This is a genomic window from Halomonas sp. GXIMD04776, from assembly GCF_049808615.1.
Taxonomy (GTDB): domain Bacteria; phylum Pseudomonadota; class Gammaproteobacteria; order Pseudomonadales; family Halomonadaceae; genus Modicisalibacter.
In genome coordinates this window covers 112,037-169,707 of the sequence record NZ_JBNCAN010000003.1, presented here as the reverse complement: position 1 = coordinate 169,707, position 57,671 = coordinate 112,037, and the positions used below count along the sequence as shown (strand labels likewise).

49 protein-coding genes (2 of these 49 running past the window's edge) are annotated in these 57,671 nt (G+C 60.3%); 16 read left to right on the top strand and 33 right to left on the bottom strand.

The window, feature by feature from the left end; genetic code table 11:
- Positions 1-398, top strand: the end of a protein-coding gene (locus tag ACPF7Z_RS03130) for a BCCT family transporter (protein ID WP_425191703.1). 1,192 nt of this gene lie to the left of the window's left edge; 398 of the gene's 1,590 nt are visible here — the last part of the coding sequence; the start codon falls outside the window, past its left edge; it ends in the stop codon at positions 396-398.
- Positions 399-487: 89 nt separating this feature from the next.
- Positions 488-1,246 (top strand): creatininase, encoded by a 759-nt coding sequence (locus ACPF7Z_RS03125; protein ID WP_425191702.1) that lies wholly within the window; start codon positions 488-490, stop codon positions 1,244-1,246.
- Positions 1,247-1,311: 65 nt separating this feature from the next.
- On the opposite strand, the gene ACPF7Z_RS03120 is transcribed toward ACPF7Z_RS03125, so the two are convergent.
- Positions 1,312-2,196: a LysR family transcriptional regulator gene (locus tag ACPF7Z_RS03120; protein ID WP_425191701.1), complete on the bottom strand. Its 885-nt coding sequence runs from the start codon at positions 2,194-2,196 to the stop codon at positions 1,312-1,314.
- Between the two features lie 293 nt (positions 2,197-2,489).
- Between ACPF7Z_RS03120 and ACPF7Z_RS03115 the strand changes: the two genes are divergently transcribed.
- A complete protein-coding gene (locus tag ACPF7Z_RS03115; RefSeq protein ID WP_425191700.1) occupies positions 2,490-3,944 on the top strand; it encodes a sodium:solute symporter family protein in 1,455 nt (484 codons plus the stop codon).
- A 77-nt stretch (positions 3,945-4,021) separates the two neighbouring features.
- On the opposite strand, the gene ACPF7Z_RS03110 is transcribed toward ACPF7Z_RS03115, so the two are convergent.
- Together ACPF7Z_RS03110 and ACPF7Z_RS03105 are read right to left on the bottom strand one after the other, a co-directional pair.
- The gene (locus tag ACPF7Z_RS03110) at positions 4,022-4,246 is read right to left on the bottom strand and encodes an amphi-Trp domain-containing protein (protein WP_425191699.1); all 225 of its coding nucleotides are present in this window, start codon (positions 4,244-4,246) and stop codon (positions 4,022-4,024) included.
- Positions 4,243-4,866: an HAD family hydrolase gene (locus ACPF7Z_RS03105; RefSeq protein WP_425191698.1), complete on the bottom strand. Its 624-nt coding sequence runs from the start codon at positions 4,864-4,866 to the stop codon at positions 4,243-4,245. Before ACPF7Z_RS03105 ends, ACPF7Z_RS03110 begins: the two co-directional genes overlap by 4 nt.
- 218 nt (positions 4,867-5,084) lie before the next feature.
- On the opposite strand from ACPF7Z_RS03105, the gene ACPF7Z_RS03100 reads away from it, so the two are divergent.
- Together ACPF7Z_RS03100 and ACPF7Z_RS03095 are read left to right on the top strand one after the other, a co-directional pair.
- Positions 5,085-6,608: a BCCT family transporter gene (locus ACPF7Z_RS03100; protein ID WP_425191697.1), complete on the top strand. Its 1,524-nt coding sequence runs from the start codon at positions 5,085-5,087 to the stop codon at positions 6,606-6,608.
- Positions 6,608-8,611: a CocE/NonD family hydrolase gene (locus ACPF7Z_RS03095; protein WP_425191696.1), complete on the top strand. Its 2,004-nt coding sequence runs from the start codon at positions 6,608-6,610 to the stop codon at positions 8,609-8,611. Before ACPF7Z_RS03100 ends, ACPF7Z_RS03095 begins: the two co-directional genes overlap by 1 nt.
- Before the next feature lie 16 nt (positions 8,612-8,627).
- Here ACPF7Z_RS03095 and ACPF7Z_RS03090 read toward each other — a convergent pair whose 3' ends face one another.
- The 17 genes from ACPF7Z_RS03090 to tmpA form a co-directional block, all read right to left on the bottom strand.
- A complete protein-coding gene (locus ACPF7Z_RS03090) occupies positions 8,628-9,914 on the bottom strand; it encodes a lysine N(6)-hydroxylase/L-ornithine N(5)-oxygenase family protein (RefSeq protein ID WP_425191695.1) in 1,287 nt (428 codons plus the stop codon).
- Positions 9,911-11,689, bottom strand: coding sequence for an IucA/IucC family protein (locus ACPF7Z_RS03085; protein WP_425191694.1), 1,779 nt, complete (start codon positions 11,687-11,689; stop codon positions 9,911-9,913). The genes ACPF7Z_RS03090 and ACPF7Z_RS03085 overlap by 4 nt, the downstream gene beginning before the upstream one ends.
- Positions 11,686-12,381, bottom strand: a complete 696-nt coding sequence (locus ACPF7Z_RS03080; RefSeq protein WP_425191693.1) for a GNAT family N-acetyltransferase — start codon at positions 12,379-12,381, stop codon at positions 11,686-11,688. The genes ACPF7Z_RS03085 and ACPF7Z_RS03080 overlap by 4 nt, the downstream gene beginning before the upstream one ends.
- Positions 12,378-14,054, bottom strand: a complete 1,677-nt coding sequence (locus ACPF7Z_RS03075; protein WP_425191692.1) for an IucA/IucC family protein — start codon at positions 14,052-14,054, stop codon at positions 12,378-12,380. Before ACPF7Z_RS03075 ends, ACPF7Z_RS03080 begins: the two co-directional genes overlap by 4 nt.
- A gap of 76 nt (positions 14,055-14,130) precedes the next feature.
- Complete coding sequence (locus tag ACPF7Z_RS03070) at positions 14,131-14,943, bottom strand: calcium-binding protein (RefSeq protein ID WP_425191691.1); 813 nt, start codon at positions 14,941-14,943, stop codon at positions 14,131-14,133.
- A gap of 239 nt (positions 14,944-15,182) precedes the next feature.
- On the bottom strand, positions 15,183-17,381 hold the full coding sequence (locus ACPF7Z_RS03065; RefSeq protein WP_425191690.1) for a TRAP transporter large permease subunit: 2,199 nt from the start codon (positions 17,379-17,381) through the stop codon (positions 15,183-15,185).
- 116 nt (positions 17,382-17,497) lie between these two features.
- The gene (dctP, locus tag ACPF7Z_RS03060) at positions 17,498-18,673 is read right to left on the bottom strand and encodes a TRAP transporter substrate-binding protein DctP (RefSeq protein WP_425191689.1); all 1,176 of its coding nucleotides are present in this window, start codon (positions 18,671-18,673) and stop codon (positions 17,498-17,500) included.
- Between the two features lie 413 nt (positions 18,674-19,086).
- Positions 19,087-20,577, bottom strand: a complete 1,491-nt coding sequence (locus ACPF7Z_RS03055) for an MFS transporter (RefSeq protein ID WP_425191688.1) — start codon at positions 20,575-20,577, stop codon at positions 19,087-19,089.
- Positions 20,578-20,739: 162 nt separating this feature from the next.
- Complete coding sequence (locus ACPF7Z_RS03050; RefSeq protein ID WP_425191687.1) at positions 20,740-21,468, bottom strand: ABC transporter permease; 729 nt, start codon at positions 21,466-21,468, stop codon at positions 20,740-20,742.
- A gap of 24 nt (positions 21,469-21,492) precedes the next feature.
- Complete coding sequence (locus tag ACPF7Z_RS03045; RefSeq protein ID WP_425191686.1) at positions 21,493-22,203, bottom strand: ABC transporter permease; 711 nt, start codon at positions 22,201-22,203, stop codon at positions 21,493-21,495.
- An 81-nt stretch (positions 22,204-22,284) separates the two neighbouring features.
- Complete coding sequence (locus ACPF7Z_RS03040; RefSeq protein ID WP_425191685.1) at positions 22,285-23,070, bottom strand: transporter substrate-binding domain-containing protein; 786 nt, start codon at positions 23,068-23,070, stop codon at positions 22,285-22,287.
- A gap of 55 nt (positions 23,071-23,125) precedes the next feature.
- Positions 23,126-23,905 carry an ABC transporter ATP-binding protein gene (locus ACPF7Z_RS03035; protein ID WP_425191684.1) on the bottom strand — a complete coding sequence of 260 codons (780 nt, stop codon included), beginning with the start codon at positions 23,903-23,905 and terminating at the stop codon, positions 23,126-23,128.
- Positions 23,906-23,911: 6 nt separating this feature from the next.
- On the bottom strand, positions 23,912-25,093 hold the full coding sequence (locus tag ACPF7Z_RS03030; protein WP_425191683.1) for a pyridoxal phosphate-dependent aminotransferase: 1,182 nt from the start codon (positions 25,091-25,093) through the stop codon (positions 23,912-23,914).
- A gap of 50 nt (positions 25,094-25,143) precedes the next feature.
- On the bottom strand, positions 25,144-26,091 hold the full coding sequence (locus ACPF7Z_RS03025; protein WP_425191682.1) for an ABC transporter substrate-binding protein: 948 nt from the start codon (positions 26,089-26,091) through the stop codon (positions 25,144-25,146).
- A gap of 85 nt (positions 26,092-26,176) precedes the next feature.
- Complete coding sequence (locus ACPF7Z_RS03020; RefSeq protein ID WP_425191681.1) at positions 26,177-27,790, bottom strand: 5-guanidino-2-oxopentanoate decarboxylase; 1,614 nt, start codon at positions 27,788-27,790, stop codon at positions 26,177-26,179.
- Positions 27,787-28,380, bottom strand: coding sequence for an HD domain-containing protein (locus ACPF7Z_RS03015; protein ID WP_425191680.1), 594 nt, complete (start codon positions 28,378-28,380; stop codon positions 27,787-27,789). Before ACPF7Z_RS03015 ends, ACPF7Z_RS03020 begins: the two co-directional genes overlap by 4 nt.
- On the bottom strand, positions 28,377-29,498 hold the full coding sequence (tmpA, locus tag ACPF7Z_RS03010; RefSeq protein ID WP_425191679.1) for a 2-trimethylaminoethylphosphonate dioxygenase: 1,122 nt from the start codon (positions 29,496-29,498) through the stop codon (positions 28,377-28,379). Before tmpA ends, ACPF7Z_RS03015 begins: the two co-directional genes overlap by 4 nt.
- 138 nt (positions 29,499-29,636) lie before the next feature.
- Here tmpA and ACPF7Z_RS03005 point away from each other — a divergent pair, with 138 nt between their 5' ends.
- Positions 29,637-30,650, top strand: coding sequence for a GlxA family transcriptional regulator (locus ACPF7Z_RS03005; RefSeq protein WP_425191678.1), 1,014 nt, complete (start codon positions 29,637-29,639; stop codon positions 30,648-30,650).
- Between the two features lie 71 nt (positions 30,651-30,721).
- Here ACPF7Z_RS03005 and ACPF7Z_RS03000 read toward each other — a convergent pair whose 3' ends face one another.
- The 5 genes from ACPF7Z_RS03000 to rmuC form a co-directional block, all read right to left on the bottom strand.
- Positions 30,722-31,120 carry a type II toxin-antitoxin system HicB family antitoxin gene (locus ACPF7Z_RS03000; RefSeq protein WP_425191677.1) on the bottom strand — a complete coding sequence of 133 codons (399 nt, stop codon included), beginning with the start codon at positions 31,118-31,120 and terminating at the stop codon, positions 30,722-30,724.
- A gap of 9 nt (positions 31,121-31,129) precedes the next feature.
- Positions 31,130-31,357 (bottom strand): type II toxin-antitoxin system HicA family toxin, encoded by a 228-nt coding sequence (locus ACPF7Z_RS02995; protein ID WP_425191744.1) that lies wholly within the window; start codon positions 31,355-31,357, stop codon positions 31,130-31,132.
- Positions 31,358-31,461: 104 nt separating this feature from the next.
- A complete protein-coding gene (locus ACPF7Z_RS02990; protein ID WP_425191676.1) occupies positions 31,462-32,766 on the bottom strand; it encodes a TauD/TfdA family dioxygenase in 1,305 nt (434 codons plus the stop codon).
- A gap of 84 nt (positions 32,767-32,850) precedes the next feature.
- Positions 32,851-33,816, bottom strand: a complete 966-nt coding sequence (locus ACPF7Z_RS02985) for a GlxA family transcriptional regulator (RefSeq protein WP_425191675.1) — start codon at positions 33,814-33,816, stop codon at positions 32,851-32,853.
- 53 nt (positions 33,817-33,869) lie between these two features.
- Positions 33,870-35,204 carry a DNA recombination protein RmuC gene (gene rmuC, locus ACPF7Z_RS02980; protein WP_425191674.1) on the bottom strand — a complete coding sequence of 445 codons (1,335 nt, stop codon included), beginning with the start codon at positions 35,202-35,204 and terminating at the stop codon, positions 33,870-33,872.
- Positions 35,205-35,340: 136 nt separating this feature from the next.
- On the opposite strand from rmuC, the gene ACPF7Z_RS02975 reads away from it, so the two are divergent.
- From ACPF7Z_RS02975 to ACPF7Z_RS02965, 3 genes are all read left to right on the top strand, one after another.
- The gene (locus ACPF7Z_RS02975) at positions 35,341-36,372 is read left to right on the top strand and encodes a GlxA family transcriptional regulator (RefSeq protein WP_425191673.1); all 1,032 of its coding nucleotides are present in this window, start codon (positions 35,341-35,343) and stop codon (positions 36,370-36,372) included.
- 219 nt (positions 36,373-36,591) lie between these two features.
- On the top strand, positions 36,592-36,957 hold the full coding sequence (locus ACPF7Z_RS02970; protein ID WP_425191672.1) for a hypothetical protein: 366 nt from the start codon (positions 36,592-36,594) through the stop codon (positions 36,955-36,957).
- Between the two features lie 11 nt (positions 36,958-36,968).
- On the top strand, positions 36,969-38,900 hold the full coding sequence (locus tag ACPF7Z_RS02965) for a pyrroloquinoline quinone-dependent dehydrogenase (protein WP_425191671.1): 1,932 nt from the start codon (positions 36,969-36,971) through the stop codon (positions 38,898-38,900).
- A gap of 79 nt (positions 38,901-38,979) precedes the next feature.
- On the opposite strand, the gene ACPF7Z_RS02960 is transcribed toward ACPF7Z_RS02965, so the two are convergent.
- From ACPF7Z_RS02960 to ACPF7Z_RS02950, 3 genes are read right to left on the bottom strand one after another with little or no spacing between them, the layout of a single operon-like run.
- On the bottom strand, positions 38,980-39,612 hold the full coding sequence (locus ACPF7Z_RS02960) for a peroxiredoxin (protein ID WP_425191670.1): 633 nt from the start codon (positions 39,610-39,612) through the stop codon (positions 38,980-38,982).
- A gap of 34 nt (positions 39,613-39,646) precedes the next feature.
- Positions 39,647-41,377: an assimilatory sulfite reductase (NADPH) hemoprotein subunit gene (gene cysI, locus ACPF7Z_RS02955; RefSeq protein WP_425191669.1), complete on the bottom strand. Its 1,731-nt coding sequence runs from the start codon at positions 41,375-41,377 to the stop codon at positions 39,647-39,649.
- Positions 41,377-43,197: an assimilatory sulfite reductase (NADPH) flavoprotein subunit gene (locus ACPF7Z_RS02950; RefSeq protein WP_425191668.1), complete on the bottom strand. Its 1,821-nt coding sequence runs from the start codon at positions 43,195-43,197 to the stop codon at positions 41,377-41,379. Before ACPF7Z_RS02950 ends, cysI begins: the two co-directional genes overlap by 1 nt.
- Before the next feature lie 314 nt (positions 43,198-43,511).
- Between ACPF7Z_RS02950 and nhaC the strand changes: the two genes are divergently transcribed.
- The 7 genes from nhaC (at position 43,512) to ACPF7Z_RS02915 (ending at position 52,958) form a co-directional block, all read left to right on the top strand.
- Positions 43,512-45,014, top strand: a complete 1,503-nt coding sequence (gene nhaC / locus ACPF7Z_RS02945; protein ID WP_425191667.1) for a Na+/H+ antiporter NhaC — start codon at positions 43,512-43,514, stop codon at positions 45,012-45,014.
- A 163-nt stretch (positions 45,015-45,177) separates the two neighbouring features.
- Entirely contained in the window at positions 45,178-46,476 is a 1,299-nt protein-coding gene (gene glyA / locus ACPF7Z_RS02940; RefSeq protein WP_425191666.1) for a serine hydroxymethyltransferase, read from the top strand.
- Between the two features lie 23 nt (positions 46,477-46,499).
- Positions 46,500-47,750, top strand: a complete 1,251-nt coding sequence (locus ACPF7Z_RS02935; protein ID WP_425191665.1) for a sarcosine oxidase subunit beta family protein — start codon at positions 46,500-46,502, stop codon at positions 47,748-47,750.
- Between the two features lie 201 nt (positions 47,751-47,951).
- Entirely contained in the window at positions 47,952-48,374 is a 423-nt protein-coding gene (locus ACPF7Z_RS02930; RefSeq protein ID WP_425191664.1) for a sarcosine oxidase subunit delta, read from the top strand.
- Positions 48,371-51,412, top strand: a complete 3,042-nt coding sequence (locus ACPF7Z_RS02925; protein WP_425191663.1) for a sarcosine oxidase subunit alpha family protein — start codon at positions 48,371-48,373, stop codon at positions 51,410-51,412. Before ACPF7Z_RS02930 ends, ACPF7Z_RS02925 begins: the two co-directional genes overlap by 4 nt.
- Positions 51,405-52,058, top strand: coding sequence for a sarcosine oxidase subunit gamma (locus ACPF7Z_RS02920; RefSeq protein ID WP_425191662.1), 654 nt, complete (start codon positions 51,405-51,407; stop codon positions 52,056-52,058). The genes ACPF7Z_RS02925 and ACPF7Z_RS02920 overlap by 8 nt, the downstream gene beginning before the upstream one ends.
- Positions 52,059-52,256: 198 nt before the next feature.
- Entirely contained in the window at positions 52,257-52,958 is a 702-nt protein-coding gene (locus ACPF7Z_RS02915) for a hypothetical protein (RefSeq protein ID WP_425191661.1), read from the top strand.
- Between the two features lie 96 nt (positions 52,959-53,054).
- Here the strand turns inward: ACPF7Z_RS02915 and ACPF7Z_RS02910 are convergent, their stop codons facing one another.
- The 5 genes from ACPF7Z_RS02910 to ACPF7Z_RS02890 form a co-directional block, all read right to left on the bottom strand.
- Complete coding sequence (locus tag ACPF7Z_RS02910; RefSeq protein ID WP_425191660.1) at positions 53,055-54,077, bottom strand: Ldh family oxidoreductase; 1,023 nt, start codon at positions 54,075-54,077, stop codon at positions 53,055-53,057.
- A 38-nt stretch (positions 54,078-54,115) separates the two neighbouring features.
- Complete coding sequence (locus ACPF7Z_RS02905; RefSeq protein WP_425191659.1) at positions 54,116-55,396, bottom strand: NAD(P)/FAD-dependent oxidoreductase; 1,281 nt, start codon at positions 55,394-55,396, stop codon at positions 54,116-54,118.
- A gap of 29 nt (positions 55,397-55,425) precedes the next feature.
- Positions 55,426-55,725: a hypothetical protein gene (locus ACPF7Z_RS02900; protein WP_425191658.1), complete on the bottom strand. Its 300-nt coding sequence runs from the start codon at positions 55,723-55,725 to the stop codon at positions 55,426-55,428.
- A complete protein-coding gene (locus tag ACPF7Z_RS02895; protein WP_425191657.1) occupies positions 55,722-57,173 on the bottom strand; it encodes a sodium-dependent transporter in 1,452 nt (483 codons plus the stop codon). The genes ACPF7Z_RS02900 and ACPF7Z_RS02895 overlap by 4 nt, the downstream gene beginning before the upstream one ends.
- Before the next feature lie 82 nt (positions 57,174-57,255).
- Positions 57,256-57,671, bottom strand: the 3' portion of a protein-coding gene (locus tag ACPF7Z_RS02890; protein ID WP_425191656.1) for an aldehyde dehydrogenase family protein. The gene runs 1,078 nt beyond the window's last position; the window shows 416 of its 1,494 coding nt (coding positions 1,079-1,494); the start codon falls outside the window, past its right edge; it ends in the stop codon at positions 57,256-57,258.

The following is a 57,671-nucleotide window of genomic DNA, read 5'->3' as shown; positions in this document are numbered from 1 at the left end:
GCAATGTCTCGCTGGCCCTGTTCGCCACCTTCCAGGCTATCGACCCAGGGATGATGGGCATGATCATCGGCTTCATCGGCGCCGTACTCGTCTCGACCTACTTCATTACCTCGTCGGACTCGGGAACGCTCGTCATTACTACCATTCTGAGCGAGGGCGAGCCTCATCCGCTGACCCGGCATCGGGTGACCTGGGGGGTGATAGAAGGAGTCGTGGCCGGCGTGCTGCTGGTAGCCGGTGGCACCGCGGCGCTGACGTCCCTGCAGACCGGCGCGATACTCGCGGCATTGCCGTTCTCGATCATCATGGCGCTGATTGCCATATCGATCCACAAGGCGCTGAGCGATGAGTATTACGCACGGGAAAACGCCATGGCCGCCGTGCAGGATCCGGCCTGAGCCGTGCTGCCCGGTGTCGGCGCGTTACGCGCCGCGCCGAGCAGGGGCTTGTTGGCACGTCATTGAGAATGCAAGCGGAGTAGGCTGCTATGCGCAACGTCAAGATAGAGAACATGGACTGGGTGTCCTACCAGGAAAAGACCGAGACAGGGCGATGTAGAATCATCCTGCCGATCGGCGCGATCGAGCAGCATGGTCCTCACATGTCCCTCAATCCGGATGTGCTGATCCCCAGTCATATTGCCGAACAAGTGGCACAAAGAAGCGACAGCATGCTGGTGGCGCCGGCCATCAGCTATGGCTACAAGTCTCAGGTAAAATCCGGCGGTGGTAATTTTTTTCCGGGAACGACCTGCGTCTCGGGAAGCGCCCTCGAACAGTACGTCTATGACGTACTGCTGGCCTATGTGAATCACGGCAACCGTGAGTTCGTCCTGATCAATGGCCATTTCGAGAACTCCATGTTCCTGTGCGAGGCCGCCGACAAGCTGGTCAAACATTGCGAGCTACGCAACCTGAAGGTAAGGATTTACCTGCTTTCCTACTGGGACTTCATCAGCGAAGAAACCATTGCCAAGGTGTTTCCGAAGGGGTTCACCGGCTGGGCCGTCGAGCACGGCGGTATTCTGGAGACCTCCATCATGCTTGAGCTTCATCCGGAGCTCGTGGATATGGACAAGGCGGTGCACGTCGAGCCGGCCACGTTTCCGCCCTATGACGTCTTTCCTCCCGATCCAAGCTGGGTAGCTGAAAGCGGAACGCTTTCTTCTCCGGTAGAGGCCACTTCAGAAAAAGGACGCTGGATACTCGATGAGTGTATTGCCGGGATCGTACGGCACTTGGATTGAAGATGCCGTGATTGGCGATGCATTGATTGATGCTGCAGCAGCAATGGCGAATACAGCATCGCCAATCACAAGGTTTCGAACCTGCTCTTCTCCAGATTGGCGATGCCCGCGCGAATGAAGTCCAGGGCGCGGTGCGCGGCGGCGCTCAAACGCTCATTCTCGTAGTAGAGACCGATACAGACATTTCCCAGTTTCGGTAGTTGCGCGCTGTGCTCCAGGCTCTTCAACTGACTGGGTATCGTCGAGCGCGCCATGACGGTAACACCGAGTCCCGCTTCCACCGCCGATAGCAATCCCAGCAGGCTAGGACTGGTGTAAACCATCTTGTGCGGCTTGGCGTGCGCTGCAAGAAGCTCTTCGGTGATGGCGCGATAGACACATCCCTGGGGATAGGTGATCAAGGGGATGCTTTCCTGAGGCGAGAGCTTGTAGTCATGCGCCATGACCCACTCCAGGGGTTCGATGCGATAATCACGCCGATCACGATGTTCGTCGCCATTGACCCGTTCCATCACCAGTACGATATCGTAGAAATGCTTTTGATAGCGCTGCTGGATGGCTTTGCTGATATCACAGTCCACCTCCACGGATACGTTGGGGTGTGTCTTGGTGAAGCTTCTGAGCACCCTGGGCAGGAAGGCCAGCTCGAAATCATTTGGGATACCGAGCCGCACCTTCCCCGATACACCTTCGCCTTTTATCTTGTGAATGATCTCGTCATTGATTTCCAGCATCTTCTTCGCGGATTCGTAGAGGTATTCGCCGTCGGCGGTAAGAGCCAAGTGAGTGCCGCGCAGGAAAAGTCGCGTGTCGAGTATCTCCTCCAGCTTCTTGACCTGCAGGCTGATGGCGGGTTGCGAGCGCCCCAGTAGTTCACCTGCGCTGGTAAAGCCGCCTAGGTCCTGGATCGTGACGAATGTCCTCAAGAGATCGGTTGGTATGTTCTTCATTGCTCCCCCCTATTGGCATGCATGATACCGGCATTAGCCATACAAATTGGTCTCCTCTGACTCGCTGAAATAACGTCAATTGTTATAACGGCATTCGCTGCGAACTTCTTATCCCGAGCAGCGACGACATTCCTGTTTCAACAAGTTCAAGAACAAGAGGATACGGTCATGGATTCCTGGGTATTGTCCACCTTCCTGGTGTTGACCATCTACATGCTAGTGCATGCCGGTGCCGCCTATGTGCGCCGAGAACTCAAGCGCAAGCAACAAGAACAGCAAAAGAGGTGATTAAGATGGACGGCTATCAACTATTCAACTGGGGCCTTTTGCTGATCACCTTCGGACTGATGATCTATCTAGGCTTTCTCTCTTCGCGCATGATGAAAAAAGGCGACGAAGGCGGTTTTTTGCTGGCAGGGCGCTCCCTGGGGGCCTTCGTCGGTGCCGGCACCATCGTCGCCACCGGCTTCAGCGGCTGGGGTTTCGTGGGTTCCCCCGGCGCCACCTATCAGTTTGGGGCGGTCGAGGTGCTGGGTAATTTCTTCTTCGCCCCGGCAATGATGATTGCGGTGCTCTATTTCGCCAGCTTTCTGCAACGCAAGGCGGTGGATATGGGCAGCAACACCATTCCGGAGTATATCGCTCAGATTCATGGTGGCGGCACCATAGGCCGAGCGGTGCAGGGCCTGGCAGCGGTCATCACCATCATACTGCTACTGGTGTTTCTGACCAGTCAGATCAAGGCGGTCGCGCTGCTGGGAGCCAACTGGCTGGATATCGAACTGACCAATAGCGCCTTGCTGATGGTCGGCGTCATCATCATCTATACCATGCTGGGCGGGCTTGCGGCGGTGGCCTGGACGGATACGGTGATGGTCTGTGGCATGGCGATCGCCGCAGTGCTGATCATCGTGCAGATAATGACCAGCGTCAATCTGGGCGAGTGGGAAAGTGCGCTCAACGCCATCGATCCGGAGCTTTTGAATCCCACCACCGGCGCGCACTATGGCGATAGTCCCGCAGCGGTATTTCTGGTGTTACCCTATGCGTTCCTGTTCGCTGCGGTATTGCCTTTCATGGCGGTGCGTTTTCTGGCCTTCAAGCCGGACGTCAAGCTGCATAAGATGGGCGTTTACGTGGCGTTCTTTGGCGCGCTGCTGAGCCTGGTGCCGATCGTCGGGCTTTATGTGCGCATGAAGGTTCCTGGTTTGACGGACCCGGACAACGCCATGCCAGTCTATCTTGAGCAGTTCATGCCGCCGGCGCTGGAAGGATTGATTACGCTGTTCATTCTGTTCGCCATGAAGTCTACCGCCAATTCGCTATTGCACACCGTAGCCTCGGCGACTTCTCACGATCTGCGCCTGGCGCTGTTCAGTAATCTCTTCAAGAGTTCGTCATTGGTATTGTGGATCAATCGTTTTGCGGTGGTCGTCCTGGGGGTCGTGGCGCTGCTGATGATGCTCTACGCACCGCCCTTCATGCTTTCCTGGCTGGGTATCCTGGGTACCGGGACGCTGCTGGCCAGCCTGATCGGCCCGGTATTCATCTCAACCTTCTGGCAAGGCTCGGCCTGGGGCGCGATCGTTGCCATGCTCACCGGCTTCGCCACTAGCGGCTACATGATGTTGTTCGCCGACGTGGGTTGGCTGATCGGCCCGCTCACCGGCTGCGTCGTTTCCTCGATCTGCTATGTCGGCGTCTCGCTGGTGACCAAGCGTACGGCGTATCAGAAAGCCGTGGTGTAAAGACGCTGTAACATCACCGGGGCTCTATGGAGCCCCGGTGATGTTCGCCGAATGGAGCGTTGGAATCTTTACGCCGTTTACTCCTTCGTCCATTTTATTTGAAACTCGATCTCTTCTTCATTGTCTTCGCGTTCATGCTCGATGCTGTAGGTCGCCCGCACCGGGACATAGATTCTTTCACCGGCAATACTGATTTCGAATTGCTCACCCTTTTCGAGGCAGTCCGCAAGACGGCGTAGCTTCGCGATAAATTCGGCCGTGGGATAGCTTTTCTCGATGTCTCTATCTGTCTTGTTGCTCATGATTTTTTCCTTTTGTGTAGCACTAGTCTGTTTTGTAGAAATAGGAAGGCAAGTTCATTCAGATGATCGACAACCAGGTCGGCATCCTCGGTGAAGCGATGGTTATCGCCGTAGCGATATAAACAACCCAGCGCACCGGCGGCCTTGGCGGTTTGCAGGTCAAAGAGGAAGTCGCCCACATAGATGAGCTGTGGTGTCGTGGCACTGAAGTGGTTGGCGATCTTTTTCAGCCCGTCCGGACTTGGCTTGGGCGCGCAGTCTTCCCGAGTCAGGGTCAGATCGATGGGAATTTCCAAGTTGCGCTTGGCAAGCTCAACCGCCTGACGCGTATTGCGGGTGAGAATCGCCGTATGCAGGCCGACATCGTGAAGGCTATCGAGCAATTCGCGGGCGCCGGGCATCCAGGTGGCGGCGGCGGCCCCAGCCATTTCATGGCGATGGACGACTTGATGAGCGTGTTGGACCTGGTCGCTATCTTCCAGGGTGGCGATGTGCTCGAGCAGACCGACATCCTCGGGGAAGCCAAGCTCCTGGCGAATGGCGGGGAAGTCCAGGCGCGAATCGATCAGGGTGCCGTCCAGATCAAACGCAACGACCGTTATGTTCGAAAGATCCAGCACGTAAGCGATTCCTGTAGAAAAACAAGATGTAGAGAAAGATAAGGTCTATTACCATTTCCGCCTCGGTCGTGAAGCGATTTCGTGACCGTATACACGTTGCCCATGATTGTTCGTCAGCCTACACCAGATCGACTCACTGGCTTCGCCGCTAGAGAGGTGACAAGGCTCATCATGGACAGCTTCAGTACACTTTCAACAATAACGTTCGGGAACGTCCGATGCACAGGAAAAGATCAAGACTCGATCCTTACGTTTTCTGGCCCGCCATCGCCGTACTACTGGTGATCACGGCGTTACTAGCCGGCTTTCAACAGACTCTGGCGCCCCTGATGACCCAGGCCCTGAGCCTGATCAACCATCAGATGGACTGGGTTTTCGAATTTTTGACCTTCGGCATCTTCGTCACGCTGCTGTGGTTTGCCTTCGGGCGCTACGGGAGTATTCGCTTCGGCGGGCACGGCGAGCGTCCGATATTCGGCAACTTCAGCTACGGCGCCATGCTATTCTGCGCCGGCATGGGCACCAGCATCATGTTCTGGTCCATCATCGAGCCGATGTACTACTACCAGGGACCGCCGTTTCAGGTGGAGGCCAAAAGCGATGCCGCGGTGGAATGGGCGCTGACCTACGGGCTCTTCCACTGGGGCGTGTCCGCCTGGTGCATCTACACGCTACCCACCGTCGTGATCGCCTACTCGCTCTACAACAAGGGCAATAAGTCGCTGAAGATCTCCCAGGCCTGCAAGGGGGTACTGGGCGCTACAGCTGATGGCTGGCTGGGTCGGGTCATCGATATCTTTGTGATCTGGTCACTGGTGGGTGGGCTGGGCACGTCTCTAGGACTCGGCGTGCCGATGATCTCCGCCGGCATCGGCGATATCTTCGGCATTGAGCAGTCCACCCAGCTCAGCATCATCATCATCCTGATCTGGTCGGTTATCTACCTGACCAGTGCCACCCTGGGGCTGGAGAAGGGCATCAGCAACCTGAGCAACCTCAACGTTTATCTGGCGGTAACGCTGGCGGTGTTCGTGCTACTCGTTGGGCCCACGAGTTTCCTGCTGTCCTATTTCACGGACAGCTTCGGACGCATGGCACAGAACTTCCTGCGTATGAGCTTTTATACCGACCCGATTCGCCAAGGCGGCTTTCCTCAAAGCTGGACGGTGTTCTACTGGGTATGGTTCGCCTGCACCGCGCCCTTTCTTGGCCTGTTCGTGGCGCGCATTTCCAAGGGCCGCACCATCAAGTCCGTAATCGTCAACATGCTTGCCTGGGGAACCCTTGGTGGCTGGTTGTACTTCGCCGTCATGGGCGGCTATGCCATGCACCTGCAGTTGACCGATGTTTTCGACGTAGTGGGCAGCATGACGGAGAACGGCGATGCCCAGACTATCATCAACGTGCTCAATACCCTGCCCCTAAGCAAGATCGTGGTGATCTTCTTCGTCATTCTCGGCTTCATTTTCCTGGCCACGTCGCTTGACTCGGCGTCCTTCGTACTGGCCTCTACCGCCTCGATCGGCGAAGAGGATGGCGAGGAGCCGGCCACCTGGCACACCATTACCTGGGGCGTTCTCATGGCGGTGCTGGCAATCTCCCTACTGCTGATTGGAGGGTTGAAGGTGGTGCAGTCCTCCACGGTCATCGTCGCGGTGCCTGTGCTGTTAATCTATCTGCTGCTGATTGCTTCCATTGTCTGCTGGCTGCGCCAGGACCACGGGCCAAAAGGAGAGACGTAATGGGTGTCTTCGACGTCGACTACAGCAAGATTCACGAACGCACGGACCTGCCTTATGCGGTCAGAACCATCGAGCATGCGCCCATACCGTTGACCGATGGCACCGTGCTTTCCGCCAAGCTGTGGCTGCCCGAGGGTCTTGCCATGGCGCGGGGCGTGATCCTTGAGTATCTGCCCTATCGTAAGGATGAGTTCACTGCTCTGCGTGATGAAATCCGTCTCGGCTATTTCGCCGGCTGCGGTTATGCGGGGGTGCGGGTGGATATTCGCGGTACCGGCGATTCGGGCGGCATCATCGAGGATGAATATCCGCGCCAGGAGCAGCAGGATTGTCTGGAAGTGTTCGACTGGATCGCCGCGCAGACATGGTCCGCGGGCAATATCGCCATGATTGGCAAGTCTTGGGGCGGCTTCAACGGCCTGCAGATGGCAGCTCATCAGCATCCGGCGCTGAAGACCATCGTCACGCTGTGCTCCACGGACGATCGCTACGCCGACGACGTTCACTATCGTGGCGGTACCCTGATGGGCTCGGACATGCTGTGGTGGGCGTCCACCATGTTCGCCTACAACGCCCGCCCGCCCTTCCCGCGCTTCGTCGGCGACAGGTGGCGCGAGATGTGGCTGGAGCGGCTGGAAAAGACGCCGCCTTTCGTGGAGACCTGGCTCGAGCACCAGACTCGAGACGACTACTGGCGTCAGGGCTCGATCTGCGAGAATTACAGTGCCATTCGCATTCCGGTGCTGACCATGAGCGGCTGGGCGGACGGCTACACCGATGCGGTGTTCCGATTGATGGACAACCTCGACGTGCCCAAGCGGGCCATCGTCGGCCCCTGGGCCCATGAGTTTCCCGACCTGGCGATACCCGGGCCACAGATCGGCTACCTGCAGGAGTGCGTCAGCTGGTTCGACCGCTGGCTGGCCACGGATGCCACGATTGAGCCCCACGAAGACAGCTTCGTCGTTTACCTGCAGGACAGCGTGCCTCCGCAGACGACCTACGATTACCGGCCGGGCCAGTGGGTGGATCTGCTGGCCACGGATATCTCGGACTTGGATGTGCTGGAGGCATTTTCCGGGCAGCAGACGCTTGCCAACCGTCAGCATCACGGCCTGTATTCCGGCGTGTTCTGCCCCTTCGGCCAGGAAGGCGACCTGCCGGACGATCAGACCATCGACAACGCCCTGGCCACCAGCTGGACGCTACCGGCGACAGAAAAACCGCTCAACATGCTCGGCAAGACGCGGGTCAAGCTGCGGCTGAGGAGCGATCAACCCACCGGCAACGTGCATGCGCGCCTGACGGATGTGTCACCAGAGGGTGAAAAAACCTATATCACCGCGGGCCAGTTCAACCTGACTCATCGGCATTCCCATGCCGAGCCGAAAGCGCTGCCGGTCGATGAATGGTTCGACGTCGAGTTCGGCCTGGACGTCGTCGGCTACCGGCTGCCCGTGGGCCACCGGCTGGAAATCAGCCTGAGCCCGACCTATTGGCCACAGGTATGGCCATCCACGGCAGTAGCGAAACTTCAGGTTGATCTGGATCGTAGCCAGGTGAGGGTGCCCCAGACCGCGGAGCCGGTGCTCACCGAACTGCCTTTCACCCGGGCGGAAACCGCCAAGCCGCTAGCCAAGACGGTCCTGCGCGAAGGCAGCCGCACCCGTCGCGTCATCAAGTCTCTGACCACCCGGGAGTGGCTGCTGGATGACTTTTCCGATGAGGGGTTGCGCATGCTGGACCACAATGGCATCACCTACGGCACCAAGAATCACAATGTCTGGCGCATTCGCGAAAACGAGCCGCTGAGCGCCATGACGGAGTCGACCTGGGAAGTCGACCTGAGCGATGCGGATATCAGTATTCACGTGGATACCCAGAGCCGCATGAGCTGCGATACGGAAAATTTCTACGTGGTCAACAGTCTGCAGGCCTATGAAGAAGGCAAGGAGATCTATCGCAATAGCTGGGAGAAAACGATCCCTCGCTATTTCTGTTGATCAACTGCCACTTTACTCAACTACGCCAATCCACCATGCCCGTGCCCTGGCCGGTATCGAATATGTCCTCGCCGGCCAGATGGTTGATGATGGTGGCGGAGCGCCAGCACATCAGGCTCATCTGCGATTCGGCGATACCGTGGCTGAAACGCCCGGCGTTGACCGCGTAGATGCGATTGGTGGCTTGGCCCTGCCATTGGGCTTGAAAGTGCCGATCGAGGATCAGTTGGCCATGCTCATCAAGGGTCAGCTGCTCCCGCAAGGGGCCGAGATAGGCTGGTAGCTGCTGACTGAAACCGGTGGCCAGGATGACCACCTCCGCGTCGCACTGCTGATGAGCGCCGTCCAGACGATTACGAAAGTGGAGCTGATGGCGTCCATCTTCATATTTCAGATTGTAGAGTTCGCGCCCGGGCATCAGCCGCACGGGGGGAAAGTTGCCCTGTATCTGGCCTTCGTAGAGACGCTGATAGATCGCCTTCAGGGTGTCCGGCGAAATGCCGTCGGAGGCCATTTTCTGCTCATCGACGACTCGTTGCTTGATCGAACCAGGCAGATCGAAGAAGGCGTCGATGTATTGAGGCGTGAAGTATTCGTTGGTGAAGGGCGTTTCATCCAGTGGCGCGAAATTGCTGCGCCTGGAAAGCCAGTTGACCTGGGCGGATCGTCCCCAGTGATTGTCAAGGATGGCCTGCAGGACTTCCGCACCGGATTGACCGCCACCGATGATCGCCACCCGTTTGCCACTCAGGTCCAATTGCCGATTGGCGATGCCGATGGCGTGAAAGCAGTTCGAGCTTAAGTGAGGGCGGCAGCAGTTCGGCACCCAGGGCGGTTTACCGGTGCCCAGGCATAGATGGCGGGCTGCGATCGGCTGGCGTCCATCGGAAAAATGCAATTGAAAGTAGTGGCCATCGAAATCCACGGTTTCGAGCTGGCTATCGAATTTCAGGCTATCAAGCTGATCCGCCGCCCAACTCAGATAGTGACCGTATTCTGCTCGGCTGATAGCGGGTAGCTCCGCCGCCAGAAACTGATAGAAGCGTCGTTGGCTGACCAGGAACTGCAGGATGCTGTAAGGGCTTTGCGGCGCGACAGCAGTCACCAGATCCTTGAGAAAGGAGGTCTGCAGGCGCGCACCGGGCAGCAACATGCCGGGATGCCAGTCGAAGTCCGGTTTGCGATCGAAAAAGCGTGCCTTTAGCCTCGGTTTGTTGGTGTGGGGCGGACTATCCAGTAGCGTGGCGATACTCAGGTTGAAGGGGCCGATACCGATACCGGCCAGGTCCAAAGGCGCTGTCATGGTCGACCTCCTTCGCTGGTGAAAGTGGCTGCTGAGTCAGTGATCGACTGATGAGTAAGCACCAGCGGATTGGCTAGTGGTGGTCCGAGTTCCGGCAGAGGTCGCTCGGCGCTGTCGTCATACCCCACCTGGTAGCGGGCGCGATTGAGGCATACCCGTAGCAGTTGCGGAGTGAACAGGTCGAATTGGGCAAAGCGTTGGGCCAATTGAGGATGGCGGCGCTGATAGGTCCGCAGCGTTTGGCTCAGCAGACGATAGAAAGCGCTTTCCGGATAATTCAGGTCCCGGGCCAATAGCGGCGAAATAAAGCGCAGGGTCGAGACCAGATAGCCGGTCACCAGGTCGTGAATCAGATAGTGCGCCGGTAGATGGGTCAACGCATCCGCCACGGCTTGCGGCAGGCCTTCACGCACCGCCAAGGGGGCTTCCCACAGACGTAGATCGCCATGAAAATCTTTGATGGCGCCATATATCGGCACATGTCGGTCGAGCACCACCGACAGGTTCTGGCCATGGGCGATCACCCCGACGCCGTAGGCGCACATCAGGTGATAAAGCGGCACCACGGTCACCTCGAACAGCCGGCGCAACCAGTCCTCTACCTGGAGGCCGGAGCGGTGGACATGGGCGGCGATCAGGCTGTTGCCCTGACTATCGCTGTGCAGGAAGGCCGCCAGGGGACGGCTCAGTTGGCCATCTTCGAGCCTTGCTTCCAGGCTCTCCCGCCAGATGGCACCGAGCATTTCCTGGAAGCGATAGGGCGTGCCCGGCAGCTCTTCCTGCCAGGGCGCGGGGCAATGGATTCCCGCCAGTTCCCGCTGCACGATCAGCGTCGACAGGGTGCCGTCTTCTTGGGTCAGTCGCGTGAGCCAATCGCTTAGCGCCGGGCCGATGGCGATATAGCGCCCCGGAATCCCACGAAAACAGGAAGTGTTGAGCACCGTCAGGGCCAGCTTGATGTCGACATCGCCTGGACCGCTCAAGGTGCGCAGGGAGAGCTGCGCCCGATAGTGCCCTTGCCGCTCGCCGAGATCGATCAGCTCGCCGCAGGCCAGGAGTTCCGCGTAGTGAATGGCGATGCAGTGCTGCCACTGCCAGGGATGTACCGGCAACAGGCGCACCTCATCGAAACGGCATCCCTGCTCTGCCAGGCGTGCACGTATGGACGCCAGGTCTTGGGCTGACAGGGATGCCTTCCATAAATCGTGCCAATGGTCCGATTCACTGATGGCGCTGTTGCAGTCTTGGCGTCGCATCGCTAGCCAGCGCAGTGTGAAGGCTGTTCCGGCTTCCGGGCTGTAGCGTGCCAGATCGCTCGTGCCCCAACCGACGCGGCCCTTGCTGGCGAGTAGCTTGGGATGGCCCTCCAGCAGGCCCTGCAGGGTGATGCCATCCAGGGTGGACAGCTCGGATGCGGTCCAGGACTGCTGGCGCCTGAGCGTTTGAACATCGCTGTAAAGCGTGTTGTTGAGCTCCGCCAGCAGATTGCCCAGCAGGACATCGTCGATGCCGAGAGACATCTGGGCGTCGAGCAGAAATCGCTGGGGACCATGAGCGGGAGTGTCGTTACGGGTAATGCTGTCGGGATCGATGATCAGCCAGTCCCAGAGACTGCGGGTCGCGCGAAATCGATAGCGTACATTCCCGGGGAGCTCGACCTGAAAGCCATCGCCTTCCTGCGCCATCGCTTTCAGGCTGTTCTCGAAGCAGGATTCAGCCAGCGCCTTGGCCAGCAGGCGTCGACGGGCTTGAATGAACGGCTCGCCCGGCATCATGAATCACCACCGAAGAAATCCTGGCGCGAACAGCTGAGCAGCATCGAGCGCTTGTGAGGAAAGTCGAACTCATAGCGCTTCCGCCAGGCGTTCAGCGGATAGGTGTAACGCAGGATGGCTCGGTTGTTGGCGTTTGGCTCTCCGAACAGGGTCTGGCAACGCGGTTCCCGCAGAAACAGGTAATGGCTCAAGCCGTTCAGCCAGGCGAGCGTATTGGCCTTGCCCAGATGAACGGCTTCGCCCACCAGCACGTGTATGCCTTGATCGAAGGGACCGTGCTCGCAGTATGGAGCGAGGCGATCTTCCGCCACCCAGTAACACTCCAGGTAGGCGAAGGGCTGATCATCGAAGCACCCGATCAATGGTGTGCAGTGCGCGTCCGCCAGTCGATCGCGAATCATGTCGTCCAGGGTCACGCGATCGAAGGGATACTCCCAGAAGGCGGCCACCCGTGGATCGTTCTGCCAGCGATGAAAGCGCTCGCCGTCTTCCTCTACATCGATCAATCGTAGACTTAAGGTCTTGTCGATCTCCGGCACATGGCGCCGATAGTGCTCTCCAGGTGGGTCGGTGGGCCGCCTGGGATGGGGTGTGCCGTCGGTTTGGGTCATGGCGGTCGGGCTGCTGGTGGCCAATAGCGCCGGCGCTAGATAGCGTTCGCGTTCGTCGCGTTGAAGGGCGTGGTCGGTCATGGGATGGCAATCGGGTTGGGCATGGGGTGATAGAGTGAAAGCGGGTCTTGCATGGTGTTCTCGTTGATCGCCTGGAAGGCGCACAGGAAGTTGCCCTTGGCCCACAGCGTCGGGCTTTTCAGGAGATAGTCCAGCAGAGCGCTATCGCGAACGCCCCGGGCCTTGAGTTCCACCAGGAAGCGCCGAAGCAGCGCCAGGTAATGTCGCTCGTTGCCGAGCCCGGCACCGGCGAGGCTGGCGATCACGTTGAAGGTCGCGTTGACGATCAGGTAGTAGCCCAGCAGCCGGATACCCATCTCCTGCTCTAGAAGGTTGGTGCTGCGTTCGACTAGCTGATTCAGCGTCGGGCCGTAGCACCGAGTCGCCAGGGCGGTGAAGCCAGTCCCCTGGCAATCCCGGAACCAGGCGCGCACCGGCATCAGTTCGTCGTCGAGTTGCAGGAGGATGTTCTGCTGGTGGGCGCCGAACAATAATCCGTAGTCCGCCTGGGCGATCAGCAGGGGTTCCACGGCGATGTCTAGAAATGTCGTGAACCACGCGCTTGCGGTCTTGCGTGGACTCGATGTTTGCGCGAGTCGCTGGGCGAGACGCGACGATCCGTTGCGGGGGTCGTCCTGCAAGAGGGTGGCCAGCATTTCGACGTCGCGGGTGGCGTCGCCGACAAAGGGATTCTCGCGCCACAGCATCAGGGTTTGGGGAAGCAGTTCTCCGGTCTCAGCCAGTATTCCAAGCCCCAGCGGCTCACGGAGTATCGTGAAGTGCGGAAACCGAGCGGCAAACGCTTCCAGAGGCTGGGAGTTCAGCACCTGGTGCAGCACCGCACCACGATGGAATTCGCTGGGCTGCAAGTGACGCAGCGAGTTGGTCAGGCGCACACTCAGGGAGAATTTCAGCATCCAGGGGCGCTCGGGATGCCAGATGCTGCGCACCGAGGAGGTCGCGCGCCAGTGCGGGTCGGCATCGCCCAGATAGACCAACGCGCCGCTATCGCGCAGTTTCTTCAGTGCGGGGTCCCTCTGCCAGTGGCGGTGCTGGTAGGGGTGGCAGGGAATGATCAGGTGATCCGAATCGAGCGCACTTCGGCAAGGATTGCCCGGGAGTAGCTGCTCGGTCAGCTGCCGTGGCGCCAGGTCCGCTCCGGCACTGACCCCCACTTGAGTCGTCGCTACTCGGTACCAGCACAATGGAAACGACGCGCCGTATTCCGGGGCGTAGCGCTGGATGTCCTCGGTGGTGAAACCATCCCGCGCCTTGGGGCAGGGGTGTATCGAATGGCCCGTCAGTAGCGCCGCTTCCGAGTCGATGAAATCCAGTGGTGCATCGAAAAGGCGACCTAGATCGCCTTGAGCGGCGAGACTGTGCTCCAGGCTGGCCAGACTATCCAGCACCCGTGCCTGTAGCGCCTGCGCCTGGGCGTGAGTGCTCAGCGTGAGTAACCCCGGGTGACGTAGCACCCAGCCCACCGCATCCGCCAAGCCGATGACATGATCATCCAGGCGCAAGGGACCCTCGAGCCGATGACGACCGGTAACGGAAAGGTGCCGATAAGGTATGCGCAATCTGTGTTCGCCATCGCGGATGGCGACGTGCGTTGGCTCGATGTCGTAGTGCGGCCATTCCCGCAGCAAGGCATTGAAGAAGCAGTTGGCCGCGGCGTGTTCGGAAGGTGTCATAAGGAGAATCCCAAAAGCCCGATATGCGACACCGGGCTCTCGCTAGCTCTGTTGCGTCATGAACGAGGGATTGGCCTCACGCGATGGTGATATAGTCCGCCGCGTTAGCGAGGATATCGTCCGAGGGTATGCCGGCCATCAAGATTTGGGTCTGTTCGCCCAGGTCGACCACGGCGCCATTCTCGGAATCGCTGACTCGACTGGCCAAATCCGCCAGAGTTTCGATACCCGTGTCGTTGATGTTGGCGGAAACAATGACCTGATCGCTCTGGGCGCTAAAGTTATTGACGATATCGTTGCCATCGTCACCGGTGTAGAAAATCTCGTTGCTTCGGTCGTCCCGAGGCTCACCGTCGCGACCCAAACTGCCGTAGAGGACATCGTCGCCGCCCTCGCCGTAAAGCTGATTGTCGCCGGAGCCGCCGGAAATCCAGTCGTCGCCGTCGCCGCCCTGCACGACGTCGTCGTCCTCGCCGCCGAAGACCACGTCGCTGCCGGTGCCACCGATGATCAGATCGTTACCCAGGGAACCGTAGAGAGCATTGTTGCCTTCCACGCCGTAAAGGGTGTCGTCGCCTTCCTTGCCGAACAGCTGATCGTTGTCTTCACCGCCCCACAGCAGGTCATCGCCTTCGCCACCGTCGAGCCAATCGTTGCCGCCGCCGCCATAGATCAGATCGTCGCCGGCTTCGCCGAAGACCAGGTCATTGCCGGCCTCGGTATAAGCCACGTCGTTGCCTTCGCCGAGATTGGCGACATCGTTGGAATAGCCCAGCCGCAAGGCATCGTCACCGCCCTTGGCGTTGACGATGGCAGGGCTGTCGCCCCAGATGACTTCACCCTCGTCGGTCCCGTTGATCAATCCGCTGCCTTGGTTTTGAATGGCCATGCTTTGCTCCTTGAATAACCATTGAGCATCCCTGAGATGCGCTAAGCTGCGTTCAGGCTCCCTCTGGCACCGCAATGACGCCTATCGTCGAGTATTGCGATTTTGTGAGAAGGGAATCACTAAACACAATCTAAATAATAAATATTATCGTTTAGATTGATAGCTTTTCTGCGTAATTTATTGTTACTCTTCGCGCTGAGATGCATATCCCTAGTCGAGGGGACGCCATCGTCCCACGATTAGCGATAGACCAGATTGGGCAGGTAGGTGATCAAGGCCGGGAATAGGATGACCAGCAATAGGCCGAGTGCCTGAATACCCAGAAAGGGCAGCGAGGATTTGAAGATCTGCGCCATGGTGATGTGTGGCGGGCACACCCCCTTGATATAGAACAGCGCGTAGCCGAAGGGTGGACTCAGGAACGACATCTGCATGTTGACCAGATAGATGACGCCAAACCACAGCGAGACGTTGGCCGCATCGACCCCGGGCAACCCGAACAGGCCATCGAAGGAGAGCGGCTGGATCAGTGGCACGAAGATCGGCACCGCCAGCAGCAGGATGCCGACCCAGTCGAGAAACATGCCCAGGGCGATTAGCAGCACCATCATCACCATCAGCACGCCATAGGGGCCGAGACCGGCGCCGGAGATCAATTCCTGAACGAACTCCTGGCCGCCTTGCAGAATATAGAAGCCGACGAAGATGGTGGCGCCGAAGATGATCCACATCACCATGGCCGTGGCCACTAGCGTGGTCATGCAGGCGGCGTGCAGGTTGGGCCAGGTCAGGCGACCATGCATGGCGGAGACGATCAGGGCGCCGAAGGTGCCGATGCCGGCGGCCTCGACGGGCGTCGCCAGACCGGTGAAGATCACCCCCAGCACCACGATCACCAGAATGATCGGTGCCAGCATCTTGCGCAGCAGGCGCAGCTTCTCCTTGATGTCGACGCGATCCTCCACCGGCAACGGTGGTGCCGCCTTGGGGTTGAGGGCGCCGCGTAGCCAGCAGTAGAGGCCATACATGCCGGCCAGCAGCAGGCCGGGAATCAAGGAGCCGAGATAGAGTTCGCCCACGGATTGCTGAGCGACCACGCCGTAGATGATCGCCAGGATCGATGGCGGAATCAGGATGCCCAGGGTGCCGCCGGCCATGATCGAGCCGATCGCGATCTCCGGGTCATAGTGGCGCTTGAGCATTGCCGGCAGCGCGATCAGGCCCATGGTCACCACCGCGGCGCCGATCACACCGACCATGGCCGCCAGCAGGGTGGAGGCGACGACGGTGGCAATGGCTAGTCCGGCCTTGAGTCCGCCCATCCATTTGTAGACGGTGTCGAACAGCTCCTCGATCAGGCCGGCCTTCTCCAGTACCGCCGCCATGAAGATGAACAACGGGATCGCCGATAGCTGGTAGTTGGTCATCATCGGGAAGATGCGTGACGGCATCAGATTGAGCATGAACTGATCGCCAACCAGATACAGGAACACCACGCCCAGGCCACCGGTGACGAAGGCCAGCGGCAAGCCGGCCACCAGCACCAGCATCAGGGTGCCGAACATCAGGGCGGTCAGGGTGCCGATGCCGACGTTGGTCAGGCTGTTCTCGATGCTCAACGGGAAGCGCTCGTAGTCATTGACCACCACGTTGACGATCTCGTGCAGGGCATACAGTCCCAGCGCGACGCCCAGCAGCACGAGCAGCCAGGCGAAGGCGATGCTGCCCTCGTTATGCTGCCGGGCATGGCCGAAGGCCTGAATGTCCTTGATGAGCTGGGCGACGCCCTGCAGCAGCAGAAGCACGCCCCCCAGCACCAGGGTGAACTTGACCGGGTAGTACTGCACCGACCACTCGGTGAAGGAGGTCTCGTTGGCGTAGCCCTGGCCGAAGAAGAAGATTTCCTGGTTCACCGACTGGGAAAAGAACGTCCACCCGGTGGTGATCAGCGCCAGGGTGAAGATGAAGAAGAACACCGAGGTCATGATGTCCAGCGCGGCCCTGGTCAGCGGCTTGGCGCGGACATAGAGGATATCCACGCGCACATGGCCGCCCTCCCGCAGCGCGAAGGCCCCGGCTATCAGGTACTGCATGCCGAACATCAGGAACATTGATTCGTGCGCCCAGTTGGTCGGCGAGTTGAGGGCATAGCGCACGAAGACCTCATAGCAGTAGACGAGCGGTGCGATCAACGACCAATAAGCAACATAGCGGCCCATGAAGCCGGAAATCGTGTCGATGATCCGGGTCAGCATATTGCCGGGCGGGCGATAGGCATCGTCCTGCTCGTCGGCGGGCATGCCTCCCGTGGTCGACCCGCTGACCGTGCCGCCGCGGCGAAAGCTGCGGTCGACGAGCAGCATCACCAGCAGCGGCAATAACAGCAGGACCGACCAGTAGAGCCAGTGGGGCAACACGAAATCGATCTGAAGATCCATGGACGCTCTCTCATCAGCACGGCATCAGGAATGCCGGGAGCCGTTTATTGCTTTTCTTGAAGAACGCGCCCGCCCACAAGGCTGGTCGTGAGCAGGCGTGCTGCCGGCCTGACGTGCTAGCCGTCCAGCGAGTAGTCCTTGATGTCCTCGTCGGTGATCAGGGCAATGGCCGGGTCCTGCATGGTCTTGAGGTGGGCACGGAAGAGCTTGGTAGCGTCCGGGTCCTTCTTGGCCCACTTGAACCACAACGGGATCGCCGCCTCGCGGAAGCGCGAGGCATCCTCCTCGGAAAGGTGAATGATCTCGATGCCCTTCTCTTTGTACTTGGGCCAGGCCTCGGCGTTGGCCTTCTGGATCGCACCGTAGTGCTCGCGAGAATAGGCGGCGACCAGGTCATGCATCAGATCCTGAGTCTGGGGCGACATGCGTTCAAAGACGCGCCGGTTGACGGCGATATCCATGAGGTCGACGGCTTGGTGCAAGCAGGGTGTCGAGGGTGGCCCCATGATGATGTACTTGGCGACCTGCCAGAAGCCCAGCTCGTAGTTCACCGCTGCGCCGGTGTAGTCGGCGGCGTCGATGGTGCCTTTCTCGAGAGCCGGATAGACTTCGGACCCCGGCAGCAGGGTGGTACGCGCGCCGATGGAGGCGAAGGTCTCGGCGACGATGCCGCCGGGCATGCGGATCTTGACCCCGTTGAAGTCGTCGAAGCTGCGTAGCGGCACCTTGGAATGGATCAGGTTGAGATCGTGATGTACATGACCGAGGAATTCCAGGCCCTGCTTGCGATAGAGATCCTTGGCGATCTCGAAGCCACCATAGGCGCCGAACATCACGTCCCAGTGGTGAGGCACCGACAGCCCCATGGGATAGGCCGTCAGAAATACCCCGGCGGGCATCTTGCCGGGCCAATAGACGGTGAACCAGTTCTGACCCTCGAGCACCCCATTGCGCACCGCGTCGGCGACCTCGAAGGCACCGGCCACGGCGCCGGCGGGAAACGGCTGAATGGTCACCTCCCCCGAGGTAAGCTCCTGAACGCCATTGGCCCAGGTCTCGAAGGTCTTGTAGCCGGTCGTTCCCGGCTGCCAGGAGGATTGCATGCGGATACGGATGCCCGCCTGGGCCTGGACATTGCCGATCCAGGGGGCCGTGACGGCCGCTGCCGAACCAACCGCCGCGGCTTTCAGGAAGCTGCGACGATCATGGGGGTTGGCGGCTAACGAGGCGGTGATTGTGGCATGCGAGGTGGGAGCGTCCTTCTCGGGATGCTGCGGCTGGTCGATCGACATGATGAGTTCTCCACGAATTTTTTATTGTCCATTGGCCTGGCTGACGCGGAGTGTCGTCACCGTCCTGGTGATGATTCGTCGAGCGGCCCATCCCTGCCGAGGTCCGCGCATTGGCTACTGGAAGCGTACTCCACTTCATAAATTAGCCAAGCTGCGTTGGCTTGCTATCAACCCTGTCAACGCTAATGGGCCCTCGTGCAGTGCATAAGTTCACCCGAAACGGGGGCGTAGCCCTTATCAGAAGTGGGCTACGCCTGGTCAGACCAATGAATTGTCTCGTCAACCTTCGCTACTAAAGCATAACGGCTGATGGTCAGTACCATGGTCAAGGCGACATGGATACCTGCAATCAACGACAAGGGTTCATAGATCAGGAAAGTCTCGTCGCGGACCAGGTCGGTGGCCTTGAGCAGCTACTGGCTACGTCGATAGTCGTGCGACCGATCCCGCAGATCCTTGAGTGCGACCCCGAGCGCACAAAGCACGACGAGCATGATCAGGCCGAACCCGAAGGTCACGGCCAACGACCAGGAGGTTACGTTAAGCGAGGCAAAGACCGCTGCGGTGATCACGGCGATGCCGATGGAGGTGCCGATGCGCTGGCCGGTCTGCATGATGGCGCCGGAGCTTCCTGCGTACTGCAGGGGAACCTCCGCCAGGGTCAGCGCCTGATTGGGGCTGATCACAGCGCCCTGGGCCACGCCGATCAGCGCCAGGGAGAGCAGCAGCCACCAGATGCTCAGATAGCCCCCTGCGTGCAGCAGCACGACAGTGATACTCGCGGCGAGGCCGATGAGTGCGAGAAACAGACCCCAAATAACCATCTTGCGCCCATAGGTCATCACCCGCCGGCCTGCCCAGTTGGCTGCGAAGGCCGAGATGAAGGCGGCCGGCGTGCTGATAAGACCGGTTGCAAGGGCGGATTCACCCAGGCCCTGCTGCAGATACAGCGCCACCAGTACCCAGATACTGGTCATCCCGGTGAAGTACAGGGTCATGATGAGGGCGCCATTGGTGAAACTGCGCGTGGAGAATATGCTCAGATCCACCATCGGGCTGCGGCCCAGGCGGGCGTAGCGTCGCTCCCAGCGAATCCAGAATGCGACGAGTGCGATGCCAAGCGGGAGCAGCAGCCAGGTGAGAGGTGACGACTCGGACTCCATGAACGGAAACAGGGCGGCGAACACGGCAAGGCCCAGCAGTACTGCACCAATCGGGTCCAGGGAGCGGAACGTGGCGATCACTCGGCGCGAGGTGCTCGAGGCAGTGTTCGCTCCCTGGCTGAACAGCGGTTTCGGGAACCAGGCAAACGCCATGACGATGGCGGCGATACCGATGGGCACATTGGCCAGAAACGTCAGGCGCCAGCCGAGATCGGCGCCGCCAAGTTCAATCAGCAGACCGCCCAGCACCGGGCCGATGCCCACCGACAGACCGACCGCAGTGCCGAAGTAGCCGAACGCCCTGCCGCGCTCGGCGGCACGAAAATATTGTTGAATCATGCCCACGGCCTGGGGACTCAACAACCCCGAGCCGACACCCTGCACGAACCGGGCGACATTGAGCCAGTCGGCATCCGGGGCCAGGCCCGAGGCAATGGAGGCTGCCGTGAACACTGCCACGCCGACGATGAAGATGCCCCCGCGCCCCAGGAGATCGCCGGCGCGGCCGGCGGCCACCAGCACCACGCCGAAGGTTAATGCATAGCCGGATAGCACCCACTGCAGATCGGACTGGGAGGCCCCCAGCCCCTGCTGGATGGAGGGCAGGGCGACGTTGACGATGCTGACATTGATCAGCGACATGGCGATGGCGGCCAGTAGGACCATCAGAATGCGCCAGCGGGTCGAATCCGCGATTGTCTCGGCATTTGCCTCTACTGCATCGGATCGCCGCTTCGTCAAGTCATGTCTCCATTCCCTGGGAATAGTTACGAGCGGCGCCCATTGGCGCCGTCGCTCAGCCTGCAAGAATGGCACTATCCTCGGGAAGAATGAAGGCGCCGCTGTTGGTCTTGCTGTATCGCGGCGACCTTGAATGCTTCCATGACATACGAGCCGTTGCCGCTAGCCGGGCAGCAGCCGGCGCCGCATCTTGGCTGGCTGGGCGCCGGGAAAGTTGCGCTCGATGAAGCGCATGCTGATGGTCAATACCAGGGTCAAGGCGATATAGATACCTGCAATCAACAGCAGCGGCTCATAGACCAGGAAGGTCTCGTCACGCACCAGGTTGGCGGCCTTGAGCAGGTCCATGACGGCGATGGTGGATACCAAAGGCACGGATTTGAGCAGCAGGATCATTTCGCCGGTAAGCGTCGGCAGGCAAATCTGAACGGCGCGAGGCAGCCATAACCGGTACAGCACCTGCCAGCGCGACAAACCGAAGGCGCGGCCTGCGGCCAGCTCACCGCTGGGTACACTGAGCATGGCGCCGCGAATCACCTCCCCGGAATAGGCGCCCACGCTGATGATGAAGGTCAGGGCGCCGTAGAAAAACGGGTCGCGCAGCAGGGGCCAGATGATACTTTCCTGAATGCCGGGAATCTGCGGCAGCAGGCGGCCCACGCCGTCATAGAAGAAGAACAGCTGCACCAGCAGCGGCGTGCCGCGAATCACCGTGGTGAAGCCGCGTACCAGCATGGCAATCGGCTTGGGCGCGGTGAGCTGGACCAGGGCGATGATGACCGCCAGTATCAGCCCCAGAATACCGGACACCGCCACCAGCAGCAGCGTGTTGACGAAACCCGTCCAGAGATACTCTTGATAGAACGGATCGAAGATCCAGGAAAAGTCCATGGCGTTGTTCTCTTGGAAGTTGCCCTAGGCGTTGTCTGGGAGCTGGCCACGCCGAACGATGCGCTCCGCCCAGCCGAAAAGCGCGTTGGAGCCCAATGTCATGACCAGATAGAGCGCTCCCGCGACGCTGTAGAACAGGAAGTAGGAGCGGGTGCTCGCCGCCGCTTGCTGGGCGGTGAAGAACAACTCCTCGAAGCCGATCACGCTGATCAACGCCGTATCCTTGACCAGGATCAGCCACAGGTTGGACATGCCGGGCAGGGCATTGGGCAACATGCCGGGAATCACGAAACGATGAAACCGGGTCCAGCGCGAGAAACCATAGGCATCCGCAGCTTCGAGCTGGCCGCGAGGAATGGCCAGAATGGCGCCACGAAACACCTCGGTCATGTAGGCGCCCTGAACGAAGGCCAGTACCCCGACGGCGGTGACGAAGCCACTGATCTGCATGGCGCTTTCGAACCCCAGGGCGCCGAGCCCCGCATTGAGCGCCTGGGTGCCAGCGTAGTAGAGCAGAATGATCAGCAATAACTCAGGTATGGCTCGCACCAGGGTGGAATAGGCGGTGGCCAGGGCCTGTAAAGGCCCCCAGCCGCTCAACCGCGCGCTGGCGCCGATCAGCCCCAGCACCAGGCCGATGGCGTAGGCCAGCAAGGCGATTTCTATCGTCACGAGCGCCCCTTGCAGGATGGGGTCGGCCCAGGCCTGAAGTCCTTCGTTCTGATAGTTTTCCATGATGAGGTTCTTTCTCGAATGAGCAGGATCTTTCGCCAGGGACTTGCCCTGGCGAAAGAGACGATGAGATAGGAAAGGCGATCAGCCGCCGCAGATATCCGTATCGAAGTAACGCTGCGATAGCTCGCCGCACTGACCGCTTTCTACCACTGCGGCGATGGCGTCGTTCAGCTTGCTTTCAAGCTCGTCGTCATTCTTGCGCAGGCCGATGCCGATGCCTTCACCGAAGGCCTCATGCTTGGGTGCCGTGGCGACGATGGCGTAATCCTGGGCTTCGTCCCGTTCGACGAATTCGGTCATGGCGATCTCGTCGGCGAGCATGACGTCGATACGACCGGCCAGCAGGTCGCGGTTGACCTGTTCCTGCTGATCGTAGATCTTGAGTTCGACGCCGCTGTCGCGTAGTTCCCGCCGCGCATAGGTGGCGTTGGTGGTGGCGCCCTGCACGCCCAGGATCTTGCCATCGAGCCCGTCGGGAACCTCAAGGGCGGTACCCTTGGCGGCGACGTAGGCGGCAGGGGTGTAGTAGTAGGGATTGGTGAAGTCGATGACTCGCTTGCGTTTATCAGTGATCGACAGGGAATTCATGATCATGTCGATCTTGCCGGAGTTCAGTGCCGGAAAGATGCCGCTCCAGCCGGTCGGAGCGATCTCGCACTCCATCTGCATCTCCTCACACAACAGTAAGCCAAGTTCGACCTCGAAACCGGTCCAGTCGCCGTTGGCACCCTTGTAGGTGAAGGGGGGATAGGGCTCCGCCGCAATGCCGATCTTGAGCGGCTCCGCTGCCAGACCGCTAGTGTTCAAGGCCAGAGTGATAATACCGGCCGCCATGATCAAGCTGTGTTTCATCGGTGTGGATTTCATTATTCGCCTCTTTCATTGTTTTCTTTTGGGGTGTTGCAGACGTTATAAAATATCGTCAGGCCACGCTGGACAGAAACTGCCGGCAGCGTTCGTTGCTGGCGTGTTCGAAGACTTGCTGCGGTGTGCCGGCCTCGGCGATCTCCCCTTCGTGCAGGAACACCACCTGATGAGAGACTTCCCGGGCAAAGCTCATCTCGTGGGTCACCATCAGCATGGTACGACCCTCGGCAGCGAGATCGCGGATCACGCCCAGCACCTCGCTGACCAGTTCCGGGTCCAGGGCCGAGGTGGGCTCGTCGAACAATAGCACCCGAGGCTCCATGGCCAGTGCCCGGGCAATGGCAACCCGCTGCTGCTGGCCGCCGGAAAGATAGGCCGGGTATTGGTCACGCTTGTCGGACAATCCCACCTTGGCCAGATAATGCTCGCCGAGCTTGACAGCCTTGCGCCGACTCAAGCCACGCACCCGCAGCGGCGCCTCGATGACGTTGCCCAACACGGTCAGATGCGGCCACAGGTTGAATTGCTGGAACACCATGGTGACCTTGGCGCGCAAACGATGAATCTGGCGGCGATCCAGACCGGTGATGTTGCCTTCTGCGTCGTGAGTGAAACTAATATTCTCGTCGGCGATGGTCAGTTCACCTCGATTCGGCCGTTCGAGCAGGTTCATGCAGCGTAGTAGCGTGCTCTTGCCGGAGCCGCTGGAGCCGATGATCGAGACCACCTGGCCCTCACTGACGGTGAGGGACACATCCTTGAGAACTTCGAGTTCTCCAAAGCATTTGACCAGATGGCGAGCATCGATCATCGGGGCAGACGTTGTTGTATTCATAGGCACTCAGGTTGTCGTTGTCAGGCATTGCTCGGCACAGCGCTCGATCCGCCGACAGGCCTCGCCCAGTAGCTCCGCGTCGACCGTCAGGCTCAAGCGCACGAAGCCTGCCGCCGAGGGCCCAAACGCCTCGCCGGAAAGCACCGAGACATTTTGCTCCGCCAGTAGACGATCGGCGAAAGCCTGGGTGGACAAGCCGGTACGGCGAATGTCGACCATCATGAACATGCCGGCCTTGGGTGTGAGCACCTCGAGTACCTCGCTGTCGGCAAGGGTCGCCAGCACCACATCCCGGCGTTGTCGATAGGTCTCGCGCATCTGCGCAAGCTCCTGCGGCGGATGCTCCAGGGCGGTACAAGCGGCGTCCTGAATGAAATCCGGACAGCCATAGAGCATGCATAGCGCCAGATTGGTCAGATGTTCGACCAAGGGTTTTGGCCCGATCACCCAGCCCAGGCGCCAGCCGGTCATCGCATGGGATTTCGACAGGCTGTCCACCACCGCGGTTCGCTCCGCCATGCCGGGTAGGCTGGCGGGGCAGATATGTTCGTCCTCGAAAACCAGTTCGCCATAGACTTCATCGGAGATCAGCCACAGATCATGACGCTGACACGCATCAGCGATGGCCTGCCAGTGCTCCCGACTTAGCACCTGGCCGGTGGGGTTATGCGGGCTATTGACCATGATCGCCCGGGTGCGCGGCGTGATCGCGGCCTCGATATCCACCGCTCGGGGCAGAAAATTTTCGTCCGCCCGCAGTGGTACCGACACCAGGGTGGCGCCGGTGGCTTGCAGGACCGCTTCGTAGGTCACGTACATGGGCTCGAAGACGATCACCTCGTCACCGGGATCGAGCAGGCACTGGGCGACGGCGTAGAGCCCGCACTGGGCGCCGGCGAGCACCGCGACGTTGTCCGCGTCCGCCTCGCCGGCCTTACTGCGATGGCGTTCGGCGATCAGCTTGCGCAGGCGCGGCTTGCCCTGGACGTCGGCGTAGTGGGTCGCACCAGCCTGCAGGCTAGCCACGGCGCTGTCGATGATCGGCCGGGGTGTAACGAAATCCGGATCGCCTATGGAGAGCACGATGATATCCTCTCCCCGGGCCTTGCGCTCCATGGCATGGAAGTGAATATCCCAGGCGGCTGCCCCCTCGCCGGCAATGCGAGAGGTCAAGGCGGAGTAATGCATGAATTGCTCCTCATGGCGTGGTCTAAAGGGATAATGAATCGAACGAGCGTTCAGTCGATGGCGCTCGTGGCCGGCTCACCGTCTCGGGTCGTCACGCCTTCCAGAAACGTCTTGATCTGGTCGGGGTGAGATTCGATCCAGGACTCGGCGACGTCTTCCAGGTCCTTTTCCTGCTGGCTAAACTCATCGATGAACTGGCTTTGTTCTTCGGCGCTGAAGACCACCTGATCGAGAAGCCGAGTCAGGTTGGGATTGGCGTCGCTGAAGTCACGCCGGACGATGGTGCGAATATCGCTCTTGCCGTTTTCCGGACCGTAGACGTTGGCCGGATCATCGAGAATGGCCATGTCGTACTTGGGTGCCATCCAGTGGGGCGTCCAGCCGTAGAAGACGATCCAACGCTTTTCGCGATAGGCGGCATCGACCTCCGCCAACATGCCGGCGGTAGAGGATTCGCGAATGTCCCAATCGCCCAGGCCGTGAATGTCCGCGTCTGCGGCGTCGTGGATCGATTCGCTGACGGTGGAGCCGCTTTCGATGGAGTAGAACTCTCCGCCAAAGCGTTCGCGATTCTCGGGCTCGTCCAGCTGAGTGGCGCTGGTGATGCCGGCGTCATGGACATAGCCAGGCACCGCGAAGCCCATGCGCGCGCCCTCGACGTTGTTGCCCAGATCGACGATGGCATCGGATTCCATGGCCGCGTCGTAGATCTTCTGCTGAGCAGGTAGCCAACCGCCCAGAAAGACATCGCTGTCGCCGGACTGCAGGGTGCTGTAGCCCACGGTGCTGCTCATGTCGAGGCGATTGGCTCGATAACCCAGCTCATCGATGAGCTGGGCGACGATCTCGGTCTTGACCGTGACGCCGGGCCAGGGCGGGACCACGAAATTGACCTGGCTCGCCTCGTCCTGGGCCTGAGCGGTCATGGAGGTCAACATCAGGCCGATGATCATCAGGCCACGATGCAAGGAAGGATGAAAGATAGTTGGAGCCGTCATAGCGTTACCTCGTTATTGTGTAAAGCGCCGGTGTGTAGCGCTTTGCCGCCTCTCGGCGGGGAAACGAAAAGAAAAATAAACGGGATCAATCCTTGGCGGTCACCTCGATTAGTGTCGGTGCCCGCATCTTTTGAGAGCCTCGTTGCGATGCCTGTAGTGCCTCAGCCAGCGCTTCGGGTGTGCCCGCATACCGATGCTCGCAGCCGAAGCCTTGGGCCAGCGCCGAGAACTCTGGGGCGGTCAGCTCGACCCCTCGGCGCGCCACGTCATGGCTATCCATATAGCGACGAATCTCGCCATAGCCCTGATTGTTCCAGATTACCACCGCCAGCGGTAAGCTTGCGTCCCGAGCGGTGGCCAGCTCGCTCAGCGTGAACATCAGACCGCCATCGCCGACCAGTGCGATCACTGGCCGCTCGGGAACGGCGATCGCCGCACCGATTGCCGCGGGCAGGGCGTAGCCCAGGGTGCCGTAACCGGTGGCGGCATTGAACCAGCGCCGGGGCGCGGGCATGTCGATCAGGAAGTTGCCGGCATACACCGGTCCGGTGGAATCGCCGACGATGGTGGCCTCGGGCAGCGCTTGGCGCAGCGCATCCAGCCATTCTGCATAGGGCGCAACATCCGGACGCTCGCGTAGGGCCAGGCGCTGACGTACCGCATCGGCCTGGACGATGCCATCGCGACCGGCTCGGTCGGAAAGCCGTTCGGCTTTCAACAAGCGCTCGGCAATTCCCTTCATGACCTCGCCGACATCGCCGAGCAGGGCCAGATCGGGTAGTCGGTTGCGTGCCAGCTGCTGCGGGTCGATATCCACCCGGATCAGACGGCCCTCGAGGATGAAGCCTTCATCGGCGACCAGGTCGTAGTCGGTTTCACCGAGCTCGGTGCCCAGCGCCAGCACCACGTCTGCTTTCAAGGCCAGTTCACGCCCCGCGGGGAGGCTGGAGCAGTTTCCAAGATCCAGTGGATGACCCACGCCCAGCACACCTCGGGCGTTGATGGTGGTCATGGCCGGCGCATCCAGGCGTTCCACCAGGGCACGGGCACTGGCCGCGGCATTGGCACAACCTCCGCCCAGCAATATCAGCGGTCGCCGGGCCTCGGTGAGCCAGGCGGCAGCCTCATCCAGTGCGGCTGGCGAGGCTGCGGGTGGATAAAAACGCGGCACGCGAATCGGGGCATCGTTGACTGGTTGCGGCATCACATCCAGCGGAATCTCGATATGCACCGGCCCCGGCCGGGCACTCTGGAATACCGCGAAGGCCCGGGCCATCACCTCATCCAGGGCATTGGCATCGAGCAGGGTGTGGCTGAATACGCTGACCCCGGCCAGGGTCTGCTGCTGGTTGGGTAACTCGTGCAGCCGCCCTTGACCACGGCCCAGAGTGTCGCGGCGGTTGACCCCGGAGATCACCAGCATGGGAATGGAGTCCGCCAGGGCCTGACCCATGGCGGTAGCGATATTGGTCATGCCCGGGCCGGTGATGATGAAACAGGCTGCAGGCTTGCCGGTGGACCGGGCGTAGCCGTCCGCCATAAAGCCTGCACCCTGCTCATGACGCGGGGTGATGTGGTGCAACGGGCTGGTATCGAAACCGCGATACAGCTCGATGGTATGCACGCCGGGAATGCCGAACACGGTATCGATGCCGTAGGCCTCGAGTAGATCGAGCAGACGCTGGGCGCAGGTGATCATGCACTCTCCCCCGCCGGTGAGACATCAGGCGTTTGCTCGCTGCCGAAAGGGGCGCGGCTCATGATGCGCTCCACCATGGGGATGAAGTACTCAAGCGGTAGAGTGTCGTAGTCCGGGTCGAAGGAGCGCTGATCCCATTCATCGCAGAAACGCACGGTGCGGGCATAGGCCGGATGATCGCGGAACTGCTCTCGAGCCTCGGGGTCGAGGCCATAGAAATGGCGATAATGATAGCCCTGGAACAGCTCGTGGTGGCGAATCATCCAGGTGTTGAGCGGGTCGATAAAGGGCTCGAGAATCGCCGCGGCGATCTCGGCGTGATTGGCCGGAGCAAGGTCGTCGCCGATGTCATGCAGCAGGGCGCAGACCACGGTTTCTTCGTCGGCGCCGGCGCGCAGCGCCCGAGTGGCGGTCTGCAGACTGTGTTCGAAACGATCCACCGGGTAGCCGTGGTTATCGCCCTTGAGATGCAGCAGGTGTTCGAGCACGCGGCGGCTGGCGTCGTTCTGATACGCCTGGAAGTGCGCATCGATGATTTGCCAGTCCTCGGCGCGGCTTTCGTCGAAACGCTTGAAGGTTGCTTGGTTCATTGCACGGCCTCCATTCTTGTTTGCAGCACCCGGCGACGGCTGGCGGTGCTGTCCCGGTCCACGTAGCCCTGGCGCATATGGCGTATGCCGCCTTCCAATTGAAAGGCAGTGCGTCCATGGAACAAGCGGTAGTTGTCCATGATCAGCATCTCGCCGGGGTCGAGCTTGAGTTGCACGGTCAATTCATCCGAGGTGATCAGCTCGTAAAAATGCTGCCGAGCGGCGTAGTAACGCTCCAGCACTTCCGGATCGTGGGCGGGCACCCGCTCGGTGCGGTTGGAAAAACGCACCCGGCGTAGCTTGCCCAGGCTGTCGAGTTCGATCAGCGGCCCTTCGCTTTCCAGATGAGTGGTGTCGTCGGTATACAGGAACTCGGTGGCGAGCTGAGTCAGGCACTCGTAGTCCTTGGGTGACGCTTCTCGTAGCCGCCGTGCGGCCATGAAGCCATCCACCAGAGTACTATCACCGCCCTCGGCAGCATTGGTCAGGCAATGCAGCCAGATGTAGCCAGGAATGGGGTCGCGGTAGGGATTGTCGGTATGCGGTTCCAAACCACGTTGGGTCATGGTCAGGTCATAGGCCTGTGACACGGACTTGACGTCGGCGATACCGCCCCAGTTGGTGCGCCGCAGCGGACCGATGCGGTCGATCAGCGCCTGCATGCCGTCTTCCTCGGCGGGCACACCGCGCACCCGCACGAACCCGTAACGGCGCAGTGCATCCAGCATGTCCAGCAGCCGGGCATCGCTTTCCAATGCTGCCGCGAAGTTCGCCTCGGGCAGCGTGTCCAGGCTGGCATCCCAGAGAATCAAATCATCCGGGGTGTCGCTCCGGCTGGCTGCGCTGGCTTCAAGTAGCGAAGCTAAAGGAAAGGTCGTGCAATGCGTATCACTGAACTGCAAGCTAAGCGTTTCGCCGTCGACCTTGGCGTCCTCGATGGTCAGATCGAGAGGAAGCTGAGCGGCCTCGATCAGACGCTGACCGGTCTGGGCATCCAGGGTATCGGTATCCGGGGCGCGCTCGCGCAGCCATAAGGCGGCAAAGCAGCGCTCCCGGTCTTGATCGCGCAGGATCAGACGGCGGCCTTGGGCATCCAGCGTGATTTCCGCAGTGTGCATGATTCGCGATTCCTCACGAGTAGTCGAAGATGGATTCATGACGCCGATTACCTGCGACATGACGACATTGGTCTTAACTTAGTGCCATAATCACGATCGAGTTTGATTTTTTTGGCCATATACTTGCAGTTAATTGCCATGAGTGAGTTTTCCACGACAATCTGGCCCTATCCGCGTCCGGATCTTCCACCAGTACTGCGGCCTGAAGAGGCCGAGCACACCATTGATGTCTGGCTGCTGCCCAAGTTCTCGATGCTGTCGCTTGTGTGCCTGCTGGAGCCGCTGCGCGTCGCCAATCGTTTTGGCCGAGCGCTGTTTGCCTGGCGTTTGTTGTCGAGCACCGGGGACCCGGTGGTGGCCAGCAACGGCGTGCGTACCGATGTGGATGGCCGGCTCGAAGAGCTCAAGGAATGCGAGCTGCTGATGGCGATCTCGTCCTATGAAGCCGAGGCCACGGTGACTGCCGGCGATCGCGCCATGTTGCGTCAGGTTGCGGCGTTCGGCGGCAAGGTCGGGGGCCTGGATACGGCACCCTTCATCCTGGCTCGGGCCGGAGTACTCGAGCATCAGCCGGTGTCCCTGCATTGGGAGAGTATCCCGGCGTTCCAGGAGGAGTTTCCGCATCTTGCGGTCAGCCGTTCACGCTTCGAATTTACTGAGCAGAGCCTGACCGGCTCCGGTGGGGCGACCGGCATCGACATGATGCTGCAATGGATCGAGCTGGGTTACGGGCCGGCGCTGGCGGAGGCGGTCAGTCGTCAGTTGGTTCACCAGCGCTTGTCTGAAGGCGAATTACGTGAACATCAGTTCAGGCGGCAATTGAAGCATTTGCCACGTACGGTGGCCAACGCTCTGGCCATCATGGAAGCACATCTAGGCCAGGTGTTATCGATACCCGAAATCTGCCGGCTGGTGGGGCAGTCTCAGCGTCAGTTGGTCCGCCAGTTCCAGACACACTTCGGCGAGACCCCCAAGCAGTGCTATTTGGGAATGCGCCTGGACCAGGCTCGACGCATCCTCACCGACAGCCGCTGCCAAGTCACCGAGGCGGCATTGGCCACGGGCTTTACCCACTTGGCGCATTTTTCCCGGACCTATCAGGCGCGCTTCGGCGAGCGGCCCAGCATGACCGCAGAGCGAGGGTTGGGATAAAGCGCGGCGCGGGGCATCGGCTGAGCCGACATAAGCGCCTTGTTGGTGCGAGAGGCCAAACGTGCGGCTATTCACGAACTCTGCTGGCGCAGCGCCTCGGCGGCCGCCTGAGCGAGAAAGCCGGAGCGATTGCGCGAGACGGCATCAATCTGGACCAGCAAGCGCTTGGGCAAGGTAACGTTGACGCGTTCGGAGATTTCCGGCGGGGGCAGCAGCGGCACCAGGATGACCAGGGCGTCGTCCCATTCGATCCAGTCGTCATCGGCGGCCTTGATCTGCTCCAGGCTGCGTGGCGCAAGAACCGGCTCACCGTCTTCTTGCATGCCGGCTACGTGAAAGGCCAGCGCTTCGGCACCCATGCGAAGGGCGTCTTCGTAGCTGTCACCGGCGCTGACACAGCCGGGAAAGTCGGGAAAGAGAACGCCATAGGCATCCTCTTCACGATGCAGCAGAGCGACGTAGTGCGCCATGAGATCCTCCTATTGCTGCCAGCCGGCTTGACGAAAGATACTGCGAATCGTTGGTGTGGTCAGATCTTTGCTGGGGTGGGGAATGGTGACGCGACCGGGTTTGTCAGGATGCTTGAACTGATGATGCGAGCCGGCAACCGCGACCTGTTCCCAGCCGTCAGCCTTTAGCATCTTGATCAACTCCCGACTGCTGTATCGCTTCCTTGTTACCCATTCCGTGTGTGTATAAAGGTACACACCAATAAAGACGCCTACAAGCATGAGGGCATGGTTTTGTGGTCAACGATAGATGCCCGGGCAGGGTGCGACTACAGGCCGTCACTATGCTGGCGGCCTTACCCTCACCTCTCAACGGCCACCTCCCGCCGCGACTGATCGAGCGCCGCGACCCGACGCCGACGCTCGCTGCGCCACAGCATGCGCAGCCGGGAGCGAATCTCGTCGCGTTCCATGTAGCAGCCCTGCAGCCAGCGATGGCCTGAGCTGCCCTCAAACGCATCCCGGGCATGCAGCAGGCGACGGTTGTCGAAGATCACCAGATCGCCGGGCAGGTAGGTGAAGCGCTGGGCGAAACGCGGCTCCTTCAATAAACGCTGCAGCTGCATCAGGGCGTCATAGGCCGGTTCGATATCCTCAAAAGGCGCCATCAGCGGGCCGCGCAGGAAGTCGGCGATGCGCACCTCGACCAAGCGGCCCTGGTCGTCGAGCTTGATCATGGGGTCGAACCAGACATAGTCCGTCACCTTGGCGGTATTGGCGTAACACCAGTGAACGCGAGTCAGGGTGGTAAAGGCCTGGGGATGCTCCTCGCGCAGTGCCTCGGCGATGGCGAAGCCGTCCGCCATCACCGCCTGGCCGCCCTCGACGCTGTTCTCCAGGCAGTGCAAGAACTGCAGCCCCGGCTGATATTCCCGGGTGGGCAGGTCCACATGAAAGGGCAAGGCAATGGACGTGTAGGCGTTGGAGTCCGGGTCCGGCTTGGCCTTGACGTCGAACAGGGTGCCGAAGTTGGTATCGCGCATGGGCCCGATGCGCTCGGCGATGCGCGCCAGGGTGCCGGGCTCGGTAGGTAGATTGCGCAACCGTACCAGGCCGTGGCCGAGCACCGCCTGCAGAGCCTCTTCCAGCAGCGCCTCGAACCTCGGATCGTCTTCGGTATGGGTGAGCCACCCGCTGGCATCCAGGCTGATGGGCTCCGCCAATTCCTCACCGGTCCAAGTGGTCACCGGCACCAGGGGGGCGTCCGGCTGCTCGAGATTGGAGTAGTCATTCGCGCGCAGCCAGCCCGGGTGAAAGCGAAGGGTACGATTCTCGGGTGCAAAGGTGACGCTCAAGGCGCCTTGATCGTCCAGCGCCGCCTCGCTGATGGTCGGCCAGTCGCCCAGGGTCGAGAGATCAAGAATGCGTTCCCGAGTGGCCGGATTGACGGTGCTGTCGTCGGCGGCATTCTCCCGCAGCCAGACGCTGTGATAGCGGCTGACGAGGCCGTCCTGCCAGTGCAGCTCGAGCACACGTGCATCGTGGCTGACCCGGGCAGGCAGTACCTCGATGGGCCAGGCGTCGTAATCCGGGGTGAGGGGTAGGCGAGAATCGGTCTCTGCTCTGTTCATGGTCATGGCTACCTTGATGACGTTTGATATCAGCATGCCTGTCCAGGGCCTTATCAATACGACACAACACGACAGCTTTTTGGCATGAGTCGTCATGTCATGAGATCAGTGCAGGGAGTTTCAGTCGATGACTCGGTCGTCTCGAGGGCTGGTGCCATAGCGTCCTTTATAGGCCCGAGAAAAGCTCGACGGCGAGGTAAAGCCGCAGGCCAGACTGATACTGAGGATGTCGTGATCGGTCTCCTTGAGAAGCTGGCGCCCGCGAGCGAGACGCAGCGCAAGATAGTGATCACGAGGGCTTGCGGTCAGCACCTGCTCGAACAGCCGTTGCAGTTGACGCAGCGAGATACCCACCTTCCCGGCGATGTCGCTAACGGACAACGGCGTTTCGATATGCTGTTCCATCAACGCCACCGCCTCGACCAGGGCGTGGCGATGGGTTCCCAGCCGACGGGTCAGGTCCAAGCGCTGGTGATCGTGTTGGGTGCGCATGCGGGCATGAATCAGTTGTTCCGAGACCGCGGTGGCCAGCTCCTCGCCGTGCCGACGCGCGATCATCGCCAGTGCCATGTCCATGGCGGCGGCGCCCCCGGCACAGGAGAAGCGCTCGGCACTCACTTCGTACAACGATTCGGTGGCATCGATCTCGGGAAAGCGCTCGCGAAAGGTCGGCAGGCTTTCCCAGTGCATCGTCACCCGCTGCCCTTCAAGCAATCCTGCCCGGGCCAGGATGAAGCTGCCGGTATCGATACCACCCAGTACGCAGCCGCGTTGCGCCAGTTGGTTGAGCCAGCGCCTCAAGTGTCGGGAAAGCGTTGCCTCCGGCTCGAAGCTGGCAACGACCGCCAGGCTGGCAAGCGCCGGCGCCGAGTCCAAGGACGTATCTGCAAGCAGGGTCATGCCATTGCTGGCGCTGATGGGCTGACCATCCTGGCTGATCACATGCCAGCAAAAAAGCTCTCGTGTGGCGATGCGGTTGGCGATGCGCAGTGGTTCCACGGCGGAAAAGAACGCCATCATCGAAAAGCGGGGTAACAGCAAGAATCCAATGGGCTCGGGCCAGGGCCCTTGATAGTCCAGGCGCATGGAGGTGTCTCGTGGTAATCAATGATGTAAACGACACTATCCCCTATCCTAAACTAAGAAGGATCTGACGAAGATGGCGCCAGCTCTAGCCGTGCCTTCTCTACCATTTCCTCTGGCAGCTCCCTCTTGACCGACACGCCGAGTTCGCGAAATTCGCTGGCCTGCTTGATCAGGTTGCCCTTGCCCCCGGTCAGCTGATTGAGCGCCTGATCGTAGCTCGTCTTGGCGCCATCCAGGCGCTTGCCCACATCCTGCATGCTCTCGAGAAACACCCGCAGCTTGTTGTAGAAGCGCTCGGCGCGATTGGCGAGTTCGGCGCTGTGCTTGCTTTGATCCTCGAAGCGCCAGAGCTGGCGCACGATATTGAGGCTCGTTAGCAGCGTGGTGGGCGTGGTGACCAGGACGTTGTTCTCGATGGCGCGCTGATAAAGGGTGTCGTCGAATTTCAGCGCCTCGACGTAGGCGGACTCCACGGGGATGAACATGATGACCACTTCCGGGGAGTTGAGCCCGGGCAGGTCGTAATAGTGCTTGTCCGCCAACTCGTTGATGCGATCGCTGACCGCCCGGCTGTGTTCCGCCAGGGCCTGGGTGCGTTCGATGTCGTTGTCGCTGTTGACGTAGCGCACGTAGGCGGAAAGCGAGGTCTTGGCGTCGATGATCAGATGCTTGTTCTGGGGCAGATAGACGATGGCGTCCGGTCGCCTCCGACCCTCCTCGGTATTGAAACTGACCTCGCGCTTATAGTCGGTGCCAAGGCGCAGGCCGGAGCCATCCAGCACGTTTTCCAGCATCAGCTCGCCCCAGTTGCCCTGAATCTTCTTCTGCCCCTGAAGCGCTTCGGTCAAACGTTGCGCCTGATCGGTGATCTCCCGATTGAGGCTTTGCAGATTCTTGAGCTCGGTGCGCAGCGCTTCCTGTTGCCGGGTGTCCTGGTGATGCAGGTGCTCGATCCGCTCCCGAAAGCCTTTCATCTCCGCATGCATGGGTTGGAGCAGGTGGGTCAGATTTCTCTGTGAGAATTCGCTGAAGCTTTTGCCCTTGCGCTCGAGCACCTCGTTGGCCAGATTCTCGAACTCTTCCTTGAGCTGTTCCCGGCTGGTATCGACAAAGGCAAGCTGCTCATCGAAATGGCGCTGTTTCTGTTCGAGGGTGATCGACATGCGGGTATTGGCTACCCGTTCATCCTGCAATGCTTGCGAAGTGCGGTCGAGCCGTTCCCGGGTCTGGGCAAGCTCCTGCTCACTCTGCATCAGACGCTGGTGATAATGCTCGGCCGCCTGCTGACTAACAATCCATTTGCTACGCAGGATCAGAAAGGTCAATAGAATGCCCGTCACTAGGGCGGCAAGTATGTAGAGTGCCAGATAAGGAGGATCGATTGGCATGGGATGATTCTCAAGGAAACAGTAAACAGAAACACAGCATCCCGATAATATCAGCGATCGTTGATGGCCGCAGAATCGTCCTTCGGCCCTTAGGATTTGCTATCGTGATACTTATCTCATTGACCGGAATCTAACCGTGGCGCTAGCCAACATCCAAGGGTTATCCGTCGGCTTCATATTACTGCCGCGTTTCACATTGTTGCCCTTCGCCGGCTTCGTCGATTGCCTGCGTCTGGCGGCGGATGAAGGCGACATGAGCCGCCAGCTGCGCTGCCATTGGACCTTCATGACCAGCGATGGCGAGAGTGCGCTATCGAGCAGCGGGGCGGCGATCTCACCCTGTGAGACCTATCAGCCTCCCGAGAATTTCGATTATCTCGTGGTCATCGCCGGGGTGCTCAAGGACAGGGAGATGGTGGATCGTGCCACGATCGACTATCTCAAGCAGGCGGACCGGCTCGGCGTGCCTCTGGTGGGCATCTGCACCGGGGTCTTCGCTCTGATTCAGGCGGGGCTGATGCACCGACGCCGCTGCTGCGTGAGCTGGTATCACCACGGCGATCTGGTCAAGCGCTTTGCCGATATCACGCCGGTCTCGGATCAACTCTTCATCGACGACGGTGATCGCCTGACCTGCGCCGGCGGTATTGCTTCGGCGGATCTGGCCGCTTACCTGGTCGAGCGCCATCTAGGCCGCGCCTGGGCGAAGAAGAGCCTGCACATCATGCTGATCGATGAGGCACGCCAGGGTAATCATCCGCAGCCTCATCCGCTGGTGCTCAACAAGGTCGACAACCGTCAGGTGCGCAAGGCCATTTCCTTGATCGAGCAGCACTTGGGGGAGTTGATTCCCATTGATGAACTCGCCGAACGGGTGGGGTGTTCACGCCGCGCGCTGGAGCGGCATTTCCGTGAGACGCTCGGCGTCAGCCCGCAAAAATTCTCCCGGGATCTGCGCCTGCGCTATGGCCTGTGGCTGCTCAACTTCACCAAGAAAAGTATCACCGAGGTGGGCGAGCGTTGTGGCTTTTCCGATACCGCACACTTTTCACGCAACTTCAAAGATACCTTTGGCTATAGCCCATCGGACATCAGGAGGGGCGACGTGCTATTACAAAAAGATCTGGTGGACCCTTTCTTCTTGCATATCGGCAAGCTGGATGGGTAGGGGGCTTGAGCGGACGGAGGGAGTCTCAAGTTTCAAGCGCTGGGCGGCGAGAGGCAATAATATTATTGGGTTTTATGTCTATACTCATCAATGATGTTTTTCTGACTTGGCGCAATGCCAAGTCAGTGTCGGAATGGAAGCCAACATCGGAATGCAAGCCAGCTTCGAAACGAGAGCCAGCTGCGTCAATCCGTTCATTTTGTAAGGAGACAAAACCCCATGCCCCAACCTCGACTGTCCAAAGTCGGCGCCATCCTGCTCTTCATCGCCTCGCTGGCCGGGCTCGCCGTTGCCCTCTATGCCTATTTCACGCCGCTGACCGGTGTCACCGGATCGATTGGTGCACTCGTCGTCATTCTGGCCTGTGTCGCGCTTGCGGTCATGGCGCTCATTCTGACGGCAGCGAAAGGCCACGGCGCGCTCATCGCTTTACGCTTTCTGATCTTTATCGGTCTTGTCGGTACCTGCTTCGCGGGGCTTCTCCTGCATCAGTGGTGGATCGGCGTTGCCATGGCGATCGGTCTGCTTGGGTTGGTCCTCGACATGGTGCGCCATGCCAGCGCCAACCGCCTTGCCCATTCATGAGGAGCCGCCCCATGCCGACATTCAAATCCGTCGCGCTTGCGTTTTTTATCTTGCCCGCTCCGCTGCTGGCGCAGGATCAGCCGATACCCCTCGTGCCTGAAACGCCAACCTGGGACAGTTTTCACGGTCAGTTGAACGCCCAGAAGTACAGTCCCTTGGACCAGATCACTGCAGAGAACGTGGGCGAGTTGGAAAAGATCTGGGAGGTGCATACCGGCGATGTGTCGGATGGCTCCGGTGATCTACCTCCCACCGTCTGGTCCGCGACCCCGGTCTTCGCCAACGACACGCTCTACATCGGCACGCCGTTTTACCGCATCCTGGCCCTCGATCCGGCGACGGGTGAAGAGAAGTGGAGCTTTGATACGCAATCCGCGCTCAAGGCACTGACTCAGCCCGCCCTAAAGAACCGCGGCGTGGCCTATTGGGAAACCGGTGAACCAAAGGAAGATGAGGCCTGCCAGAGGATCGTTTATATGGGCACGATGGATGCAAGGCTTTTCGCGGTGGATGCGGACACCGGCAAACCTTGCGCCGACTTCGCCGACAACGGCGTGCTCGATGTCAATCAGTGGAACACCACCAACGATAAATGGCCTCTGTCGCTTTTGCAGCCGCCCACGGTGGTCGGCGATCGGCTGGTTCTGGGTTGGGCGGGCAAGGATTGGGCCTATGAGCAGGCGCCGCCAGGAACCGTTTTCGCTCTGAATGCCCGCACCGGCGAGCGTGAATGGGCCTTTGAGGCTCTACCCGATGAACTGCGCGAGAAAAGCGGCACCGCTAACGTCTGGACCCACATGTCCGCGGACGAAGCGCTGGGGCTCGTCTACCTGCCGGTCTCGTCCCCCTCGCCGAACTTCTGGGGTGGCAACCGCGCCGAAGAGGCGCCTCTGGCGACGTCGACCACCGCGCTGGATATTGAAACTGGGGAAGTGGTCTGGTCACGTCAATGGGTGCATCACGATATCTGGGACTACGACACGCCTGCTGCCCCGACGCTGATGGATATCACCGTTGACGGCGAGGAAATACCCGCTTTGATCCAGGCGATGAAGCAGGGCTTCCTGTTTGTCGTCAATCGCGAGACCGGCGAGGATGTCTGGCCGATCGAGGAGCGACCGGTTCCAGGTGGCGACGGTTCCGTGGAGGGTGAGGTCTATGCCGAAACGCAACCTTTCCCGACCAAGCCTGCGCCGCTGCTCGATCAATCCGAGAAGCCGGAGCTCTGGTGGTTGGCGGATGCGGTCGGTTTCGGCCAGTGTTCCCGGCTTTGGGACGACCTCTGGTACGAAGGCCTGTATACCCCGCCCACCACCAAAGGCGAAGGGGTTCTAGCCTATCCGGACAGCGCCGGCGGGGTGCAGTGGGGTGGGGTGGCCTTCGATCCTGAAAGCCAGACGGCCATCGTGAATACTTCGCATATCGTGCAGTACGTGAAACTCTATGATCGCGAAGCCTATGAGAAAGCGGATAGCGGATCAGGCAACAAGACCGGATTCTCGCCGCAAGAGGGCGCTCCCTACGGCATACGACTCAAGACGGCGCTGAACTGGCTGGGGATGCCCTGCTGGGAGCCGCCCTTCGGTGAGATCGTTGCCCTCGACATGACGACGGGCGATATCAAGTGGCGTCGTCCGGTGGGCGCTTCGCAGCAATATGGTTTCTTCATGCCGGAAAGCTGGGGCTCGCCCACCATCGGCGGTCCGGCGGTGACGGCGGGTGGCGTCGTGTTCATCGGCGCGTCGATGGACGCCAAGCTGCGCGCCTACTCCCTCGAGACCGGCGATGAGCTATGGTCGGATCAGGCTGAGGCGCCGGCGGTGGCAAACCCGGCGGTCTATGAATACGAAGGACGTCAATACGTTGCCTTTGCTGCTGGCGGCAATACGATTCTGAAAGATCAGGTCGGTGATCAGATCGTGGTCTACGCATTGCCGGAATAGGTCGCGAGCGGCCGCGCCGTTTCATAGCAAAAACGCCGGTCCCGCATCCGGGATCGGCGTATTTATCTCGTAACGGCTATCAGCGCGGCTGTCGTACCACCCGCAGGTAAGGCGTCTTGGTTTCCCAGCCTTCCGGGAAGCGCTGCTTGGCGTCTTCATCCGAGACCGACGGGGCGATGATGACATCCTCGCCGTTTTGCCAATCCACCGGTGTTGCCACCTGGTGCTTGCTGGTTAGCTGCAGTGAGTCGATGACTCGCAGGATCTCGTCGACGTTGCGGCCGGTGCTCGGCGGATAGGTCAGGGTCAGACGGATCTTCTTGTCCGGGTCGATGATGAACACGGTGCGTACGGTGACCTTGGGGTCCGCTTTGGGATGGATCATGCCGTAGAGGTTGGCCACGGTCTGCTCGGGGTCTGCCAGCAGCGGATAGTTGAGTGCCGCGCCCTGGGTGGTTTCGATGTCCTTGGCCCAGCCATGATGCGAGTCCAGCGGATCCACGGAGACGCCCAGCAGCTTGGCGCCACGCTTGTCGAACTCCGCTTTGCGCTTGGCGAAGGCGCCGAGTTCCGTGGTGCATACCGGGGTGTAGTCCGCCGGGTGCGAGAACAGCACCACCCAGTCGTTGCCGATCCAGTCGTGGAAGCTGATCTCGCCCTCGGTGGATTCGACGGTGAAGTCCGGTGCGGTATCGCCTAGTTGTAGTGCCATGAAAGGCTCCTTTTGCGGTAGGTAAAATGAGGGGTCATTGTTCGTGGAAATAGCGTCCGGCGGTGGTTTCCTTGATTATCCCGGCGCGAATCACGAAGTCGCCAAAACGTTCGCCCTGCTCGCGCTCCCGGGCATAGCGCTGCAGCAGCGGAGTCAGCTCTTCGAGAATCGTCGCTTCATCGATGTTCTCCCGGTAGAGCTTGTTGAGCCGCTGCCCGGTGAAGTCGCCGCCCAGATAGAGGTTGTAGCGCCCCAGCGCCTTGCCGACGAAACCGATTTCCGCCAGATAGGGCCGGGCGCAGCCGTTGGGGCAACCGGTCATGCGCACCACGATGGCATCCTCGGCGAGTCCCGCTTCGGCCATGATCTCGTCGAGCTTATCGAGCAGCGTGGGGAGATAACGTTCGCTCTCCGCCATGGCCAGGCCGCAGGTGGGAAAGGCCACGCAGGCCATGGACTGACGGCGCAGCGCCGTGGTGTCGCGATGCAAGCGGTACTTGTCCAGCAGGGCGTCGATGGTCTCGCGCTGCTCGTCTGCGACGTTGGCGATGATCAGGTTTTGATTGGTGGTCAGCAGGATGTCGCCGTCGTGGCGTTGGGCAATCTCACGCATGCCGGTCATCAGTTGACGGTCGGTGTCGACGAAGTCGGCGATGCGTCCGTTCTCGATAAACAGGCCGTAATGCCAGTGGCCATCCTCGCCCTGGTACCAGCCGTAACGGTCGCCGTTGCTGTCGAAATGGAAGTCGCGAGCTTCTTCCAGGGCGTAGCCGAGCCGAGCTTCCAGCTCGCTGCGAAACCACTCGACGCCGTAGGTCTCGAGGGTGTACTTCAGCCGCGCCTGCTTGCGATCGTGGCGGTTGCCGTAATCGCGCTGCACCAGCATGACCTTCTCGGCCACGTCGACGACCCGCGCCACCGGGCAGTAGCCAATGATGTCACCGGTGCGGGGAAAGGTTTCCGGTTCGCCGTGGGTCATGCCCATGCCGCCGCCGACGCTGACGTTGAAGCCCTTGAGTTCACCGTTCTCGACGTGGGCGATAAAGCCCAGATCGTGGGCGAAGACATCGACATCGTTCTCGGGCGGAATGGCCAGGGCAATCTTGAACTTGCGTGGCAGATAGTGCGCCGTATAGAGCGGTTCCTGCTCTTCGGGGCCGCCGGCCACGCGCTCCTCGCCGAGGAAGATCTCGTGATAGGCCCGAGTACGAGGCAGCAGGTGGGTGCTGATTTTCCCGGCCAGTTCGTATACCTGACGATGAACCGGCGAAACATGGGGGTTGGCAGTGCTGATGACGTTGCGATTAACGTCGCCGCAAGCGGCGATGGTGTCGAGCATGGCCTCGTTGACTGCCTTCAGGTGGGCGCGCAGGTCGTCCTTGAACACGCCGTGGTACTGGAAGGTCTGACGAGTGGTAATGCGCAGGGTGCCGTTGGCGTAGCGCCGTGCCGCCTCGTCGAGCTTGAGCCACTGCTCGCTGCTCATCACGCCACCGGGCATGCGCAGGCGGACCATGAAGGAGTAGAGCGGCTCGAGCTTCTGATGGCGCCGCTCGCTGCGCAGGTCCCGGTCGTCCTGCATGTAGAAGCCGTGGAACTTGGTCAACTGGGTGTCGCCCTCGGCCACGGCGCCGGTGGCACGATCGGCCATGCCCTCCGTGAGGTGGCCGCGCAGGTAGTCGGCGTTCACCTTGAGGCGTTCGTTGGGATGGAGTTCCTCGAGGAAAGCACCATCCTGCTTGAGTCGTTCGATGTAGTGGGTCATCAGTACACATCCCGCTGATAGCGCTTGGCTTTCTGTAGATCGCGGACGTAGTCCGCCGCGGCGTCCTCGCTGCATCCGCCCTGATCACGAACCACGTCGATCAGCGCCTGGTTGACGTCCGTGGCCATGCGTTCGCCGTCGCCACAGACATAGACGTGCGCGCCCGCTTCCAGCCAGGCATAGAGGTCCCGAGCGTTCTCGCGCAGGCGATCCTGTACGTAGACCTTCTCTTGCTGGTCCCGGGAAAAGGCGACGTCGAGACGGTCGAGCAGGCCCTTGCCGCGCCAGTTCAGCCATTCCGCCTGATACAGGAAATCGCTTCTGAAACGGCGATCACCAAAGAATAGCCAGTTCTTGCCCTCGGCGCCGGTCTCCTCGCGCTGCTGCAGGAAGGCGCGGAACGGGGCGACACCGGTGCCCGGCCCGACCATGATGATGGGCGTGGCGTCATCCGTGGGTAGCTTGAAGTTCTTGTTGCGATCGATGTAGACCGGCACGCGGTCGCCGGGCTGGATGCGGTCGGCCAGATACGTGCTGGTCACGCCGTTGCGCTGTCGGCCATGGGTTTCGTAGCGCACGGCGCCCACGGTCAGGTGGACCTCGTCCGGGTTGGCCTCGAGGCTCGAGGCGATGGAGTAGAGCCTCGGCGGCAGCTTGCGCAGCGCCGCGAGAAAGTCCTCGGCGGCCAGCCCCGTCACCGGGAAATGCTCGAGCACGTCGATGATGTGACGGCCATGCATCCACTCGCGCAACTCATCCCGGGCCTCCTCGCCCAGCAGGCGGCGCAGTTCGTCTGCCTCCGAGAGCTCCGCCCAGTGGTTCAGGAAGGGTCGGGTGAGGGTCGTGACTTCGAACTCCCCCAATAGCGCCTCTCTTAGCCGGCGGCCTTCGCCGAGATCATGATCGGCGTCCAGGCGCAGCGTCTCGAGCAGCTCGTCGACATAGCGCGGGTCGTTCTGGGGCAGGATGCCCAGCGCATCGCCAGGTTCGTAAGCGAGGCCTGAGCCCTCCAGGGAAAGCTCGAGATGGTGCGTGGCCTTGTCGGAGCCGCGACCGTTGAGCAGCACCGAATCCAGCACCTCCGCCTGAAAGGGATTTTTCTTCGAGAACGGGGTCGCGGACTCGGTAACCGCGGTTAGCGGTATCTGCCCTGGGGTCGCTACGGTCTCGGGTGCGGCGCTGGCCCCCGCAAGCTCACTAAAGCGGTCGAGCACCGATTCGATCCAGGCCTCGGCGGCGTCCTCGTAATCGACGTCGCAATCCTGGCGGTCATGGATGCGTTCGCCACCCAGGGCCGCGAAGCGCTCATCGAGATGCTTGCCGGTGTGGCAGAAGTATTCGTAGCTCGAATCCCCCAAACCAAGCACGCTGAAGCGCGCGCCCTCGAGCTTGGGCGCCTTGCGCCCGTCGATGAGCTCGAAGAAGCCTTCGGCGGTATCCGGCGGCTCGCCTTCGCCCTGGGTGCTCACCACCACCAGGAAGTTGCCGGCCTGCTTGAAGTCCTTCTTGCTGGCCTCGGCCATGTCCAGGAGGCGCGCCTTGAAGCCTCGGGCTTGGGCACGCTCATAGGTCTGCTGGGCCACACCTTCGGCGTTACCGGTCTGGCTGCCGTAGAGCACGGTGATCTCCAATGCCTCGGACGCGGCGATGCTGACGGAGTGAGAAGCGTCTGGTGCAATGCCCTGCGCCGTCAGACCGGCGAGATAGCCACTCAGCCAAGTCATCTGCTCGCCATTGAGACCGGACAACGCCTGATTCAACTGGATGGCCTGTTCGGCCCTCAGAGGACTGTTGGTATCGGACAAAGGCGCATATGACATCGAAATAGCCGTCTTTATTCATGAAGTGACGGCCAGGCTAACGACTTTCCAAGCTAAATAAAAAGAATAAAAACAAATTCTTTTATTCTTTTTATGAATTACCAAGCAGCAAGCGGATCATTAACTGCGCTGGATGTAATCCAGACATTTGTTATACAAATACCCTTTATTAAATTTAAGTCTATGTTTTTAAAAGAATTGTTTTCCGGCAATAAACTTGGCGCATTTATTCAATTCTTGGCTGCACCTCTCGGCTATTAATGATCGCCATACGTCAATTACCTCTTGTGACAACTATAACCAGAGGAGGAGCCATGATCTCGACCTGTCGTCAACCCAGCTTGCCCCTGGCACTGCTGCCCATCGTGCTGACATTTTTGGTGCTGGGCACACAGCTGTTCATATTCGATACCTTTACCCCGCATGTGCCGTTGGTGATCGGTATTGCGCTCACTGCGGTGCTGGGTCGCTATCTGAACTGTGCCTGGCAGGACATGGAAGAGGGCATGCTGCACGTGGTCAGCGTGGGCCTGCCTGCCGTAGGTATCCTGATCCTGGTGGGCATGATCACCGGGGTGTGGATCTCCAGCGGTACCGTGCCGACGCTGATCTATTACGGCCTCGAGGTGCTTAGCCCGGAAGTATTCCTGGCGGCAGCGGCGATTCTGTGCGCCGTGGTGTCGGTGTCTTTGGGTACTTCCTGGGGAACGGTGGGGACGGTGGGCCTTGCGCTGATGGGTATCGGTGCCGGTTTTGGCATTCCCGTCTACTGGACCGCCGGCGCCGTGGTGTCCGGTGCGTTCTTCGGCGACAAGGTCTCGCCCCTGTCGGATACCACCAACCTGGCGCCGGCGGTGACCGGGGTGAACCTGTTCGATCATATTCGCAATCTGATGCCGACCACCCTGCCAGCCATGCTGATTGCCCTGGTGATCTATGCCGTCGCCGGCTTTAGCCTGGTCGGGGATGAGGGTGCCTCCTTTGCGCGCATTACTGCGATCAATACGGGCCTGGCGGACAGCTTCACTCTCAGTTTGTGGACGATACTCCCGGTGGTACTGGTCATAGGGCTCGCGGTGATGCGCATGCCCGCCATGCCGGTACTCTTCACGGGCGTGGTGCTCGGTGGCCTGACCGCGGTGCTGTTTCAGGAGGCCCCGATCAAGGACATTTTTGCCTACGCCTTTTCCGGCTATGAGATCACCACGGGGGTCGATGAAATCGATGGCCTGCTGAACCGGGGCGGTATCCAGTCGATGACCTGGGTGATCACGCTGTTGCTGATCGCGCTCTCCTTCGGCGGCATCCTGGAAAGTACCGGCTGCATGCGGGCGATCATCGAGGCGGTAGTCAAGCGCGTCCGCCGTTTCGGCCCTCTGCAAACTTCCGCCATCGGCAGCTCCATTGCCACCAACGTGGTCGCCGGCGATCCTTACCTGTCGATCGCGCTGACCGGACGCATGTTCGGTCCCGTCTATCGCGGCATGAAATATTCCATGCTCAATCTATCCCGAGCGACGGAAGAGGGCGGCACCCTGGTATCGCCGCTGATTCCCTGGAACGCCGGCGGTGCCGTGGTCATTACCTCACTCGGTCTCGGCGTCTACAGCGGCAACATGACCGACCTTTTGTATATCCCCCTGGCGTTTGCCTGCTGGCTGTCGCCACTGATCGGCATTCTCTATGCCTGGACGGGCTGGTTTTCCCCCAGGGCTGGTGAAGAAGAGCAGGCTCGGTGGGAAGCACAAGGCGAGGAGATCATGGACGTGGCGTACGTCCAGAACGAGATGCGATCGCAAGTCTATCGCGTCAATTAGCATTAAATAAGCGCATTTGGATTATTGATTGGTACCCAACGCGCACTCTCACTAGCTTGCATGCAAGCGTCGTCGCAACGTAAGGCGATCATGAAAGTGCTATCAAACAACATGTCGAGTACAGCCGTCGCGTACAGCTGTTGAGTACAACAAGGAGCAAACCATGAATACAACCTCCCTTCACGATTTCGATCCGCAAGTCGCTGCCGCCATCGATGACGAAATGGCGCGTCAGGAAGCGCACATCGAGCTGATCGCTTCCGAGAACTATGCCAGCAAGGCGGTCATGGATGCCCAGGGCACCCAGCTGACCAACAAGTATGCCGAAGGCTATCCGGGCAAGCGCTACTACGGCGGCTGCGAGCACGTCGATGTGGTCGAGCAGCTGGCCATCGATCGTGCCTGCGCCCTGTTTGAAGCGGATTACGCCAACGTGCAGCCGCACTCCGGCGCTCAGGCCAATGCCGCCGCCTTCATGGCGCTGGTCAAGCCCGGCGATACGATACTGGGCATGAGCCTGGCCCACGGTGGCCACCTGACTCACGGCGCGGCGCCAAACTTCTCGGGGAAGTACTACAACGCCGTACAGTACGGTCTGAAACCGGAGACCGGTGAGATCGATTACGAGGAAGTCGAGCGTCTGGCGCGCAGTCACAAGCCCAAGATGATCATTGCCGGCTTTTCCGCCTATGCCCGCGTAGTGGACTGGCGGCGTTTCCGCTCCATCGCCGATGAAGTCGGCGCCTGGCTGCTGGTGGATATGGCCCATGTCGCCGGCCTGGTGGCGGCAGGACTCTACCCCAGCCCGCTGCCCCATGCCCACGTGGTCACTACCACCACTCACAAGACCCTGCGCGGTCCGCGCGGCGGCTTGATCCTCGCCGCCGGCGGTGACGAGGCGCTGCACAAGAAGCTCAATGGCGCGGTATTCCCGGGTCAGCAGGGCGGTCCGCTGTTGCACGTGATCGCGGCCAAGGCAGTCGCCTTCAAGGAAGCCATGAGCCAGGATTTCGTGCGCTACCAGACCCAGGTCGTCGACAACGCCCGGGCCATGGCCAAGGTATTCCTGGAACGGGATTACGACGTGATTTCCAAGGGTACCGACGACCATCTGTTCCTGGTCTCGCTGATCAAGCAGGGTGTGACCGGCAAGGACGCGGATGCGGCCCTGGGGCGTGCGCATATCACCGTCAACAAGAATGCAGTACCCAACGATCCGCAGAGCCCTTTCGTGACCTCCGGACTGCGTATCGGCACACCGGCGGCCACCAGCCGTGGCTTCGACGAAGCAGACTGCACGGCGCTCGCCGGCTGGATCTGCGACATCCTCGATGTGCTGGCCAAGGGCGAAGACACCAGCGCGGTAGAGGCGGAGGTTCGCGAGAAGGTCGCCGAGGTGTGCGGACGCCATCCGGTCTATTCCGCTGAAGCAGGCAGCGTTCGCGCAACCGCCAACGCCTAAGAGCAGGCCCTGAGGAGAGCAATATGCAACGTTATTCCGGCTTTGGCTTGGTCAAGCACGCACTGAGCCATCACGAAAACTGGCAACGCCAGTGGCGCAATCCCACGCCCAAGAAGCAGTACGATGTGATCATCGTCGGCGGCGGCGGCCATGGCCTGGCCACCGCCTACTATCTGGCCAAGAATCACGGCATCAAGAACGTGGCCGTGCTCGAGAAGGGCTGGCTGGGCGGCGGTAATACCGCGCGTAATACCACCATCGTGCGCTCCAACTATCTATGGGACGAGGCGGCGCGGTTGTACAACCACTCTCTGGATCTGTGGAAGGGCCTGTCCCAGGACATCAACTACAACGTGATGTTCTCCCAGCGCGGCGTCATGAACCTGGGCCATACCCTGCAGGACATGCGCGACATCCAGCGTAGGGTGCACGCCAATCGCCTGAACGGCATCGATAGCGAGGTGATCACGCCCGAGCAGATCAAGGAGATCGTCCCGATCATCGATACCTCCAAGCGTGCCCGCTATCCGATCATGGGCGCCTCCTGGCAGAAGAGTGCCGGCGTGGCGCGTCACGATGCGGTGGCCTGGGGCTATGCCCGCGCCGCGGATTCCCTGGGGGTGGATCTTTTGCAGAACACCGAGGTCACCGGCTTCAAGATTCGTGACGGCCAGGTGTATGGCGTACACACCAATCGCGGCGATATCGAAGCCAAGACCGTGGGCTGCGTGGCCGCGGGTAACTCCGGGGTGCTGGCCAAGATGGCCGGCCTCAAGCTGCCGCTGGAATCCCATCCGCTGCAGGCACTGGTCTCCGAGCCGCTGAAGCCGATTCTCGATACCGTGGTGATGTCCAACCACGTGCACGGCTACATCAGCCAGTCGGACAAGGGCGACCTGGTCATCGGCGCGGGCATCGACGGCTATCTTGGCTACGGTCAACGCGGCAGCTACTCCACCGTGGAGCACACCCTGCAGGCCATCGTCGAGATGTTCCCGATCTTCTCCCGGGTGCGCATGAACCGCCAGTGGGGCGGTATCGTCGACACCTGCGCGGACGCCTGTCCGATTCTGTCGAAGACCAAGGTCAAGGGCCTGTTCTTCAACTGCGGCTGGGGTACCGGGGGCTTCAAGGCCACGCCTGGTTCGGGCCATGTGTTTGCCGCCAGTCTCGCCAAGGGTGAAATGCATCCCATCGCCGAGCCGTTCTCCATCGATCGCTTTAACACGGGCGCGTTGGTTGATGAGCATGGTGCCGCCGGTGTCGCCCACTAGGTACTGACGAAAACGGTCTGCGCTCGACAATACGGCGTTAAAAAATGGCTCAATATGCTCATTTACGCACTTGTAAACTCCGCTATTTCGCCATTTTTTGCCTTGTCTTGACATCGCTCGACGAGTTTTCGTTCAGCACCTGGTAGCCATATCAGCGCAGAAAAACTATTCGCTTTCATCCGAGTGATGGAGGAATAAAAAATGTTCTACATTCATTGCCCTTACTGCGACGAGCATCGTGAGGAAGAAGAGTTTCATCCCAAGGGCCAGGCGCATATCGTCCGCCCGGCGGACCCGGAGAACTGCAGCGACGAAGAGTGGGGTGATTACCTGTTCTTCCGCGACAATCCTCGCGGCATCCATCATGAGCTGTGGGTACACGCCATTGGTTGTCGCAAGTTCTTCAACATCACCCGCAACTCGGCGAGCTATGAGATTCTCGAGACCTACCGCATGGGTGAGCGTCCGTCGGTAACCGCGGAAAGCCTGGCGAACAAAGAGAAGCAATCCGGCGTTCAGGCCGCGGACGCGGGCTGGCAAACCGTCGGTGCCCGCCCCGAAAGCGAAGCGCTCAATGAAAGTGACGCGTCTTCCAGCCAGGCCAATAAGGAGAAATCGATATGACACAGACCAATCGTCTGCAGCAGGGCGGTCGTATCGATCGCTCCCGTATCTTGAACTTCACCTTCAACGGCAAGACCTATCAGGGCCATGCCGGCGACACCCTGGCGGCGGCACTGCTGGCCAACGGCATTGACGTGGTCAACCGTAGCTTCAAGTATTCCCGCCCGCGCGGCATCGTCGCCGCCGGCGCGGAAGAGCCCAATGCGGTGGTCCAGTTGGGGCAGTCGGAAGCCGCCCAGGTGCCCAACGTGCGCGCCACTCAGCAGGCGCTCTACAACGGCTTGAATGCCCGCTCCACCAACGGCTGGCCCAACGTCCAGAAGGACATGATGAGCTGGGTCGGCAAGCTGGGGGGTGGCTTCATGCCGCCGGGCTTCTATTACAAGACCTTCATGGCGCCGGCCTCCATGTGGATGACCTATGAGAAGGTCATCCGCAAGGGCGCCGGTTTGGGGCGTGTACCCAGCGAAAACGATCCGGATATCTACGATCATCTCAATCAGCACTGCGACGTGTTGGTGATCGGTGCCGGCCCGGCGGGCCTGGCGGCGGCACTCACGGCAGCCAACAGCGGTGCTCGGGTGATCCTGTGTGACGAGCAGCAGGAAATGGGCGGTTCGTTACTGGATAGCCGCGAAACCTTGGATGGCGCACCGGCGGCACAGTGGGTAGAAAACACTCTGGCCACGCTTGCCGGCATGGAAAATGTCACCTTGCTGCCCCATACCACCGCCAACGGCTATCACGATCATAACTTCGTGACCCTGCATGAGCGGCGCACCGAGCATCTGGCGGACACGGCGCCGATGGCCAACGGTCGTCGCCAGGCCCGTTCGCGGCTGCATCGGGTGCGCGCCGCCCAGGTGGTGCTGGCCACGGGCGCCCACGAGCGGCCGCTGGTCTATGCCAACAACGACGTGCCCGGCAATCTGCTGGCCGGTGCGGTGTCGAACTATATCCACCGCTACGCCGTGGTGCCGGGTAACAAGCTGGTACTCTCCACCAGCAACGACCATGCTTATCGTGCGGCGCTGGATTGGGCCGATGCAGGGCGCGAGGTGGTGGCCATCGTCGATGCCCGGGCCAATCCGGACGGCGACCTGGTCAAGGAAGCCCAGTCCAAGGGAATTCGTCTTATCACCGGTTCCGCGGTGATCGAGGCCAAGGGCGCCAATCGCGTCACAGGGGCGCGGGTCGCGAAGATCGACACCGAACGCTTCGCCGTGACCGGTCAGGTGGAAGAGCTCGGCTGCGACACCATCGCCAGTTCCGGGGGGTACAGCCCGGTGGTGCACCTGGCGTCCCATACCGGGGCGCGCCCCACCTGGCGTGACGATCTGCTGGGTTTCGTGCCCGGCAAGGTGACCGGAATGCATCCGGCGGGCGGCGCTCAGGGCGTCTATGCCCTGGCCGATGTCCTCCGTGACGGCGCCGGGTCCGGTACGCAAGCAACCAAAGCCAGCGGTATCGAGTCGGTCGCCGAGCCCAGTTTGCCCAAGACGGATTCGCCACGAGAAGCAGCGGCCTGCGCGCTCTACCAGGTGCCCCATGAGAAGGCCACACTGCGTGCGCCCAAGCAGTTCGTCGACCTGCAGAACGACGTGACCGCCGCCGGCATCGAGGTGGCGACTCGCGAGGGCTTCGAGTCCATCGAGCACGTCAAGCGCTACACCGCCATGGGCTTCGGCACCGATCAGGGCAAGCTCGGCAATATCAACGGCATGGCCATCGCGGCACGTATGCTGAAGCGTTCCATTCCCGAAGTGGGCACCACGGTGTTCCGTCCCAACTATACGCCGGTCACCTTCGGTGCCATCGTTGGCCGTCATGCCAGGGAGCTGTTCGATCCGGAGCGTTATACCGCGATGCACCAGTGGCATGTGGAAAACGGCGCCGAGTTCGAGGACGTCGGTCAGTGGAAGCGTCCCTGGTACTTCCCGCGCAAGGTCAATGGCAAGCTGGAGTCCATGGATGAGGCGGTTTCCCGGGAGAGCCTGGCGGTACGCACCAAGGTGGGTATCCTCGATGCCACGACCCTGGGCAAGATCGACATTCAAGGCCCGGATGCCCGGGAATTCCTGGGCCGCGTCTATACCAACAAGTGGGCCAAGCTGGCGCCTGGGCGTGTGCGCTACGGCCTGATGTGCAAGGACGACGGCATGCTGATGGACGACGGTACCACCAGCTGCCTGGGCGAGAATCACTTCCTGATGACTACCACTACCGGCGGTGCCGCTGGGGTCATGGAGTGGCTCGAGCTGTGGCACCAGACCGAATGGCCGGAACTGCAGGTGTACTTCACCTCGGTCACGGATCACTGGGCGACCATGACCGTGACCGGCCCGGACGCCAGGAAACTGCTCTCGGAAGTCACCGATATCGATCTGGACAAAGAGCAGTTCAAGTTCATGGACTGGCGCAACGGCAAGGTCGCCGATGTACCGGCCCGGGTGTTCCGCATTTCCTTCACCGGGGAACTGGCCTACGAGATCAACGTTCAGGCCAACTACGCCCTGCACGTATGGAAGACGCTGTTCGAGCACGGCAAGAAGTACGATCTGACCCCCTACGGCACCGAGACCATGCACGTGCTGCGTGCCGAAAAAGGGCTGATCATCGCCGGCCAGGACACCGACGGCTCGGTGACGCCGGAGGATCTCGGCATGTACTGGGCGATCGGCTATGACAAGCCGTTCTCCTGGATCGGAAAGCGCGCCCTGAGCCGCTCGGATACTGCGCGCAAGGATCGCAAGCAGCTGGTGGGTCTCAAGCCCACGGACCCCAAGGTGGTGCTGGAAGAGGGCGCCCAGATCGTCTTCGACAAGGATCAGCAGATCCCCATGACCATGCAGGGGCATGTGACCTCGAGCTACTACAGCCCGAATCTGGAGCATGGCTTCGCCCTGGCGGTGGTCAAGGGGGGCCAGGAGCGCATGGGCCAGAAGGTCTATCTGCCCATGCCCGGCGGCGAGGTTCATGAAGCCGAGATCGTCAGCACCGTATTCATCGATCCCAAGGGAGAGCGTCAACATGTCTGATCAGAATTACGGCAACGTCGCTGTCTTCGATACGCGGCCCGAGAAAGATATCGCGATCGAATCGCCGCTATCCGTGGCCTATCATCGAGGTCAGGCGCCGAAACCGACTCAGCAAAGCCAGGTCCAGCTAGAGGAGAAGCCCTTTCTCGGTCATCTGATCCTGCGCGGCGGCGCCATCGTCCTCGACGAGGCGGTGCGCGAAGTGCTCGGTATCAGCCTGCCCGGTCGGCCCCTGGGGCTGGCCCTGGACGAAAGCGGCGAGCGCTCAGTTCAGTGGATGTCGCCAGACGAATGGCTCGTCATCGTGCCCGGCGGCGAGGAATTCGATCTGGAGAATCGCCTGCGCGAGAAACTCGGCAATGCCCACTTCGCCATCGTCAACGTCAGCGGCGGCCAGACCCTGGTCGAGCTGTCCGGCGAGAAGGCGCGGGAAGTGCTGATGAAGTCCGTGCCCTACGATGTGCACCCGGCCAACTTCCCGGTGGGCAAGGCGGTCAGCGTGGTGTTCGCCAAATCCAGCGCCATCCTGCGCCGCCCCAGCGAGGAGCGTTATGAGCTGGTGCTGCGCAGAAGCTTCGCCGACTACTGCTATCGCTGGCTGCTGGATGCCGGCGAGGAGTACGGGATTGGTGTGACGAAGAAATAGACATCAGATAATCCATTTCTCTGTTGCCAGACCGAAGTCGATAACCCCTTTCCTTGGAAAGGGGTTTTTAATGAATGTGCAAAAGAGCAGTTGCAGCATGAAATAGCGCCATTAATACGCCTCATTCCACGGATTGGATGTGCACGGTCGGTGATAAATTGTCGAAAACGTTCAAGACACTACGTGCAGGGCCGGACAATGACGATCATCACGCGTCTCATGAGCGCTATCATGCTGGCGGCATTCGCCAGCGGTTGCGCGACATCCAAAAGCGATCCTGTTCCGCCCGCCTATGGAACAGGTCATAGTGAGAGTTCTCGTCATGGTGAACAACTTTATGCTGCCGAGGGGAAAGACGAAGAAGGCTTCGCCTACCAGGCCTTGATGTCCAATATGTTGGCCACCGCCAGTACCGCTTTGTTGTTGAGCAGCAATGCCGGGATTGGGTTGTCGCTAGGAAAATCCTTCGGCCTTGGCTTTGCGGTCTCGATGCTGGATCCCCTACAGGATAGAGAGCAGGATAAGCATCAAGCCAATGCGCCGGAAGGTACACTGGTATCGCCTATGGCCCTGCAAACAATGACACCGGAACAGCTGCAGGCGCAGCTGCGCGCTTCCTTGCAGCAGATAAGCCTCCAAGCGCTGGTGGGCATGGGAGTACCTCAGGCAACCCTCGAGCAGGGGCTACAGTACAAGACGTTCTATGAGCGGGCAAACAATAGCACCCTCGTAGCCAGCGAAAAGGACGGGTGCATCAAGATGGTCGATGACAATGGCGGCGGGGCTTGTGTGCTGTCACTTCAGCTTCAGGCACCGGTTCAGTCTTTTAACCCCCAAAACCCCTTGCTTGCCGATTCCCAGAAGGGCACTTATCCGGCCCAGAGCTACTTTGGTTTGTAGACGTCTCGCTGTGCAGCCAGTCGATGGCCTGTTTCAGTTAGCTGTTTGACACCTTGGAGCGAGAAGAATCTAGCGATCCGCTATAAACCCCCTGTATCAATCATCCAGCAGAGAGCACAGCTCAAGATATAGCTTTTCCGATATCTCGATGCCATCCCTCTCGCTTTTCTCTCTGTTCTCGTACCGTCTTCCGGACGGCAGTCGAGCGCCTTGGGACTCGACCAGATCGAAAAAGGTTTCGGCGCGAGAAAGATGCTGTTCAAAATCCTTTCCTGCCGTAAACGCAGGATCGATGGCGATGATGATCTCGCCGTGATAGGGCAGCGCTCCTTTGCCATCATCGTGTTGAGATGATTCGTAGCTCATCAAGTCGCCTATCAAGGGACCGGCGATCAGCTCGATCATCATGGAAAGTGCCGCACCCTTGTGCTCGCCAAAGGTGAGCTGAGCCCCTTCCTCGAGCACTACCCTTGGGTCGTTGCACCCTTGCCCCTTCGAGTCGACTCCCCAGCCATCGGGTATCGGCTTGCCTTCACGTTCGTGAAGTTCAACATCGCCTCTTGCAATCTGGCTGGTGGCGAAGTCAAAAATGAAGGGCGGCTTGTCAGGCCTTGGCCAGCCAAAGGCAAAGGGATTGGTGCCAAGAAGCGGTGCGTTTCCCCCATGAGGGGCGACGTAGGCCTGAGTGGGATTGCAGGCAATAGCGACCAGCCCATTGTTGGTTATCTGCTCCACTTCGATCCAAAGCGCGGAAAAGTGTACGCAGTGGTTGATGGCCAGGAGAGCGATGCCATTCTCTTTGGCCTTTTCTGTCAGCAGCGGTAGGCCAAGAGAGAAGGAGAGCTGCGAGAAGCCGCCATTGGCATTGATTTTGACGATGCTGCCAGAGGAGTGTTCGACACGAGGCTCGGCATCAGGGACGACACCGCCTGCTTCCAATGTCTTGATGCAGCCCAGGAGCCGATAAAGGCCATGCGATCCGCAACCATCCTTTTGTCCCGCAACCACCGTATTGCTTATCGCCCGTGAAAAACCCTCGCTGAAGCCTTTTTTCAACAATATCTTGCGAGATAGGTTCAGCGCGTCTTCTTCGCTCAACAAGACTGTTTTATCCGACATGGCAACCTCGTTATTGTTGAATGAAATTTATGAGTTTCTCATGCGACTACCCGCAAGCACTGGCCTGCATGATAGAGGGTAAACCCGCTTTCATAGGCAAAGCTACGGGTGCCGATGGCAGAAACGGGCTTCAAGTATCGGATGGGCAGCGGAAGTCCTTCATCTGAATCTTCTTGGATCAACTTGGCAAACCCCTTGCCGACGACCGTGCCGGTGGTAATGCCACGGCCGTTATAACCGGACACCGCCAATATACCTGGAGCGGGCGAAAACAGACGTAGCATATGGTCCGGGGTAAAGCCGATCTGACCGGTCCAGGTGTATTCCCATTCGAGTTTGCCAAGCTGAGGGAAATAGTCACGCTGAACACGGTCGGCCCAGCACTTGATGAACGCCAGCGGTTTGCTCTCACCGCACCCCAGGCTACCCAGCAGCAACCTGCCCTCGGCGTCGCGGCGTAAACTACTGAGTACGGTGCGAGTATCCCAGGCGCCCTGGCGTTCCGGCAGGATGTCGCCGGCCAGTTCATCGGATAGCGGCTGCGAGGCGACCTGGAAGAAGTGTCCGCGAAAGAAATGATGGCGAACCTGGTTCCAGTGGTCCTCGGTGTAGGCGTTGGTAGCGATGACCAGACGCGGTGCTCTGACGCTGCCCTTGGCGGTAACGGCGCGCCAGTCATCGCCCTCGCGTTCAATGGCGGTAACGGCGCTATGGGTATGGAGCCGCACACCGGCGGTTGCGGCGGCCCGGGCCAGGCCCCGGGTGTAAGCCGTGGGATTGAGGGTGCCGGCGCGTTTATCCAATAGGGCGCGACGAATGCGCTGGGTACCGATACGCTGCCGGCAGGCCTCGTCTTCGAGAAGTTCCACCGGTGCGCCACGTTGCTGGAACTGCTCGAAGCGACGCTCCAGATCCTGAGCGCCCTTGTCATTATGCGCCAAGTGCAGGGTGCCGGTGCGAGTCGCATCACAGTCGATGTGATGCCGGTCGATCAGCTTGAACACCTCGGCGGGAGCACCGCCTAGTATTTTGTTGACTCGTTCACCATCCTCCGGACCCAGGGTCTCGAGGATATCGTCCGGTGGAATCCAGAGCCCGGCATTGACCAGGCCCACGTTGAGTCCTGAGCCGCCGCTGGGTATGTCCCCGGCCTCGAGCAGGGTCACAGACACGCCGGCCTCGGCCAGATGCAACGCCGTGCTGAGCCCCGTGATACCACCGCCGATCACGGCAACCTCGGTAGTATGATCACCTTCCAACGTCTCAAGGTGCAAGGCTGGCTCAGGGGAGGTGTCGTACCAAAGACAGGAGGATTTCATAGGGTCTCCCTGAAACAATGTCCGTGCAGCTAGGTAGTGGCTGGATCATCGCGCCAGTCGTAGAAGTGACGACGGCATCTATGCAGCGCTTCACGCTGTTCTTCACGTACGCCTTGCATTTCTTGGGCATGCTCACTCGTATCATGCCGCTCGATCCAGCGTTCGAGATCGCGAAATGCTCGGGGTGAATAAGGCTCGAAGTCGCCCTGCTCCTTGATCAAACGCAACTTGCGTTCCTCCTGGCGCATCGAATAGACCAGTGCCCAGCTAGCGACGCCCCAAAGTGCAATGATCGAGGCGATCATGACGACAATGGCGGATAGGCTCATGATTGCTGTCCTCCTAACGCATTGGGGGCGTTCTTTTCGGTTTGACCGTTTCGCATGATCCATAGGCACAGAGGGATCGTCAGCGTCAGAATTACCAGGCCACTGATGGTCTTCCAGGGCGTCGCGGTCAGGTTGCTGTAAAGGAAATAAATCATGATGAAGAGCATGATCGCGGGAATCTCGAAGCGGATGATGCTCTCCCAGAGCCTGGGCACGTATAGATCGGCGCCGCGGTTGAGGCTGAGAACACGCAAGCGGTTGGCATCGAATTTCCAGCCGATGGTGATCATGATGATGAAGGTCGCCAGCGGTAGCCCCCAGTTGCCCACCACGAAGTCCAGGTAGCCGAGGATGGAGGCGTTCATCGCACTTGGAATGCCCAGTAGCCAGATGATGCCGCAGATGATCAATACGGCCTTGGATCGGTCGGTGTTGCGCTCTTCCTTGAAGGTGGTGACACCGACTTCGGTAATGGCGATTGCGGTGGTCAGGTTGGCAAAGAAAAAGCCCATGAAAAACAATAGCGCCCAGACATAGCCACCGGTCATGCTGCCAAAGGCGCTGGCCAGCGCGACGAAGGCCAGTTCTGCCCCGGAGGTTGGTGAGATCCCCATGGCGAAGACAATGGGGAACACAGCGAAGATGGCCAGCAGGCCGAAGCTGGTATTGCCGATGGCGGTAAATATCCCGCCCCCCAGGGGAATGTCGTCGTTGCGCCCCAGATAGCTGCCGTAGGTCAGGGCGATACCCCAGCCGAGTCCCGTCGAGAACAGCGCCTGGCCCAAGGCGGCGAGCCAGGTTTCGCCGCGCACCAGATATTCCCAGTCCGGCGAGAAGCTGAACTCGAGCCCCGCCATGGCGCCCGGCAGGGTAACGCCACGAATGGCGATGGCGATCAGCGAAACGGTGAGGATGGGCATCATCCATTTGGCCAGGCGCTCGATACCGCCCTTGATGCCCTTGAGCAGAATGACCGTGACGATCAGCATCGCAACGGTATGCATACCCACGTTCAAGGCGGTGTTGTTGCTGAATGCCTGCCATAGGGCAGCGGTGTCGAAGTTGGTGTGGGTGAAGGAACCGATCACCGCATGGTAGGCGTAATAGATCGACCAGCCGACGATCGACGAATAATAGGACATCAACACGATGTTGAAGACCAGGATCACCAGCCCCAAGCCGACGAACTTGTTGTTGCCATATATCTTGCGGAAGGTGCCGAGCAATCCTTGGCGCGTATAGCGTCCGAGACTGGTTTCTCCCATCAGGCCGGGCACGGCGATCAAGTAAAGTAGTATGAAATAGGCAATCAGAAAGGCGCCGCCGCCGTTCTCGCCGGTGACGTAAGGCATGCGCCAGATGTTACCGGCGCCGACCATGGCCCCGACCACCGCCATCAGGTAGCCGAACCGGCTACCCCATTGTTCTCTTGAAATTGTAGTTGTCATCTCTTGGCTCCATGACGCGTCATTGGGCTCCGTGGATCAAGTCATTGCCACCCAGCCAGGCGCCGGGTGGCGACGTTCGCGGTCAATCGAACTTGATTCCCTGGGCCAGTGGCAGCTCGCGGGAGTAGTTGATGGTGTTGGTCTGACGGCGCATGTAGCTCTTCCAGACATCGGAGCCCGACTCGCGACCACCGCCGGTTTCCTTCTCACCGCCGAAGGCGCCGCCGATCTCCGCGCCGCTGGGACCGATGTTGACGTTGGCGATGCCGCAGTCGCTGCCCACGTCCGAGGTGAACATCTCCGCCTCGCGCACGTCGCAGGTGAAGATGCAGGACGACAGCCCCTGGGGCACATCGTTGTGCAGCGCCATGGCCTCGTCGAATTCGCGATAGCTCATGACGTAGAGAATCGGGGCGAAGGTCTCGTTCTTGACCAGTTCGTTTTGCTGATCGACTTCGACGATGGCGGGGCTGACGTAGTAGCCCTCTGCGCACTTGT

Excerpts from the sequence above, each read along its gene's own strand:
- ACPF7Z_RS03125 (WP_425191702.1), top strand. The coding sequence starts at position 488 with ATGCGCAACGTCAAGATAGAGAACATGGACTGGGTGTCCTACCAGGAA.
- ACPF7Z_RS03120 (WP_425191701.1), bottom strand. The coding sequence starts at position 2,196 with ATGAAGAACATACCAACCGATCTCTTGAGGACATTCGTCACGATCCAG.
- ACPF7Z_RS03115 (WP_425191700.1), top strand. The coding sequence starts at position 2,490 with ATGGACGGCTATCAACTATTCAACTGGGGCCTTTTGCTGATCACCTTC.
- ACPF7Z_RS03110 (WP_425191699.1), bottom strand. The coding sequence starts at position 4,246 with ATGAGCAACAAGACAGATAGAGACATCGAGAAAAGCTATCCCACGGCC.
- ACPF7Z_RS03100 (WP_425191697.1), top strand. The coding sequence starts at position 5,085 with ATGCACAGGAAAAGATCAAGACTCGATCCTTACGTTTTCTGGCCCGCC.
- ACPF7Z_RS03095 (WP_425191696.1), top strand. The coding sequence starts at position 6,608 with ATGGGTGTCTTCGACGTCGACTACAGCAAGATTCACGAACGCACGGAC.
- ACPF7Z_RS03090 (WP_425191695.1), bottom strand. The coding sequence starts at position 9,914 with ATGACAGCGCCTTTGGACCTGGCCGGTATCGGTATCGGCCCCTTCAAC.
- ACPF7Z_RS03085 (WP_425191694.1), bottom strand. The coding sequence starts at position 11,689 with ATGATGCCGGGCGAGCCGTTCATTCAAGCCCGTCGACGCCTGCTGGCC.
- ACPF7Z_RS03080 (WP_425191693.1), bottom strand. The coding sequence starts at position 12,381 with ATGACCGACCACGCCCTTCAACGCGACGAACGCGAACGCTATCTAGCG.
- ACPF7Z_RS03075 (WP_425191692.1), bottom strand. The coding sequence starts at position 14,054 with ATGACACCTTCCGAACACGCCGCGGCCAACTGCTTCTTCAATGCCTTG.
- ACPF7Z_RS03070 (WP_425191691.1), bottom strand. The coding sequence starts at position 14,943 with ATGGCCATTCAAAACCAAGGCAGCGGATTGATCAACGGGACCGACGAG.
- ACPF7Z_RS03065 (WP_425191690.1), bottom strand. The coding sequence starts at position 17,381 with ATGGATCTTCAGATCGATTTCGTGTTGCCCCACTGGCTCTACTGGTCG.
- dctP (WP_425191689.1), bottom strand. The coding sequence starts at position 18,673 with ATGTCGATCGACCAGCCGCAGCATCCCGAGAAGGACGCTCCCACCTCG.
- ACPF7Z_RS03050 (WP_425191687.1), bottom strand. The coding sequence starts at position 21,468 with ATGGACTTTTCCTGGATCTTCGATCCGTTCTATCAAGAGTATCTCTGG.
- ACPF7Z_RS03045 (WP_425191686.1), bottom strand. The coding sequence starts at position 22,203 with ATGGAAAACTATCAGAACGAAGGACTTCAGGCCTGGGCCGACCCCATC.
- ACPF7Z_RS03040 (WP_425191685.1), bottom strand. The coding sequence starts at position 23,070 with ATGAAATCCACACCGATGAAACACAGCTTGATCATGGCGGCCGGTATT.
- ACPF7Z_RS03035 (WP_425191684.1), bottom strand. The coding sequence starts at position 23,905 with ATGAATACAACAACGTCTGCCCCGATGATCGATGCTCGCCATCTGGTC.
- ACPF7Z_RS03030 (WP_425191683.1), bottom strand. The coding sequence starts at position 25,093 with ATGCATTACTCCGCCTTGACCTCTCGCATTGCCGGCGAGGGGGCAGCC.
- ACPF7Z_RS03025 (WP_425191682.1), bottom strand. The coding sequence starts at position 26,091 with ATGACGGCTCCAACTATCTTTCATCCTTCCTTGCATCGTGGCCTGATG.
- ACPF7Z_RS03020 (WP_425191681.1), bottom strand. The coding sequence starts at position 27,790 with ATGATCACCTGCGCCCAGCGTCTGCTCGATCTACTCGAGGCCTACGGC.
- ACPF7Z_RS03015 (WP_425191680.1), bottom strand. The coding sequence starts at position 28,380 with ATGAACCAAGCAACCTTCAAGCGTTTCGACGAAAGCCGCGCCGAGGAC.
- tmpA (WP_425191679.1), bottom strand. The coding sequence starts at position 29,498 with ATGCACACTGCGGAAATCACGCTGGATGCCCAAGGCCGCCGTCTGATC.
- ACPF7Z_RS03005 (WP_425191678.1), top strand. The coding sequence starts at position 29,637 with ATGAGTGAGTTTTCCACGACAATCTGGCCCTATCCGCGTCCGGATCTT.
- ACPF7Z_RS03000 (WP_425191677.1), bottom strand. The coding sequence starts at position 31,120 with ATGGCGCACTACGTCGCTCTGCTGCATCGTGAAGAGGATGCCTATGGC.
- ACPF7Z_RS02990 (WP_425191676.1), bottom strand. The coding sequence starts at position 32,766 with ATGCTGATATCAAACGTCATCAAGGTAGCCATGACCATGAACAGAGCA.
- ACPF7Z_RS02985 (WP_425191675.1), bottom strand. The coding sequence starts at position 33,816 with ATGCGCCTGGACTATCAAGGGCCCTGGCCCGAGCCCATTGGATTCTTG.
- rmuC (WP_425191674.1), bottom strand. The coding sequence starts at position 35,204 with ATGCCAATCGATCCTCCTTATCTGGCACTCTACATACTTGCCGCCCTA.
- ACPF7Z_RS02970 (WP_425191672.1), top strand. The coding sequence starts at position 36,592 with ATGCCCCAACCTCGACTGTCCAAAGTCGGCGCCATCCTGCTCTTCATC.
- ACPF7Z_RS02965 (WP_425191671.1), top strand. The coding sequence starts at position 36,969 with ATGCCGACATTCAAATCCGTCGCGCTTGCGTTTTTTATCTTGCCCGCT.
- ACPF7Z_RS02960 (WP_425191670.1), bottom strand. The coding sequence starts at position 39,612 with ATGGCACTACAACTAGGCGATACCGCACCGGACTTCACCGTCGAATCC.
- cysI (WP_425191669.1), bottom strand. The coding sequence starts at position 41,377 with ATGACCCACTACATCGAACGACTCAAGCAGGATGGTGCTTTCCTCGAG.
- ACPF7Z_RS02950 (WP_425191668.1), bottom strand. The coding sequence starts at position 43,197 with ATGTCATATGCGCCTTTGTCCGATACCAACAGTCCTCTGAGGGCCGAA.
- nhaC (WP_425191667.1), top strand. The coding sequence starts at position 43,512 with ATGATCTCGACCTGTCGTCAACCCAGCTTGCCCCTGGCACTGCTGCCC.
- glyA (WP_425191666.1), top strand. The coding sequence starts at position 45,178 with ATGAATACAACCTCCCTTCACGATTTCGATCCGCAAGTCGCTGCCGCC.
- ACPF7Z_RS02935 (WP_425191665.1), top strand. The coding sequence starts at position 46,500 with ATGCAACGTTATTCCGGCTTTGGCTTGGTCAAGCACGCACTGAGCCAT.
- ACPF7Z_RS02930 (WP_425191664.1), top strand. The coding sequence starts at position 47,952 with ATGTTCTACATTCATTGCCCTTACTGCGACGAGCATCGTGAGGAAGAA.
- ACPF7Z_RS02925 (WP_425191663.1), top strand. The coding sequence starts at position 48,371 with ATGACACAGACCAATCGTCTGCAGCAGGGCGGTCGTATCGATCGCTCC.
- ACPF7Z_RS02920 (WP_425191662.1), top strand. The coding sequence starts at position 51,405 with ATGTCTGATCAGAATTACGGCAACGTCGCTGTCTTCGATACGCGGCCC.
- ACPF7Z_RS02915 (WP_425191661.1), top strand. The coding sequence starts at position 52,257 with ATGACGATCATCACGCGTCTCATGAGCGCTATCATGCTGGCGGCATTC.
- ACPF7Z_RS02910 (WP_425191660.1), bottom strand. The coding sequence starts at position 54,077 with ATGTCGGATAAAACAGTCTTGTTGAGCGAAGAAGACGCGCTGAACCTA.
- ACPF7Z_RS02905 (WP_425191659.1), bottom strand. The coding sequence starts at position 55,396 with ATGAAATCCTCCTGTCTTTGGTACGACACCTCCCCTGAGCCAGCCTTG.
- ACPF7Z_RS02900 (WP_425191658.1), bottom strand. The coding sequence starts at position 55,725 with ATGAGCCTATCCGCCATTGTCGTCATGATCGCCTCGATCATTGCACTT.
- ACPF7Z_RS02895 (WP_425191657.1), bottom strand. The coding sequence starts at position 57,173 with ATGACAACTACAATTTCAAGAGAACAATGGGGTAGCCGGTTCGGCTAC.